Origin of the sequence: Mesorhizobium australafricanum (assembly GCF_033977265.1) — a bacterium.
Lineage (GTDB): Bacteria > Pseudomonadota > Alphaproteobacteria > Rhizobiales > Rhizobiaceae > Mesorhizobium > Mesorhizobium australafricanum.
Window position 1 is genome coordinate 172771 of sequence record NZ_JAVIIT010000004.1, and the last position, 56231, is coordinate 229001.

Here is a 56231-nt window from a genome sequence, read left to right on the forward strand (position 1 = left end):
CACCCGGCATGTTATATTTTCAATGTGGCGATACGAATTAAAGTGGGCGTGGGTGTCAATTGGCAAAACTACTGGCGACCGTGAGTGGTGAACATCCGCACGTTCTCCGCGCCGCGATCCACGAGAGGACGGAGTTATGAATAAGGTCATCCTCGAGCATTATCCCGCATCGAAACTTCCGGATGAGTTGCGTGAGGGTATAGCATTGAGTGCCTCGGTTACAGTGACCGTGGAGGAGGAGGCCAAACGGCCCCTTGCCCGCAAGCAACTGCTTGAACTTATGCGGAACGCCCAGGCCAATGCTCCAGGGACAAGCCTCGAAGAGGCTGTGGCGCGTGTTCGCGCCCTCCGTGACGAGTGGGAGGACTGATGGCCGCCTTCCGGCTTTACGTCGACACGAACATTTTCATCTACGCTTTCGAAAATAATGATGCTCTTGCAAGAAAACTGCTTCAGCTCGTGTCTTTGAACGAGGGCAGAAAGCAACCTTTCATCGCGACAAGCGAGATCGTGCTGGCTGAGTTGATGGTGGACCCTTTGAAAAAGGGCAATGCGTCGCTTATCGAGCTTTATGACAATATCTCGATTGGTAATGCCTTTATCTCGATTGGGACGGTAACTCGTGAAATCCTGTGGCACGCCGCTCAGCTTCGTTCAAAATTCGTTTCTCTCAGGCTACCCGATGCGATTCACCTCTCCACGGCAATGCACTTCGGCTGCGCACAATTCCTGACTGCCGATGTCAGATTGAAGGGCGCTTATTCTGTCGCACCGGACAGACTCGTTCCTCCGCAATTGACAGCCGAGATTTCGATTGTCCGACCGGAGATTTCCGTTCTCGATAAAATCATTACGGAAATGGAAGGATGACCGCCCCCCTGCTGTCCGTCCAAGATCTGAGCGTCGCCTTCGCGCAAGGCGGCAAGCAGTCGATTGCCGTCGACCGCGTCTCCTTCGACATCGCCAAGGGCGAGACGCTGGCGCTGGTCGGCGAATCCGGGTCGGGCAAATCGGTCTCGGCGCTCTCGGTGCTGAAGCTTCTGCCCTACCCCGCGGCCAGCCATCCTTCTGGAAAGATCCTGTTTAACGGTGCCGACTTGTTGAGCGCCAACGAGAAGGCGTTGCGCGGCGTGCGCGGCAACAAGGTCACCATGATCTTCCAGGAGCCGATGACCTCGCTCAACCCGCTGCACACGATCGAGCAGCAGATCGTCGAGGTGCTGCAATTGCATCAGGGCCTGCGCGATGCGCCGGCCCGCGCACGCACGCTGGAGCTGCTGACCGAGGTCGGCATCCGCGATCCGCAAAAGCGTCTCGATGCCTATCCGCACCAACTCTCCGGCGGCCAGCGCCAGCGCGTCATGATCGCCATGGCCCTGGCCAACGAGCCGGAGCTTCTGATCGCCGACGAGCCGACGACGGCGCTCGACGTCACCGTGCAGGCGCAGATCCTCGAACTGCTGGCGAAGCTGAAGAGCCGCAAGGGCATGTCGCTCTTGTTCATCACGCATGATCTCGGCATCGTGCGCCGGATCGCCGACCGCGTCTGCGTGATGACCAAAGGCAAGATCGTCGAGAGCGGCCCGACCAAAGAGATCTTCGCCAACCCGCAGCATGACTACACCAAGCATTTGCTTGCGGCCGAGCCGAAAGGCAAGCCGCCAGCGGCCAATCCGGATGCCAAGGCTGTCATGACAGGCAGGGACATCAAGGTCTGGTTCCCGATCAAGAAGGGCTTCTTCCGCACAACGGTCGACCATGTGAAGGCGGTCGACGGCATCGACGTCACCGTGCGGGCCGGCCAGACGCTCGGCGTGGTCGGCGAATCCGGCTCGGGCAAGACGACGCTCGGCCTGGCGCTCGCCCGGATGATCTCGTCGACCGGCACGATCAATTTCAATGGGCGGGACATCAATCAGCTTTCCTTCAGCGCCACGCGGCCGCTGCGGCGCGAATTGCAGATCGTCTTCCAGGATCCGTTCGGATCGCTCAGCCCGCGCCTGTCGGTCTCGGAGATCATCGAGGAAGGGCTGAAGATCCATGAGCCGAAGCTCACGCCCGACGAGCGCGACGACAAGGTGGTCGCGGTGCTGAAGGAGGTCGGCCTCGATCCCGAAACGCGCCACCGCTATCCGCACGAGTTTTCCGGCGGTCAGCGCCAGCGCGTCGCCATAGCGCGCGCCATGGTGCTCAATCCGCGCTTCGTCATGCTCGACGAGCCGACCTCGGCGCTCGACATGAGCGTGCAGGCGCAAGTGGTCGACCTGTTGCGCGCCCTGCAGGCCAAGCACAATCTCGCCTATCTCTTCATCAGCCATGATTTGAAAGTCGTGCGCGCCCTTGCCAATGACGTCATCGTCATGCGCAATGGCCAGATCGTCGAAGCCGGACCGTCCGAGCGGATTTTCAGCAGCCCGCAAACCGACTATACGCGGGCGCTGATGGCGGCGGCCTTCAAGATCGAGACGGCGCCGACCGGCGTGGTCAGCGAGTAGCTATTTTTCGCGCAATTCCGGACGGAAAACCGCTACACACATTTCCTGGAATTGCTTCAAACAGGGAAGAAAAATCCTAGAATGGAAAAAGGCAAAATCCTGCTTGCCCTCACGGGCATCCACCCGCAGCGCTGGCATGAGTTGCTCTCGGCCGAGCGCGAGGTCGTGCTGGAGCCGAACGGCGCCAACGATCCGTCGATCACCTATGCGGTGGTGTGGAAGCAGAAGCCCAACCTTCTCAAGTCGCTACCCAATCTGCGAGCCATCTTTTCGATCGGCGCCGGCGTCGACCATGTCTTTGCCGATCCCGGCCTGCCCGATGTGCCGATCGTCAAGATCGTCGCCGACAACCTTACCCAGCACATGGTTGAATATGTCGCCTGGCGGGTGCTCGACCACCATCGCCAGGCCATGCTCTACCGCGTTCAGCAGCAAAAGAAGATATGGCACGAGCCGCCGCAGCGGGTGGCGGGGGACATCTCCGTCGGCATCATGGGGCTTGGCAGTCTTGGCCGCGCCGCGGCTTCGGCGCTGTTGTCACTCGGCTTCGCCGTCAACGGCTGGTCGCGCAGCGAGCGGCCGATGAAGGGTGTTTCGACCTATTCCGGCGAGTCGGGGCTGATCCCGTTCCTCAACGCCACCGACATCCTGGTCGTGCTGTTGCCGCTGACGCCGCAAACCCAGGGCATCGTCAATTACGGGCTGCTCAAGGAACTGCGCAAGCGCAATGGCCTCGGCGGCGCCGTGCTGATCAATGCCGGGCGCGGACGCCTGCAGAAGGACGCCGACATATTGCGCGCGCTTGAGGACGGCACGCTGAAGGAAGCAAGCCTGGATGTGTTCGAGGTCGAGCCGCTGCCGAAGACCAGTCCGTTATGGAGCCACCCGAAAGTGTTCGTCACGCCGCATGCGGCGGCGACGTCGGATCCGGCCCATCTGGTGCCGATCATGCTTCGCCAGATGGCTGCCTACGAGCGCGGCGAAAAGCTCGAAAACCTGGTCGACCGCGAGGCGGGTTATTAGAGCGGTTCGCCGAACCGCTCTAACTCTTGTTTTCACGCAATTCCGGTCGGAAAACCGCTGCGCACTTTTCCTGGAATTGCATTGCCTGATTGCTCTCACGGAAGTGAGCTGAGCGGGATAATCGAACTCTCAGGAAGGCTTCGAGCCGGGCAGCCCGAAACTCTCCTTCTTCTTCGGCTTGCCGCAGTCGCGGCGCTCGATCGAGCGGTTCATGGCATCGATCTCGCCGCTCGCCTTGTTCTTGTCGCGCTGTGCCTTGGAGCGCGTGTCAGGCATGAACGGGCCGAAGCCCATCGCCGGATTGGAGAAGCCCGGCTTGGCGGTGGCAGGCAGATTGTTCTGCTGTGCCAGTTGATTGCGCTGCGCCAGCAATTGATCGCAAGGCACATCGTCATATTGCAATGAGGATTGGACATCCTCGTCCTGACGCTCGGCCATCGATGTGCCGCCGACGCATCCGGCGACCGACAGGCAAGACGCCAACGCAACCATGGTCCAGCGCATGGATCCCTCCTTAAAGCAATTCCAGGAAAAGTGCGTATCGGTTTTCCGTCCGGAATTGCGTAAAAACAAAGATTTGGTATCCGCCCCGCGCGATCCCGACCATGCTATTCAGGCTTTTTCGCAGCAAGCACGGGCTCATGCGGTTTCTGGATTCCTCTTCGGAGCAGCTGTGGCCGGGAAGCCAGCCACGATGGCAAGGCCTTCGATGGGATCGCGCCGGTCGTGCCGGATAATCATGCTTTCCAGCGACAGGACCGCAAGCCCGTTGGCGGCAAGCACGCGCCGCGCATAGGCCTCGGAATGGGCATAGCGCCGTGACGGCCGCAGGGCAAAATCACCGCCGCCGGCAAGCGTCTCGACCGAAAACGCGACCATGCCGCCATCGGCAAGCATGCCGGCCACCGCGCCGACAATGCGTTCGAGCGCCCCGACATAGATGAACACGTCGGCCGCGACCACGAGGTCGGCTCCCGCGCCAGGGTGAGAAAAATGCTGAAGATCGGCCTTGGCCAGCAGGTCGTAGATGCCTTTGGCTTTGGCTTTCTTCAACATGCCGGCCGAGATGTCGTAGCCTTCCAGCCGGTCGACGAACGGGCGCAGCCTTTCGCCCATCAGGCCGGTGCCGCAGCCGAGGTCGAGAGCCAGCCGAAATCGGCCGGGCCTTGCCTTGCGGATGGCGTGCCTGAGAAAATCCGGCAATCCGTAGCCAAGCTTGTGGACGAGCGATTCCTCGAAACTGTCGGCGTAGTGATCGAACAAGGTCTCGACAAAGGCGCTGGGCGGCGCCGCGGCGGCGGGCGCCTTGCCGATCAGTTGAAGCTTGAGCGCGGCGCCAAGTCGGTCCGCGGGCTCCAGCTTCAGCGCCATGGCCCAGGCTCGCGCGGCCTGGTCGAGCAGGCCAGCCGCTTCCTGCATCTCGCCGAGGCGAAACCAGCCGGCGGCCCATTGCGGCGCGAGTTCCAGCGCGCCAAGCAAAAGCTCCGCCGCCTGCGCGGGCTCACCCGACGCGAGCAGCATCTCGGCGAAATCGGCACGACGGTCGGCGTTCAAATCGCCCGACGAGGCCTGGAGCGGGTTCATCTCTTGAAGGATCCTACCGGCGAGGCGAGCCGGCGGCCGGCTCTACAGCATGATCCCGAACCGAAGGTCAGCGAAGCAAAAAGTGGGAACCGGTTTTCGGAAAGAGATCATGCTCAACAAAGAGTTAGATCGTGATGGCGTTTCGACGAAACGCGATCGCGATCTAGGACGAGTCAGCAGTCTCTTGCAACAGGCTTCCCGCGCGGAATTTAGCCACTATCTTGGTGCGATGCGCGCCAGCGACCTGCTCAAATCCCGGCCGGAAGGCCTCTATTGCCCGCCCGGCGATTTCTTCATCGACCCGGTGCGGCCCGTCGAGCGGGCGCTGATCACGCACGGCCATTCCGACCACGCACGCTCCGGCCATCGCTCGGTGCTCGCCACCCAAGAGACGCTCGACATCATGGGGCTGCGCCATGGCGAGGATTTCGCCGGAACGACGCAGGCAGCAGCGCTTGGCGAAACGGTCGACATCAATGGCGTTTCCGTTTCCTTCCACCCGGCCGGGCATGTGCTGGGCTCGGCGCAGATCGCCGTCGAGCACCAGGGCATGCGCATCGTCGCCTCCGGCGACTACAAGCGCCAGAAGGACGCCACGTGCCTGCCGTTCGAGCCAATCCGGTGCGATGTCTTCATCACCGAAGCGACCTTCGGCCTGCCGGTGTTCCGCCATCCGCCGGATCATGAGGAAATCGCGCGCGTGCTCAAATCGGCGGCGCAGTTTCCCGAACGCTCGCATCTGATCGGCGCCTATGCGCTCGGCAAGGCGCAGCGCGTGATGCGGCTGCTGCGCGACGACGGCTACGACAGGCCGATCTATATCCATGGCGCGCTTGCGAAGCTCAGCGAATACTATCAAGGCCAGGGCATCGATCTCGGCCGGCTGGAGCCTGGGACCGTGGAGAGCGGCAGCAAGGCCGATTTCGCAGGCGCGATCGTCGTCGGCCCGCCGTCGGCCTTCGCCGACCGCTGGGCGCGGCGTTTTCCGGATCCGATCTCCTGCTTCGCCTCGGGATGGATGCGCATCCGCCAGCGCGCCAAGCAGGGCGGCGTCGAGCTGCCGCTGATCATTTCCGACCACGCCGACTGGGACGAGCTGATCATCACGATCAAGGAAACCGGCGCCGGGGAGATCTGGGTGACGCATGGCCGCGAGGAGGCCTTGGTGCGCTGGTGCGAACTGGAGGGAATTGCGGCGAGGCCGCTGCACCTCGTGGGGTATGAGGACGAGGGCGATTGATGGAGCAGTGTTCGCCAATCGTCGCCGCCGAGTTCTACGGCGCCCCCCTCTGTCCTGCCGGACATCTCCCCCTCAAGGGGGGAGATTGGCAGCTTCCGCGCCGGCGCATCTCCTGCGACGCCGGAGATTGGCGAAAGCTTGCGCGACATCCGATCTCCCCCCTAGAGGGGGAGATGGCCGGCAGGCCAGAGGGGGGCGCCTCGCGCCGACTTTCGTCATTGGCGTGGTCCACAACGCCATGAACCGCTTCGCCGAACTCCTCGACCGCCTTGTCCTGACGCCGTCGCGCAACGGCAAGCTGACGCTGCTGACCGACTATTTTCGCGGTGTCGAGGACCCCGATCGCGGGCTGGCGCTGGCGGCGATCACCGGCGACCTGTCGATCGCGGCGGTGAAGCCGGCTATGCTGCGCGCGCTGGTGGTCGAGCGCATGGACCCGGTGCTGTTCGGTTATTCCTACGACTATGTCGGCGACCTCGCCGAAACGGTGTCGCTGGTCTGGCCGCAACCGGCCGGGCATGTTCCCAACCATCAGCCCACGCTTGCAGAGGTGGTCGGCAAGCTGCAGGCCGCCAGCCGATCGGACGGACCCAAGGTGCTGGCGCGGCTGCTGGACGACGCCAGTATCTCGGCGCGCTTCGCTATCATCAAGCTGGTGACCGGCGGCTTGCGCATCGGCGTTTCAGCGCGGCTCGCCAAGCAGGCGCTGGCCGAGCTTGGCAAAGTCGACGTCGCCGAGATCGAGGAGCTTTGGCACGGGCTGGCGCCGCCTTACACCGAGCTGTTCGCCTGGCTGGAAGGCAAAGCGGACAAGCCGAAGAGCGCGGCGCTGGCGCTGTTCCGGCCGGTGATGCTTTCCAATGCCGTCGACGACGGCGACCTCGAAAAGCTCGAACCGGCCGACTACGCGGCGGAATGGAAGTGGGACGGCATCCGCGTGCAGGCGGTGTGCGAAGGCGGCGTCCGCAGGCTCTATTCGCGCACCGGCGACGATGTGTCCGGTGCCTTCCCGGACCTTGCAGCGGCAATGAATTTCGAAGCGGCGCTCGATGGCGAGCTGCTGGTCGGCGACCCGCGCGAGGCGACCGGGACCTTCTCCGACCTGCAGCAGCGGCTGAACCGCAAGAGCGTCTCGCCAAAAATCCAGCAGCAATATCCGGCTTTCATGCGCTGCTACGACGCGCTGCAGATCGACGGCGAGGATTTGCGCGCGCTGCCCTTCGCAGAGCGCCGCAAGCACCTTGAAGCCTTCGTCAACACGCTCGACCCCGGCCGCTTCGACCTCTCGCCGCTGGTCGCGTTCCCCGATTGGGAGACGCTGGAGCGGCTGCGCCAGGCGCCGCCGCATCCAATCATCGAGGGGGTGATGCTGAAGCGCTGGGATTCGCCCTACCTCGCCGGCCGGCCGAAGGGGCCGTGGTTCAAATGGAAGCGCGACCCGCATACCATCGATGCGGTGCTGATGTATGCACAGCGTGGCCACGGCAAGCGTTCCAGCTTCTATTCCGACTACACGTTCGGCGTCTGGTCCGGCCCCGAGGGTTCGGAAGAGCTGGTGCCGGTCGGCAAGGCCTATTTCGGCTTCACCGATGAGGAGCTGCGAGAGATCGACAAATATGTGCGCGACAACACGATCGAGCGCTTCGGGCCGGTGCGCTCGGTGCGCGCCGATCGCCGGAACGGCCTGGTGCTGGAGGTGGCGTTCGAAGGACTCAACCGCTCGACCCGCCACAAATCGGGCGTCGCGATGCGCTTTCCCCGCATTTCACGGCTGCGCTGGGACAAGCCGGCCGCGGAAGCCGACCGCATCGAGACGCTGCAGGCACTGTTGGATTAGTTAGGAAATCCAGCGCCGGCGCTTCACCCCACCCGCGCCTGCGGCGCGACCTCCCCATCGAGGGGAGGTAGGAGGTGGCGCTAACCCCTACCTCCCCTCGATGGGGAGGTCGCGCCGCAGGCGCGGGTGGGGTGGAGCGCCAACGTCGGGCAGGCTCTCAAGCGGAGGCTATTCCGCGATCGAAACGCGGATCTCGTAGATATCGACGGACTTGCCCTTCTGGTCGAAGTCGGAGTTGACGGCGATGGTGCCGGCGGCGCCCGGGTGCTTGTTGGGGAACTGGACGTCGAACAGATATTCGTTGCGTTCGTGGCCGACCGCGTAGCGCTTGCGGCCGCAATCGCCGAGATCGCCGAAATTGCAGTCGACCGAAATCTGCGTCTCCTTGCCCTCTTCCGAGCGGGCGACGATGTCGAACATGGCGTGCTTGCCCGCGAGCTTCTCCAGCACGCCCTGGCCGACATCGAAGGCAATGGCCGAGCCCGACGCGCCGGAGCGGATGCGCAGGAACTGGCCGGTGTCGTCCTTCATCACCTCGGCGGCGGCGTCGGAAGGCGCGCTGACATGGGTGGGATCGGCGGGCGAGAAGACGTTGATCCAGTTCTTCGACTGGTCCGCCTCGCCCGGCTTCTGCGGCGAGCCGGGTTCGGCCGGCTGCGAGGAGTCCTCGTCGTCCAGCGTCGGCGTCGGTTCGGGCGGGCCGGTGTTGAGCTCGGCTGCAGTCTTGAAGACCCCGGTCTGCTTGGCGAAATAGAGGCCGATGCCGGCGGCCGCGAGCAATGTCGCGACGACGAAGATCGCGGTCAACGGCAGGCGTCGCCCCCTGATCCGCCGCTCGTCACGGTCTGGCGCGACCTGCGCGCCATTGCCGACCGGAGCACCCGGCGAATCATCGAGCGACGGGGCGTTGGGAAGCGCCGTTTCGTCCGGCATGATGTCGGGCACACGCGGCAGCACGCGCGAGCGCGGCTGGTCCGAAGCATCGGGCTGGACCGGGCCGTCAAAGGTGATCGAGGGCGACGACGCTGATTGCGCCGGCGGCAAGGGAGCGTCGACCGATGGCGCGACCGATGCGACTGGTTCGTCGACGCGAGGGCTCGGCGCGCCACTGCCGGCCGGCACGACGTTTTCCGGCGGCAGCGTCACATCGGGCACCGCAGGCAGGAATTCGGACTCGATCTCCGTGATCTTGGCCTGCACCGCCTTGCGGCGGCCGATGGCGGCCTCGACCGTGATGTTCGGGTTGGCCTGCAGGACGCGGTCCAGCGCGGCAAAGGCCGATCGATAGACCTTCTCGCGGAACGCCCGGTCCTCGGCATTGCCTTTCTCGAAGGCATTGCGGATCGCTTTCTCGATGGCGTCCAAGCGAACTCCCTCTGTGCTTTCGCTCACAGTTCCCTGATCGTTGGCCGCAGGCGACCAATCAACGGGCGAGCGGCTGCCTTGCCGGCCAAAGCCATTTCGGCATTTTTTGTTGAAGAATCAACATTTTTCCACGCAGCCGGTCGGCCGTTGGGATCGGCCGGGTGTAAAAAGCGGCCGGCTCGCGCAAGGCATCGGACGTCAGCCGCGCTCATAGGCGGCAATCCCGGGCCGGAATCCGCCGCAGCCATCTTGAATTAACGAGCGGTTGAGTCTATCACGCAGCCATTCTGGAAGCGTGATGCTTCCCGGGCCGCTTTAGCTCAGTTGGTAGAGCACATCATTCGTAATGATGGGGTCGCGTGTTCGAGTCACGCAAGCGGCACCAAAATTTTTCTGAATTAAATCAAGCCTTCCGGTGTTCGACTCCGGCGCGGCGTTTCTAGGTTTGGCTTACGCTGCCTTACACCGTTTTGCGTGGACTTACCCATTCCGACAGGATTTGTCGGAATGGCCAGGGTGTAGGGGTGGGATCGCAAATGGCTGCCACCACGGCTGCCGCGATCTACATAGTCGAGAGCCGCAGTTTATTGCATGTCAAAGCCGCTCAGTTCTCACACTGCCGTTGCCTCTGGGGAGGAGGGGAATTGTCCGTTACAAACGGCTCAAGTGTCGAGCATGTCCCACTCGTCGCCGAGCACCCAACGAATAGCGGACAGCTTGCCGCTGAGCATTCCCCACTCGAAATCGGTCCACGGGCCTAGCTCGTCGGGGTAGTGCTCTTCGGCGGACTTCATGGCCGCAATCATACCGTCCCATATCTCGTCTACGATCATACCTCGGCGCTCTTTGGGCGTGCCGGCGTCCCAGACTTCCCGTGGAACCCGCTTCTGCCTACCGCTTTCGACATCAGGCGAAAATTTTCGGCAGCCAGAAACGCAGAGATGATCGACTTAAGTGCCTTCGCCAAGCTATGTCACGATGCCGGCCTTCCGATGTACTCGGAGCGATATTGGCGTGACCGCTGTCGCGGGCTCTGAGAAAATACCATGTACGGCGCGACTATGCTGAAGAGTTATGCCGCATTCTCGTGGCGGACGCGTCTTAGCGTCTGGACTCAATCAGCTTAACGGTGGGCACGGCATCCGACCCAGTGCGGGCGCCGTAAGGGTGCAATTCCGGGCTATCGATGAGAGCGAATCTCCTTGGCGGCACTGCCGAATATTTCCTCCAGGAGTTCGATCATGGGCCTTGTGCCCTTCTCCTGGGTGAAGATGTCTGCTGCAACTCGCAGAGCGCCGACCGAGATCATCGCGACGGTGCGCAATGCTGTTGATCGTTCGGGCTCCGGCCACCGCTCTTTGAGCGCTGCGTAGATTTCACCTTCCTGCTGTACGTAGAATGCCTGCTTGCGCGCCTGCACGCTCGGGCTCGTCCGCATCAGTCGGTCCAGCTCAATCATGTCGTTGGCTGGAATAGCGTCACAAACGCTGACGACCGCATCCCATACAGCGTCTATTGGCGTGGAGCCTGCGGGAGCGTTTCGCACCGCATCTGTCAGCAGCTCACCAATCCCACTTAGGACGGACAGCAGAATCTCGTCCTTTGACGTGAAGTAGTAGAAGAAGGTTCTGCGCGAGATTCCGGCTGCAGCAGCGATTTCGTCGAGTGTTGTCTGATCGACGCCACGCTTGAGGAAAAGAGCGATGCCCTTCTCCGTGATGCGTTTTTTCGTCTCGCGCTTCTTCCGCTCCCGCAGGCCGCCGCCCTCTTTACCGTCACGCCCGGAGTTATCCAACTCGGCCCCCTTGCAAAATCACACTCAGTGCGATATTTATTTTACACCAAGTGCGGAAATTATGAAAGGACGCAAGATGGCAAAGTGGAACGCCGGTGACATCCCCGACCAGCATGGACGAACCGCGATCGTAACTGGAACTGGTGGGTTAGGATTGGAGACGGCCCTCGCGCTCGCCCGAGCCGGATGCGACGTGACCATCGCCGGTCGCGACCCTCAAAAGGGCGGCGACGCGGTATCCCGCATCAAACAGGCCGTTCGCGGTGCGACGGTACGGTTCGGGAAGCTTGATCTTGCCGACCTGTCGTCGGTTGCCTCATTCGCAAAGCACATGGAGAACGAGAGGCAGAGCCTTGACCTTCTGGTGAATAACGCCGGGGTCATGCTCCCGCCGCAACGGCAAGAGACCAGAGACGGCTTCGAACTGCAGTTCGGTACGAACTACTTCGGTCACTTCGCCTTGACGGCTCGTCTGAAGTCGCTCCTCTCGAAAGGCAAGGACGCCCGCGTCGTAACGCTCTCAAGTCTGGCTGCAAATGGTGGACAGATCTATTTTGACGACATCAATCTCGAGAAGAACTATCGCCCAATGGCTGGTTACAGCCAATCGAAGCTCGCATGCTTGATGTTCGCCCTAGAGCTTGATAGCCGCAGCCGCGCTGCTGGATGGGGCTTTTCGGGCATGGCGGCCCATCCCGGCGTCTCACGGACCGATCTCGTGCACAACACGCTTGGTCGGCGAAGCGTTGCGGGTTTGGCGCGGTCACTTTTGTGGTTCCTGCTCCAGCCCGCATCACAAGGCGCGCTGCCCTCGCTATACGCGGCTACGTCCGTCCAGGCGGAGGGAGGTGGCTATTACGGTCCCGACCGGTTTCGTGAAACTCGTGGGCATCCGCATCCTGCACGTATTCCCCCACAGGCACTAGATCCGGTGGTCAGACGAAGATTATGGGAAATTTCTGAAAGAATGACCGAGGTGGCGCTGAGATGACGTTCAGTCCGAGCGGTCGTCGGATTCGAATACGAGCAGCTTTACCGAGCGAAGCTAGTGCATTCGGTGATTGCAGCGTCCGTCAAGAACTCGCCACCATCGTTACAGCACCTGGACTCTAGCTCAGACGACCGACGCTAGGCGTGCCACTTCTGCATCAGTCAAGGGGCTTCCGTGCAGCTAATCTAACAAAAATGTGCCAAGAATCGCTGGACAAAACTGTCGGAATTTGTCGGATCATTCTTACATCGTAAAAAACCATTTATTTTCAAAAGGTTACAGAGACGCCCAGCCTTCGTAATGATGGGGTCGCGTGTTCGAGTCACGCAAGCGGCACCAAAAATTCTCCAAGAGAACCAAACTGTTACCGGAGGCCGGGCGCTTAACCGGTCTGCCCGTGAACCAAGCATAGGCAACGGGGCAGGTAACAAAAAAATGCCCGGCTGTCTCGTTTTGCCTGCGGCCGCGCGCCAGGCGCAGTCCGCGCCAGAGCGCACAATCGTGCCCGGACCCCATTTTCAGAGGCGCTACGACAAGGGCCGACGACGTCAAGCGAATATCCGTCAATGGATATGAGATTGCCTACGTCGAAGCGGGCAAAGGCGATCCCGTCATATTCATTCACCGGTTTGCAAGACTATCGAATGCGGAGCGTGCAGCTTCCAAAATTCGCAGCGGACGGCGCCTTCCCTTGAGGGCAGGTAATCTGCCCCAACGGAATAAGGGGCTATATCTTTGGTCCCTTCGGACCAATGCGCTTGGCAGGATGGACCTCGGTCGATTGTGGGCCAGTGGGCAAATCAGACAGTCTCGCGATCGCACCGGCTGATAACCCCAAGCCCCCCGCCCATCGGTCGGTGCATAGCCCGGCTTGCGGACCTCAAAATCCTAACCACAAAAGCGAGCCGGGCTTTCATCTGTGCGCCGGTGCCGAGGCGCAGATTGTCGGAAATGCGATGAGGAGTTGGAGGGTCTATCACGTCGATTTCGGAGCAGGCGGCAACAGCCCGCTTCTAACTGAGATCGGAAGCGTTGAAGCCGATAATCTTTTGGCAGCGGTAATGAAGGCACAAGCCTTGTGGCCCGATGAAAGGTCTATGACCGTCCGCCCGGCCGGAGAAGACAGCCAATCGGTGCAGCCGCCGGTTCCGCGGCGCGACACCGATTAAACGCAAGGAGCGATCCGGCGGCCGCTTCGGCTCCAAAGCCTCGACATGATCCGCCCACGCATTCAGTGCTGCCCGGCGTGTCACGCAAGCGGCATCAGTCTTTCCACGCCTTCCCAGCCCTGCACCACGTCATCGGCGCATCTCGGCCATTGTCGGGAATCGCTGTTGGTGGGAAACTCCACTTGTCAGCATGGGAGGCCAAAATGCCCAATAGTTTCAAGACCGGAGACGTCGTCAGGCTGAAATCCGGAGGCCCGGAAATGACAATCAGCGACGGCGCGGCCTCCGGCATGTATCTGTGCCACTGGTTCAACCGCGAGGGCGACGTCTGGACGCCGCAGCATGCCGGCTTCAAGCCGGACCAGCTGGTGGTGGTCGACCAGCCGAGATAGTCGTCGCTTTCCGCTTTTCGGGGACGCTCCGGGCCGGCGCAGCCGGATCCGATGGATTTTTTGTCCGGTCGAGGAAGGACCGACGGATTTTGCTCGTCGCCGCGTTTAACGGCTGAAGCCTGGCCGCCACTGGCCCCGCCCAACCGGAGACGAGAGCATGATCCGCCCTACGATATTTGTCGTTGCCCTCGGCTTGCAGACCGCGGCCGCGGTCGCCCAGACAACGACGCCGACCCCTGCCCCCGCACCGGCCCAGACGGCGCCGAGCACCTCGGCTGCCGCTGCCGCCAAGTGCGGCCTCGCCAAGTCCGGCCCGACGCTGGAAAAGTTCGAGGCACGCCGGGAAAAGGTGTTCATGCGCGCGGATACGGACAATGACGGCAAGGTCAGCCTCGCCGAATGGACCGCTTTCCAGACCGAGCGCAAGGCCAAGGGCGATCCGGCCAAATCCTTCGCTCGCATGGACACCAACAAGGACGGCTTCGTCGACAAGGCCGAGCTCGACGCCCTGCCGGCCAAGCGCTTTGCAAGGCTCGACAAGAACAGGGACGGCGTGCTCAGCGCCGAGGAGAGGCCGGGCCACAAAACCGCTCCCAATCAGGAGCAATGACCAAGAGGTTATGCCGCATAATGACAATCGCGAGCGCCCGGGTTGATGGGCGCCGATCCGGACGAGGAACTGGTGCGCCGCATCGGCGCCGGCGACCCCGCCGCCGTGCAGGCGATGGTGGCGCGCAAGCTGCCGCGCATCCTGGCCCTGGCCGTCCGGATGCTCGGCGACGCGGCGGAGGCCGAGGACGTCGCCCAGGAGACTTTCGTGCGTATCTGGCGCCACGCCTCGGGCTGGCGCCAGGGGCGCGCACGCTTCGACACCTGGATCCACCGCGTTGCGCTCAACCTCTGCCACGACCGGCTGCGGCGCCGACGCGAATGGACGACGGACGAGCTGCCGGAGGTGGCCGACGAGGCGCCGCTTCCCGATGCCCTGCCGGGCGACGACGAGCGGCGGGTCAGCCAAGCGCTGCAGCGCATCGCGCCGCGGCAGCGCGAGGCGATCGTGCTGGTGTATTATCAGGAGCTGTCCAATATCGAGGCGGCCAGCGCCATGCAGGTCAGCGTCGATGCGCTGGAAAGCCTGCTCGCGCGTGGCCGACGCGCATTGCAGGCCATGCTTATCGGAGACGATGGCGATGACTGAGACAGCGAGGGAATTGCCGGCTTTGCGGATGATGACGTGGGGGGCCACGTCGGAACGGTGGAAGGGGAAGCGAGATGGCTGAGAAAACTGCGGAAGGGCCTATGGACGCCGAGCGTTTTGCCGCGCTGGCGGATGCCTATGGCAGCGCATTGCATCGCTGGCCGCCGGCCGAACAGGCAGCCGCCTTGCTGTTTGCCGGGACCGAGGAAGGCAGCGCCATCCTGCGGCGCGCCGTCAGGCTCGACGCCCTGCTCGACCGGCATAGCGTCGAGGCGCCAAGCTCCGCGCTTTATGGCACGATCGTCGCCCGGGGGACGGCAGACGTCAGGCAAGGCCGGCGCCAGCGGTTCTGGTGGCTGGGCTTCGGGCTTGCGGGCATCGGCCTCGCCGGCGCCGTGGCCGGGCTGGCGTTGATGACCGTCGTTACCCCGGACGCTCCCTCCGACCATTATGTCATGGACGCCAATGCGACGTCGTTCGGCGATGCCGGTCCCGACGCCGACCAGACCGAGGAGGATCTATGAGCCCCCGTCTTGTCGCGGCATCGCTGGTGCTGAATGTTTTTCTGATCGGCGCGGTGGCCGGCGGCGCCGGCTGGCTGATCGGCAAATCCAATCCGGGCTATTCGCTGGAATCGGCGGGCGGCCGGCTGCCCGCCGCCGACCGCAAGGTCTTCCGCCAGGCGCTGCGCGAAGTTCGCCGGGAATCGCGAGATGTCATCCTCGACGGCCAGGCCGCAAGGCGCGAGGCCGCCAACCTCCTGCAACAGCCAACGCTGGACACGGCAGCTCTCGCGGCAGCGCTCGAGCGGGCGCGCAATGCCGATGTAACCATCCGCACGAGGCTGGAACAACGCATCATCGAATTCGCGGCATCAGGCTCGCCGGAGGATCGTCAACTGCTGGCGGACGCCCTGTTGCGGCGTGCCGGCAGGCAGCCGCCCGCAAAAAAATCGCCGTAGGCAGCGACGGAAAGCGCCGGCGACGCCGTTCAAGGGAAAGAGGGACAGGCCTGTGACCGCCTTTGGCGGGCAGGTTCTCTTCAACCTAGAAACTTTCGGGAGTATCCCATGAACAGTCTGACAAAGTACTCCATCGCGGCCGCGCTCGCCATCGGCGGGACGGCCGCGGCAAGCGCCGCCTCGGCGATGCCGATCGCATCGGTTGCGCCGGCGTCCGCAATGATAGAGCACGTCGCCTGGGGGTGCGGTCCGGGCTGGCATCCCAACCACTGGGGCCGCTGCGCCCCCAATCGCCGCGTGATCCATCCCGGCTATTATTACTGGGGCGGGCCGCGCGTCTATATCGGCCCGGTCTGGCATCCCTATCACCGCTGGCACCATTGGCGCCGCTGGTGATGATCCGCTCATGACGCCGATGCTGCGGCCGGCGTCATGAGCGCCCTTGCAATCCCTGGAACATGCCGACGCGATCGGCGTCGGCTTCGGACGGAGGCTTCGTTGGCCACACCGGTTGCAAATCCGATACCGCCGGATCCGGCCCTGGTCGCGTTCAATCGCTTCGGCCTCGGCGCAAGACCAGGCGACGAGCTCGGCAAGATCGCCGTCGATCCGCGCGGCTACCTCAAGGCCGAGCTCAACCAGCAGGACATCGCGCTCATTCCCCCCGACGATCCGCGGAACGTCGGGTTGCTGGACAGCACCGCGGCAATCCAGGCCAGCATGGCGGCAGCCATGGAGCGCAAAACGGCGCGGGACGAGAAGGCGGCGGCCGCCATGCAGCCGATGGCAGCAGCTGATCCAACCGGCCTTGCCGAGACAAAAGCCAAACCCGCGGTGCCGCGCGTCGAGGTCGATATCTATCGCGACGAAGCGCAGGCTCGTTTCGACAAGGCGCTCGCCGCGACACCCGGCTTCGTGGAGCGGCTTGTCGGCTTCTGGTCGAACCATTTCTGCGTCTCCGCCGCCAAGGCGCCGGTCGTGCGGGCATGCGCCGGCGCCTTTGAGCGCGAGGCGATCCGCCCCTTCGTGCTCGGCCGCTTCGCCGATATGCTTTTGGCTGTCGAGCACCATCCGGCAATGCTGTTCTATCTCGACAACCAGCAGTCGATCGGGCCGGATTCGCGCGCCGGCAAAAGGCGCGGCCGCGGCCTCAACGAGAACCTCGCCCGCGAGATCCTGGAGCTGCATACGCTTGGCGTCGGCAGCGGCTATGCCCAAGCCGACGTCACCAGTTTCGCCGGCATGCTGACCGGCTGGACGATGGCCGGCCGCAAGGGACGGCTTGGAGAACCGGGCACATTCGTCTTCAACGCCAATGCCCACCAGCCGGGCCAGGCGATGCTGCTCGGCAAAACCTATCCCGACGGCGGCAAGGGCCAAGCGGAGGCGGCGCTCAACGACATCGCCCGCCATCCGGCGACCGCGCGGCACATCGCCACCAAGCTTGCCCGCCATTTCATCGCGGACGATCCGCCGCCGGCGGCCGTCGCCCGCCTGGCTGCGGTCTTCACGAAAACCGACGGCGACCTGCGGTCGGTCGCGCTGACGCTGATCGACATGCCCGAAGCCTGGTCGACGCCGCTCGCGAAGCTACGCTCGCCATTGGACTACATCGTCGCGCTGCGGCGGGCGATCGGTTCTGCCGCCGGCAACGAACCGCAACGGTCGCTTCACTGGCTGCGGGCGCTTGGCGAACCGCTGTGGCAGCCACCGGGGCCGAACGGCTTTTCCGACCAGGCGGATGCATGGGCCTCCGCCGAGGGCCTCAAGACGCGGCTGGATATTGCTTGGCAGGCCGCGAAGCAGGCGGACGACATCGGCAATCCCAACGAGATGCTGGCGTCGCTGATCGGCGCGTCCGTATCGGCCGAGACACGGCAGGCGATTTCGCGCGCCGAGTCCAGGCAGCAGGGCCTGGCGCTGCTGTTGATGGCGCCAGAATTCCAGCGACGGTAATCCCAGCAATGGAGATGGGGCCATGAGCCTTCTTTGCGAAACCCCCAACCTGTCCCGCCGCGCGGTGCTGATGACCGGCGGCGCGCTGTTTGCCTGGGCTTTCCTGCCGCGCTTTGCCCGCGCGGCCGACAATCGCGACCCGCGCCTGATCGTCATCGTGCTGCGCGGCGCGCTTGACGGGCTGTCGACGGTCGGGCCGGTCGGCGACCCCGACTATGCCGGCCTGCATGGCGATATCGCGCTTTCGCTCTCCGGCGCCAACGCGGCATTGCCGCTCGACGGTTTCTTCGCCGTCAACCCGGCAATGCCGGTGTTTGCGCGCCTGTTCAAGGCAAGCCAGGCGGCGGTGGTGCACGCGGCCGCGACCGGCTACCGCGACCGCTCGCATTTCGACGGCCAGGATGTGCTGGAAAGCGGCCTGCCCGGCCCAGGCAATGCCAGCACCGGATGGCTCAACCGGGCGCTGACCAGCCTGCCGGCGGGCGACAGGATAGCGAAGACCGGCGGGCTCGCGGTCGGGCCTTCGACGCCGTTGGTGATCCGCGGCGCCGCTCCCGTTCTCGGCTGGGCGCCGCAGGCCTTGCCGACGCCCGGCGATGCGCTGGCTGAGCGCGTGCTCGACCTCTACAACCATCGCGACCCGCTGCTGGCGGCAGCCCTGCAGAAAGGCCTCGATGCCGACCGGATGGCGATGGGCGACCAGCTCGACGGCAAGACGATGAAGCCGAAGGGCGGTCTCGACAATGCCGCCGGCATGCGGCAGTCGGCGCAGGGCGCGGCGAGGCTGATGGCGGCCGATGACGGGCCGCGCATCGCGGCTTTAGCCTTCGACGGCTGGGACACGCATGTCAACGAGGGCGGCGCGACGGGCCGGCTCGCCAATCTGCTCGGCGGCCTCGACGGTGCCTTCGAGGAATTCGAGAAAGAGCTCGGCGCGCGCTGGAAGGACACGGCTGTCGTCGCCATCACCGAGTTCGGCCGCACGGCGCGCATCAACGGCACCGTCGGCACAGATCACGGCACCGGCACGGTGGTGCTGCTTGCCGGCGGCGCGATCAAGGGCGGCCGCGTCATCGCCGACTGGCCGGGGCTGAAGCCGGCCCAGCTCTACGAACAACGCGACCTTGCGCCGACCAGCGATGTGCGCGCAGTGCTGAAGGGCTTGCTGGCGGATCAGTTCGGGCTCTCCGCGGCCGTGCTAGGCGACAAGGTGTTTCCGGAGTCGGTGGCGGTGAGGCCGATGCGGGACTTGGTGGCGTGAGCTTCGACTTTCCCATTGGCGACAAGCGCCAGCGCTGTAATTCGTCATCCACGGGCGGAGCAAGGAGCGAAGCGACGCGCGTAGACCCGAGGATCCATGCCGTGGCGCTGAGGCGTCGCCACGGTGCAGATTTCTGCCCTTGCTGCATCCCTCGGCTAAAGTCACGGAATGGATCCTCGGGTCTCCGCGTCCGCTCCGCTCCCGCTCCGCCCGTGGATGACGAAGCTGAGAGGCTTCGGCCAATCACGAACGTTTTCGGGAGGCCCGACGAAATGAACCCTCGTGTGAGGAGCTCAACAAAAAAGCCCGCGCCGTCTCCAGCGCCGGCGTTCATCCCCAGAAAGAACGTTACAAAGCCGGGCTGTCGCCAAGCGTCGCCACTGTCTTCAGCGCGCCGTCCAGCATGTCGCCTTTTTCGTCCTTCAGCGCCGCTTCCCGCAGGCGGCGGATCCAGTCGGCGGCGTCTTCACGGCCCTTGAGCATGGCGAGCGCCGAGAGCACACGGTCGAATTTCGACTGCGCTCGGGCATGGGTATCGCTATAGCCCTTGATCAGCCGGCGGCAGTTCAGGATCTCGGTGCCAAGCGCATAGTTTTCGCGCACATGGGCGAGCGACAGTTCGTACCAGCGCTCCAGGTGCTCGACCTCTATCCTGTGACGCAGCAGGCGGCGGCGCCAGCGGCGCAGGCCGCCGATGAACCAGAGCGCGGCGAAGCCGGTAAGGCTGTCGGTGCGGATGCGGCGGCCGCGATTGATGCGGCGGTCGAGGAAGGCGGCGAGCTTCGGCCGGTTCTCGATATAGCTGCCGAGACCTGCCGGCAGCGTGCCGCAGAATTCCTCGATGCGCGGATGGAAATATTCGGTCACCTGCAGGACCGAACCTTCCCCGACGCCGACCTCCTTGCGCACCCGCCTGTCGCGGGTCGAACGCGTCTTCAGATCGGCGACGCGGATCATGTCGTCATAGCACATCGCGTTGGCCAGATGTTTCGCCGCCGCGATCGACAAAGCGTAGCCGTGCTCCGCATCGTCCAGCGCAACCGCCTTGTCCAGCCGGTCGAGATATTCGCCGCCATAGGCGATGTCCTGGTAGTCGACGACTTTCTTCAGGCCGCGTTCGGCCATGTCGCGCACCGGCACCGGCAGCGCCGCGACTCGGGCCGCAAGCTCCTGCCAGCCTTTCAGCAGGATTTCCGGTCCGCTGACCTTTGCCGTTGACCTGGGTTCGGCAACGGCAGGTTTCGCCACCGCCTTTTCGGCGGCCGGCGCTGCCGCGATCCCTCGCGCGCGGTCACAGGCGGCGGCGAAGGCTGCAAGGCTCGCCTTGACGCCACGGCCGCCGGCGCCGATCGCCTGCTCATAGCTCTCGCGGGTGAAGGGCAGCGCGTCGGAGCCGGCCAGCGCGCCGAGCAGGCTGGCAGAAATCATGGTGCCGTTCTCGGCGGCGATCTTTTCCATGTCGAAGGCAATGAAGCGCTTTGCGGCCGCCTGCGCCGTCGCATGCACCTTCTCCGACGAGGCGCGGCCGTCGCCGGGCTCGATCTTTTCGGAGACGGCGGCGATGCGGTGCGAGGAAGCAATCAGCGTCGTGCGCTCGGGCGTGACGAAGCCACGGATGATGGCGCGGCCGGCCTCCATCAGCTCGGCGGCGATCAATATGTCGACGTCGCCCTGTGAGGGCGACAGCGCGAAGACCGGAAGCCGGCCGGTGTCGCGGGCCATCTCGATGTAATAGATCGTGGCGCCGGTGCGCTGGGCAACGCCGGCCACCGAAGTCGATTGGGCGATATAGCCGTTGCGCTCGGCGACGTCGGTGATCCAGTCGGCAAGCACGCCGCCGCCCTGGCCGCCGACCGCGAGCACGGCGAGTTTTATCACGCGCTCGTCGTCTAGGGCGCCCGTCTTCGGGCGCAGCGCTGCGCTGGGGTCAAGCATCGGCGAACACCAAGCGGCGGCTTTCGCGGCGCCGCTGCAACAGGCCGATCACGGCGCGGCGCGTGCTTTCCAGGAAACGGTCCCAGCGGCCGGGATTGTGCACGACATCGGCGCGGTAGAAGGATGGGCAGAGCACGGCGGCATCCGCCACTTCGCCGCAATTGCCGCAGCCGACGCAGTTCTGGTCGATCGAGGCCACCGGATCGTCGCGCAGCGGATCGTCGAGCGACTTCACCGACAGCGACGGACAGCCGGAGAGCCGCATGCAGGCATGGTCGCCGGTGCAGATGTCCTCGTCGACACCGAATTTCGGCTTCACCACCCTTGTCCCGCCCTTGATCGCCTTGTCGACCAGCGGCTTCTCGCGGCGCTGGCGGTTCAGCATGCATTCGGAAGAGGCCACGATGACCTTTGGTCCCTTCTCCTCGGTGGTCAGCGCCTCGCGCAAAGTGGCCTGCATCTTGCCGACATCATAGGTGCGGTCGATGTGGCGCAGCCATTTGACGCCCATGCCCTTCACCGCTTCATCGATCGGATGCCGGGTCGACTTGGTGCGGTTCAAGGCGCGCGACGACAATATGTCCTGGCCACCGGTGGCGGCCGAGTAGAAATTATCGACGATGACGATGACGCCGTCATTCTTGTTGAAGACGGCGTTGCCGATCGAGGAGGTGAGGCCATTGTGCCAGAAGCCGCCGTCGCCGACGAAGGAGATGGAGCGGCGCTTGGCGTCGGGCGAATTGAAGGCCGATGCCGAGGCCGGCCCGAGCCCGTAGCCCATGGTGGTGGCGCCGAGCTCGAAGGGCGGCATGATCGAGAACAGATGGCAGCCGATGTCGGAGGCGATGTGGTGCTTGCCGAGCTCCTGCTCGACCAGCTTGGTCGCGGCAAAGATCGGCCGCTCCGGACAACCTATGCAGAAGCCTGGCGGGCGTCCGGGAACGACGTTGATGAGATCGGCGGTATCGACACCCTCGCCAAGCTTGTTCGGCGCACGCACCTCGCCCGGCAGCAGATGTGGAGCGTTGGCGCGCAGGAAGGAGCCGATGCCATCGAGCATCACCTGTCCGGTGTATTCGCCGGCCATCGGCAGATGCTCCTTGCCGACCAGCCTGGTGCCGCGCCCGGCCTTGTGCAGCATCGCGGCAAAGGCCTGCTCGATATAGTTGGGCTGGCCTTCCTCGACGACCAACACCGCCTGCTTTCCCTCGCAGAAGGAAAGGAACTCATCGTCCACCAGCGGGTAGACGGCGTTCAGCACATAAAGCGGCACGTCGGTGTCGCCATAAGTGTCGGCAAGGCCGAGCCGCTGCAGCGCGCGGATGACGGAATTGTACATGCCGCCCTGCATGACGATGCCGACCGAGCCATGGTCCGGTCCGAACATCTCGTTGATCTTGCGGCTCTTGATGAAATCGACCGCTGCCGGCCAGCGTTTGGCGACTTTCTCCTTCTCATGCAGGAAGGAGGCAGGCGGCAGCACGATGCGGCCGGTGTCACGGCGCGGCGCCGACAGCGCATCGGCGACCGACATAGGCGGGCGCTTGTTGTCCTTGGCGGTGAAGTGGCCGTGCACGTGACAGCAGCGGATGCGCACCTGCAGCATAACCGGCGTGTTCGAGACTTCCGACAGCTCGAAGCCGTCCTCGACCGCCTTGACGATCGAGGGTAGGTTCGGGCGCGGGTCGAGCAGCCAGACCTGGCTCTTCATGGCGAAGGCGTGGCTGCGCTCCTGCATGATCGAGGAGCCCTCGCCATAATCCTCGCCGACGATGATCAGCGCGCCGCCGGTGACGCCGCCGGACGCCAGGTTCGCCAGCGCATCGGAAGCGACGTTGGTGCCGACCGTCGACTTGAAGGTGGCCGCACCGCGGATCGGATAATGCACGGATGCGGCGAGCATGGCGGTGGCGGTCGCTTCCGAGGCGCTGGCCTCGAAATGCACGCCGAGCTCGCCCAGAATGTCCTGCGCGTCGGCCAGCACATCCATCAGATGGCTAATCGGCGCGCCCTGGTAGCCGCCGACATAGCCGACGCCGCATTGCAAGAGCGCCTTGGTGATGGCGAGGATGCCCTCGCCTGCGAATTCCTCGCCGGCGCCCAGCCTCAGCTTTTCGACTTCCTTGGCAAAAGACCGTTCGGCCATGTCTGCCTCCTTCCGTTGCCGCCTGCCCATTGCCACCGGGGGCGGCGCGTACATCTAGATTTCGTGCTTGCGGATGTTCTTCAGCATTTTCTGCAGCGTCGCGATCAGCGCCGCGTATTCGGCATCGTCGACCTCGTCGAACATCGCCTCGAAAGCGTCATGCATGGCCGGCCAGGCGCGGGTGAACAGCGCGCGGCCGTCATCGGTCAGGAACACATGGCGGAAGCGGCTGTCGGTGACGCCCTGCTCACGCCGCACCAGGCCCTGGCCTTCCAGCGTGTCGAGCGTGCGGCTCAAGGTCGATTGCTCGATCACCGTGTAGACCGAGAGGTCGTTGACGGTGACGCCGTCGGTGACCGACAGCACCGCCAGGGTGCGCACCTGCGGGATGGTCAGGCCCTGCTTGCGGAAATCCTCGCGCAAAGTGGCGTTGTATCGGCCCATGATGCGGTTCATCAGGTAGGGCGCGAATTGCTGCAGGCCGATCTCGCCGAGGGTCGAGATGCGTTGGCGTTTTTCCGAGAGCTTCTGTTCCATCAGAGCCTCCCCGCGAGAAGGAAGCCGGAGCCACCGCCCAGGCCTGCGCCCGGATGGGTGGAGGCGCCGATGTGGTAGAGGCCCTTGATGCCGGTCTCGTGGTTGCGGCTGGCCTTGAACGGCCGCCACAGGAAGGACTGGTCGATGGTGGACGAGCCGCCATAGGGATCGCCGCCGACCAGATTGATGTTCATCGCTTCGAGATCGGCCGGCGAATAGGCGCGGCGCGCAATCACGCTCTCGCGGAAACCGTCGACGTGGTTGGCGAGGATCGCCTCGGCGCGGTCGGCATAGGCCTCGCGCAGCGCTTCGGTCCAGCGGCCGTCGGCGGGGGTCTCGAGCTTGCCGGCCGCATCGCCCTTGATATGGCGCGGCGCCTCGGGAAGCTGCAGCCACAGGATCGCCTTGCCTTCCGGGCAGCGCGATGGGTCGAGCGCGTGTGGCTGGCCGACGCAGATGGTCGGCACTTCCGGCAGCAGGCCGCGTACCGCCTCGTTGCAGGCTTTCGACACTCCATCCAACCCCGGCGTCAGATGCAGCAGCGCCACCTTGTCGAGGCCCGCGCCGCGCCAGGCCGGCGGCTTGTCGAGGGCATAGTGGATCTGGAAGTTGCCCTTGCCGTAGCGATAAACGCGCGTCGCTTCGACGTCGCGCATTGGAGCCGCATCGCCGAGCAGGCGGCCGTAGAGCTGCGTCGGCGTGACCGAGCAGATCACGCTCTTCGTGGCGGTCAGCGTCTCGCCGGAGGCGAGGCGCACGCCAGAGGCGCGGGCTCCGGTCTGGACGATCGAGGCGACGTCGGCGTTGACGCGGATCTCGCCGCCGCGTTCCTTGATCAGCGCCTCGAAGGCGGCGAGCAGGTTTTTTGCGCCACCCTTGACGATCGGCGCACCGGCAGCCTCCAGCGCGAAGGCGATGACCTTGGCGATCTGGCCCGAGAAAGCGTCTTCCGGTCCGAGCCCGGCATGCAGCACCCAAGGCGCCCAGAGGGCGCGGACCGTGTCGGACGTGTAAGTCGTTTCCAGCCAGCCCCGTGCCGGCGCCAGCGCCTCGCCCATGAAGCCGGCAAGGTTGCGCGGCCCGCGCCGCCAGGCCTCGCCGGCCATGAGCTTGGTCGTCGGGTAGGACCAGAGCGCACCGCCGAGCAGGCCGAAGAGCAGCCCGGCATTGCGCTCGATGTCGCCGACATCGCCGCCATGGCTGTCGCCGTCGCCTGAAGCGATCCGGTTGAGCGCCGCGATGTTGGCGGCGCGGTCGGTGGTGAGCACGGCATGGCTGCCGTCGGGCCTGAGGACGCCTGTCGGCGTGGCGGTATGGCAGAACTCCAGGCCGTGCCGCGCAAGGTCCTTGCCAAGCGCGGCATAGGCCGGCGAGGTGATGAACAGCACGAAGGTCGTCGCCATCACGTCATGGACGAAGCCAGGAGCCGTGATCTCCTCGGTGCGCATGCAGCCGCCGATGCGGTCGTTGCGCTCGAGCACCAACACCTTGGCGCCCTTGGCGCCGAGCATCGCCGCGCAGACCAGGGCGTTGATGCCGCTGCCGACGATGATGTGATCGGGGGCGGTCATTGGGAGCTCGCGAGTGAAGGGAGGCCAATCGGGCTAAGTCGCATTCCTTCGCGCCCCCCTCTGTCCTGCCGGACATCTCCCCCTCTTGGGGGGAGATTGGCAGCTTGTGCGCCCCACTCGTCCTTTCGGCGTTGGAGGTTGGCGAAGGCCGGCGTGACATCCAATCTCCCCCCTTGAGGGGGAGATGTCCGGTCCACCCTCCGCAGCTGCAGCGCAGCTGCTGCGGAGGACGGGCAGGACAGAGGGGGGTGAGCGCCAGCGCCGCAAGGCTGGCACGCCTTCCCCATCATCGCTCCATCAACTGCGAGCATGATCTTCTCCCGAAGACCGCCGCCTCGCCTATTTGCCCGGCACCAGCGCCAATGCGCGGATCGGGCTGCCGGTGCCGTGCTCGATCTTGAGGGGTGCTGCGATCAGGATCGCGCCCTTCGGCGGCAGCTGATCGAGATTGCAGAGGCTGGCGAGGCCGTAGCGGTTGGCCTTGTGCATCAGCGTGTGCGCCGGGAATGGCGGCTCCATGCCGCCGGCCTTGCCGGCATCGGTGCCGATCGTCTCCGAGCCCCAGCCCTTGATGTCCTTGCCGATCAGGAACTGGATGGCTTCGGCCGTCGGGCCGGGCGTGTGCGGGCCGGTCTCGTTGGCGTTGAGGAACTCGGCTTCCGAGCCATTGCGCTTGTACCAGTCGGTGCGCATCACCACCCATTCGCCGGGATTGATGGCGCCGTGCTTGGCTTCCCAGGCCTTGATATGGTCGACGGTGAGCAGGAAATCGTGGTCGGCGGCGGATTCCGCCGAGCAGTCGATGACGTTGACCGGGCCGACGAAATTCTGCGCCGGAATGGTGTCGGTGGCGCCGTCCGGATAGTCCTTGCCGGTGATCCAATGCTGCGGCGCGTCGAAATGCGTGCCCGAATGCTCGCCGAGCTTCAGCCAGTTCCAGGCCCACCACGGGCCGTTCTTGTCATATTTGGAGATGGCGTGGATCTCGACCTTCGGCGTGTCGACGGCGAGTTCCGGCGGCAGCTTGATCAGCGGCGTGTCGGGGCCGAGCGGCGCCGACAGGTCGACCACCTTGATGGCGCCCGAGAGCAGCTGGCCGGCGACCTCGCCGAGGAGTTTCTGCGTGTCCATGGTCTTTCGTTCCCTCTTGTCGGTGATCATCAAGGCTCGTTGCGGCCCTTAATATACCTACTAGACGAAAACATATGCATCTGCAATTATCTTTAAGCATAAAGCATTTTGGGGCGGGGCGTGAGCGAGTTTGACGCCATCTTTGTCGGGGCGGGCCATAACAGTCTGGCATGCGCCGCGCATCTGGCGCTCAAAGGCTGGAAAATCGCGGTTTTCGAGCGCAGCCAGGCAATCGGCGGCGCCGTTCGCACCGCCGAATACACGCTTCCAGGTTTCCGGCACGATTTCGGCGCGATGAATCTGAGCCTGTTTGCCGGCTCGGCCTTCCACCGGAAATATGCAAATGAATTGAAAAGCCACGGGCTGGAATTCGCACCTGTGGCCGACTGTTTCGCCAGCGCCTTCCCGGACGGGGAATGGTTCGGCGTCAGCAACGACCTGGCGAAGACCGCCGCACGGATGGCCGCCTTCTCGGCAGCGGACGCCGCCACATGGCGCCGGTTGGTCGACGCCTTCCCGGGTGAAGCCGAACATCTGTTCCGCCTGCTGGGATCGCCGATGAGCGCAAGAGCGCTGGCCGGCACGGGCTGGAACCTGTGGCGCAAGAAGGGTTTTTCCGGCGCGCTCGATACGGCACGGTTGCTTCTGTCCTCCCCTCGCGCCTGGCTGGAAGAGAATTTCGAGACGCCGCATGTGCGCACGACGCTTGCCGCCTGGGGGATGCATCTCGACTTCGCGCCCGACATCGCCGGGGGTGCTGTGTTCCCTTACCTGGAATCGATGGCCAACCAGAGTTTCGGCATGGTGCTGGGCAAAGGCGGCGCCGACACCGTTATCCGCGCGCTGGCCGGCATGGTGACCGCGGCCGGCGGCCAGATCACGACCGGCGCGGATGTCGTCGAGATCACGGTTTCCGGCGGAAAGGCGACCGGCGTGCGGCTGGCCTCCGGCGAAACCCATGTCGCGCGCAAGGCCGTCATTGCCGGCGTCGCGCCGAAAGCGCTGCCGGGCAAGCTGCTGCCCAATGGCTCCGGCGATGCCGGCTTCGATGCGGCGATGAAGAAATTCCGCCATGCGCCGGGGACGATGATGATCCATCTGGCGCTGGACGGCCTGCCCGACTGGAGCGCAGGAGCCGACCTTCGCCGGTTCGCCTATGTGCATCTGGCGCCGTCGCTCGATGCCATGTCGCTTGTCTACCAGCAGGCGATCGCCGGCCTGCTGCCCGACAAGCCCGTGCTCGTGGTCGGCCAGCCGACGACCGTTGATCCCACGCGGGCGCCTGAAGGCAAGCATGTGCTGTGGGTGCAGGTGCGCATGCTGCCGGCGGAGATCCTTGGCGACGCCGCCGGCAAGATCGCGCCTGCTCACTGGGATGCGGTCAAGGACGCCTATGCGGAACGCGCGCTCGACATCATCGAGAGTTACGCGCCGGGATTGCGCAGCAAGATTCTCGGCCGCGCGGTGTTCTCGCCGCTCGACCTCGAGCGCGAAAACCCGAACCTTGTCGGCGGCGACCAGATCTGCGGCAGCCACCATCTGGCACAGAATTTTCTCTTCCGCCCGGCGCGGTCCTTCGCGCGCTGGAACACGCCGGTCGCCAATCTGTACCTCACCGGCGCCGCGACATGGCCCGGCGCCGGCACGGGCGCAGGCTCGGGCTTCATGCTCGCCCAACAGTTGGGAGGGAACTAGAGCATGATCCCGAAAAGTGGGACCCGGTTTTTCGGAGAAAGATCACGCTCCAACAAAGAGCTAATTCCGGGATGGACAAGGCGCGGTTGCCCACCAGACCTACGAATGAAAAAAACGCCGCGCGGACAAATGACAACCAACAAGGGGAACGACCATGACCATCAACAGACGCGACTTGCTTGGATATGGCGCGGCGGCGCTGGGTGCTGCGACGCTCGGGCTGCCGAGGGCGGCAAAGGCGGCGGACGAGCTCACCATCGCCTATAACGTCAACCTGCCATCCTGGGATCCGACGACCGGCCCTTCGGCCGTCAACCCGACCATCCAGGGCCTCTATCAATCGGTGTTCGACCAGATCATAGGCCAGAAGCCGGACCTCTCCTTCACGCCCGGCCTGCTCACCGAATGGGGCTGGAACGAGGACCGCACCAAGGTGACGATGACGGTGCGCGACGGCGTGAAATGGCATGACGGTTCGCCTTTCACCGCCGAGGACGTTGTCTGGTCGCTGCAGCGCGCCGGCGACGAGAAGACCGGCAACCCGATCCAGTTCGTCTGGAAGAACGTCAACAACTTCAAGATCGACGGCAACAAGATCACCGGCGATGTCGTGCAGTTCGATCCGGTCTATTTCAAGTGGATGTCGTTCCTGACCGGCTACATCATGCCGAAAGCCTATTACGAGAAGGTCGGCGCCGAGGGTTTTGAGAGGGCGCCGATCGGCACCGGGCCTTATATGGTCGACAAGTTCGAGCGCAACGCCTTCCTGCGGCTGAAGGCCAACCCGCACTATTGGGGCACCAAGCCGGCCTTCGAGAATGTGACGATCAAGTTCGTCACCGACGCCGCGAGCCGCGTTGCCGAGATCGAGTCCGGCTCCTCGCAGGTCACGCTCGAAATTCCTTACGAGGAATATGACCGGCTTATCGCCAAGGAGGGGCTGGCCGGCTCGATCAAGAACGTTTCCGACATCGGCATGATCTTCTTCAACGACATCGAGGCGATGCTGGACAAGAATGTCCGGCAGGCGGCTGTGATGGCGGTGGACAAGGAGCTTCTGGTCAAGCGCCTGTTGCGTGGCTACGGCCAGCCGATCTCGACGCTGGAGACGCCCGAGTATGCGGCCTTCGACGCCTCGATCAAGGTCGAGCACAATCCGGAGAAGGCCAAAGAGCTGCTCGCCGCATCCGGCTATTCGCCGAAAAAGCCGGTCAAGTTCACCATACAGACGACCAAGGGCTTCAAGCCGAAGGACTATGAGATGATCCAGGCGATCGTCGGCATGTGGCGCAAGGTCGGCATCGAGGCCAAGATCGAGGTCTACGAAATCGCCAAGCACTACGAGCTGCGCGCCGCCGACAAGCTGGCGCCGGCCGCCTTCTACAATTGGGGCAACTCCATCGGCGATCCGACCACCTCGACGGGCTTTGCCATGTACGGGCCGAGCCCGCATTCGGTGTGGGACAGCAAAGACCTGGTCGACATGATCAATCCGCTGTGGGGCGAGAAGGACGAGGCCAAGCGCATCGCCGGCTGGAAGGCCGTCGACAAATACATCGCCGAGCAGGCCTATGTGCTGCCGCTGATGCAATACGCGCAGCCGATCGTCCACTCGAAGAAGGTCAATGTCGTGCAGCATGTGTCCGGCGCGCTGCTGCCGGCGCTGATGACCCCGGCCTGACCATCGGTCCTTGGAGCTGCCGGTCTTCGCCCGGCAGGCCCCCTCATCCGGCCCTTCGGGCCACCTTCTCCCCGAGGGGAGAAGAGATCGCAGACGGCTGAGCTAGTCTCTTCTCCCCACCGGGGAGAAGATGGCCGCGAAGCGGCCGGATGAGGGGGAGTTCGTCAGAGTGATTAGGTCCGCATGCTGCTGCAGAGATTCCTCGTTCGCCTGGTGACGATGCTGGTGACGCTGTTCGGCGTCGCCATCGTCGTCTTCGTCGTCATCCGCGTCGCGCCCGGCGACCCGATCGCCATGATGCTGCCGCCCGGCGCCAGCAATGACGATATTGCGCGCCTGCGCGCGCTCTATGGGCTCGACAAAAGCATCGTGCAGCAATTCTTCATCTGGCTCGGAGGCGTGCTGCACGGCGATTTCGGCACCTCGATCTCGCTGCGCCAGGATGTGCTCGGCCTGGTGTTCAACCGGCTGCCGGCGACGCTGGAGCTTGCCACCGTGGCGCTGCTGATGGCGATCGCGATCGGCGGCACGACCGCGATCCTCGGCGCGCGCTCGCGCGGCACGGCGGTCGAAGGCGGCATCGACATCGCCAGCGGCGCAACGCTCTCCATTCCCGATTTCCTATGGGGCCTGGTGCTGATCCTGCTGTTGGGCGTCCTGGTGCCTGTCTTCGACATTTCAGGCCGCGTGTCGCCGCAGCTCGACCTACCCTTCGTCACCCAGTTCTATCTCGTCGAGAGTATCCTCAGGCTCCGCTTCGACCTCACCTGGGATCTGCTGAAACACATGCTGATGCCGGCCGTGGCCTTGGCGCTGCCGCTGGCGGCGATCATCGCACAGCTCCTGAAGCAGTCGCTGAAGGAAGTGCTCGACCTCGACTATGTCGTACTGGCGCGTGTCAAAGGTTTTTCGGAGACGCAGGTCATCCTGCGTGAAGCGCTGAGGAACGCGGCGCTGCCGACGCTGACGCTGGTCGGCGTGCAGTTCACCTTCCTCATCGGCGGCACCGTCATCGTCGAGCGGCTGTTCTCCTATGAAGGCCTCGGCAACATGGCGATCGACGCCGTCATCAATCGCGACCTGCCGCTGATCCAGGGCATCGTGCTGGTCTTCGCGCTGCTCTTCGTGCTGATCAACCTCGCCGTCGACATGATGTATGCGCTGCTCAATCCGAGGCTGCGCCATGGATGAGGCCCGCACTGTCCGACGCAGCTTTAGCCCAAGGCTCTGGCTAGCCGGCGGCTGGCTGCTGCTGGCGCTGCTTGCCGCCATCTTCGCGCCGCTGGTCGCGCCGCAGGACCCGCTGGGGCAGGACCTGATGCTGGAGCGCCTGCCGCCCTTCTGGCTTGACGGCGCCGAGCCCGGCTATTGGCTGGGCACCGACAGCCTGGGACGTGATCTGTTGTCGCGGCTGATCTTCGGCGGCCGCATCGCCTTCATCGTCGCCTTCGCGGCGGCGACGTCCGCCTGCCTCATCGGTTCGGCGCTGGGGCTGATCGCCGGCTATTTCGGCGGCTGGGCCGACCGGATCATCTCGCGCATCGTCGACGTCTGGATGGCCTTTCCGCCGGTGCTGTTCGCGATCCTCCTGGTCGCGGTGCTCGGCACGGGCCTGAGCTCCGTCATCCTCGCCATCGCGATCATCGACTGGACGCGCTTCTGCCGGGTGATCCGCGCCGAGGCGATGAGCCAGGCGCGCATGGATTATGTCGAAAGCGCGCGCATCGCCGGCTATGGCCGCATCGGCATCATGCTGCGCGAAGTGCTGCCCAATGTGCTGCCGTCGGTAGTGGCGCTGCTGTCGCTCGAAATGGGCATCGCCGTCATCGTCGAGGCTATCCTCTCTTTCGTCAATTTGTCGATCTCGACCGACGATCCGACCTGGGGCAGCATCATCGCCGAGGGACGGCTGTCGATCCACCAGGCCTGGTGGGTGCTGGTGTTCCCACTCATCACGCTGATCCTCACCGTGCTTTCCTTCAGCCAGTTCGGCGAGGCGCTGAAGGCGCGTTTCGACCCGGTGCTGCGATGAGCGCGTGCCTCGACATCCGTCGCTTGAGCGCCGTGCTGCCCAACGGCCAGCGCGTGCTGCGCTCGGTGTCGCTCAGCGTCCAGCCGGGCGAGGTGCGCGCGCTGGTCGGCGAGAGCGGCGCCGGCAAGACGATGATCGGCAAGGCGGTGCTCGGCGTGCTGCCGAAGAGTGTTCGCATCGTCGAGGGCGAGATGCTGATCGAGGGTACGGATCTTGGCAGGCTCGATGCCAAGGCGCGGCGGAGTTTGGTCGGCGCGCGCACGGCGCTGATCCCGCAGGACCCGCTGACCGCGCTCAACCCGTCGCGCCGCATCGGCTCGCAGATGACCGACAGGTTGATCCGCATCCTCGGCTGGAGCGGCGAGAGAGCCGACAAGCGCATCCGCCAATTGCTCGACGAGGTGCAGATCCGCGACCCGGAGCGAGTGCTTAAAAGCTATCCTCACGAATTGTCCGGCGGCATGCGGCAGCGCGTGCTGATCGCGGCGGCCTTCGCGGCGGAGCCCAGGCTGATCGTCGCCGACGAGCCGACGACGGCGCTGGACGTCACGGTGCAGAAGCAGATCCTGCGGCTGATCGCGCAACTGCAGCGCGACCACGGCACGGCGATCCTGTTCGTCACCCACGATCTCGGCGTCGTCGCCAAGATCAGCCAGAAGGTGTCGGTGCTCTATGCCGGCAAAGTGGTCGAGGAAGCCGAGACCGCTCAGCTCTTCGCAGCGCCCCAGCACCCCTATACGCGGGCGCTGATCGCGGCGACGCCACGCTACACCGATCCCTTCGCATCGCTGAAGCCGGTGGACGAAGCCGTGCTCGCGGGACTTGCTGCCGAGATCGCGGCGGCCGACAGCGAATGGAGGCCAAGCCATGGCTGAGCCGCTGTTTTCGGTACGCGGGTTGAAGGTGGCGCTGCCCGACATGACGCGCAAGCCGCTGATCGGCCGCGCGCCACTGGCCGAGATCCTCAAGGGGCTGGACTTCGACCTGCCCAAGGGATCAGTGACCGGCATCGTCGGCGAGTCCGGCTCCGGCAAGTCGACGCTCGGCCGCGCGCTGGTGCGGCTGCTCGAGCCAAGCGCCGGCACGATCAGCCTCGAGGGGCGCGACATTAGCCATCTTTCGGAAGCGGAGCTTCGACCGCTGCGGCGCGACCTGCAGATGATCTTCCAGGATCCGATGTCCTCGCTCAACCCGCGGCACACGATCTTCAACATCATCGCAGCACCCTTGAGACAGAACGGGCTTGGCGACAGGCTGAAGGAGCGCGTCGCCGAGGCCCTGCAGCGCGTCGGCCTGCCGCAGACTTTCGCCAGCCGCTACCGCCACGAGCTGTCCGGCGGCCAGCGTCAGCGCGTCGGCATCGCCAGGGCGCTGGCGCTGTCGCCGAAATTCGTGCTGGCCGACGAGATCGTCTCTGGCCTCGACGTCTCGACGCAGGCGCAAATCCTGACGCTGCTGGAAAAGCTCGGGGCCGAGATGGGGCTGACGGTCGCCTTCATCAGCCACGACCTATCGGTGATCCGGCGGCTCTGCCAGCAGGTCATCGTCATGCGCGAAGGCAGGATCGTCGAGGCCAGCGCCACCGACGCGCTGTTCGATAATCCGAAGGAAGCCTACACGCGCGACCTGCTCGCGGCCATTCCGCTGCCGGAGATCGATCCGGACTGGCTGCAGCCCAAGGCGCCCACATGAAGTGAGCTTTGATATCCGCATGCCGACCAGCGGGCTCGGACGTGCGCGATGACAAGTCGGCCCGCCAATGGAGGGTGACATGAAATATGCAATCCAGGCAGCGATCCTCGCGGCCTCTTTGTTCGGCGCAATGGGAGCTGCCTCGGCGGATTCGATCCCCGGCATGCGCGGACACGACCATACCGGCATCACCGTGCCCGACATGAAGCAGGCCGTCGACTTCTTCACCACTATCGTCGGCTGCAAGAAGGCGATGGCCTTCGGCCCGTTCGCCGACGACAAGGGCACCTTCATGCAGGACCTGCTCGGCGTCGATCCGAAGGCGGTGATCGAGGAGATCACCTTGGTCCGCTGCGGCTATGGCTCGAACATCGAGCTGTTCAAGTATACCGCGCCGGACCAGAAGGATCTGACGCCGAAGAACAGCGATATCGGCGGCTTCCACATCGCCTTCTATGTCGACGACGTCGCGGCCGCGAAAGCCTATCTTGACGCCAAGGGTGTGAAGACCAGGATGGGACCGCTGCCGGTCAAGGAAGGGCCCGCGGCCGGCCAGACCATTCTGTATTTCCAGGCGCCGTGGGGCTTGCAACTGGAAGCGATCAGCTACCCGGATGGCATGGCCTATGAAAAGGGCGCCGAGACGGTGCTGTGGAGCCCCAAGGATCCGGCCAAGTGACCTGGTCCGCCAAACGCCTGACTATCGTTCAATTATAAAACTTTAAGCTTGAAATAATTGCCTGCGGGCGCAATACTGACGATCGGAACCGCCAGCCATGCCGGCGGTTCCGGATTACCCTTAGAGCGTTTCACGCAATTCCGGACGGAAAACCGCTACGCACTTTTCCTGGAATTGCTCTAGAGGAGATCGCAAGACATGAAGGTTGCGGTTCTCGGCGGCGGACCGGCCGGACTCTACTTTGCCATCTCGCTCAAGCTGCGCGACGCCGCGCATGAGGTGACGGTCTATGAGCGCAACCGCCCCGACGATACATTCGGCTGGGGCGTGGTGCTTTCGGCGGAAACGCTGGAGAACCTGACCAGGAACGACCCGGTCAGCGCGGTCTGGATCAAGAAGCATTTCGCCTATTGGGACGATATCGCCGTCATCCATGACGGTGTGCGCACGGTGTCTTCCGGCCATGGCTTCTGCGGCATCGGCCGCAAGCGGCTGTTGATCCTGCTGCAGCGCCGGGCGCGCGAGCTCGGCATCAAGCTGGCATTCGAGACCGATATTGCCGATCCGCGACCCTTCATGGAAACGCATGATCTGGTGGTCGCGGCGGATGGACTGAACTCGAAGTCGCGTGCCACCTTCGCCGATGTCTTCAAGCCGGACATCGACACCCGCAAATGCAAGTTCGTGTGGCTCGGCACGACGCAGAAATTCGACGACGCCTTCACCTTCATCTTCGAGAAGACGGAGCATGGCTGGGTGTGGGCGCATGCCTACCAGTTCGATAACGAGACCGCGACGTTCATCGTCGAATGCAGCGAACAGACCTGGGCTGCTTTCGGCTTCGGCCAGATGACGCAGCAGGAATCGATCGCGGTCTGCGAGCGCATCTTCCAAAAGCATCTCGGCGGCCATCCGCTGATGACCAATGCCAACCACATCAGAGGTTCGGCCTGGATCAACTTCCCGCGCGTGCTGTGCGAGCGGTGGTCGTACAAGAACCTGGCGCTGATGGGCGACGCGGCGGCGAGCGCGCATTTTTCGATCGGCTCCGGCACCAAGCTGGCGCTGGAAAGCGCGGTGGCGCTTGCCGACTATGTCGAGTCTGAGCCCGATCTCGAGGCCGCCTTCCGCAAATATGAGGATGCGCGGCGCACCGAGGTGCTGAAGCTGCAATCGGCGGCGCGCAATTCGCTCGAATGGTTCGAGGAAGTCGAACGATATCTCGGCCTCGATCCAGTTCAGTTCAACTATTCGCTGCTCACCCGCTCGCAGCGCATCAGCCATGAGAACCTTCGTCTGCGCGATGCCGAATGGCTGGCGGGTGCGGAGGAATGGTTCCAGCGCAAGGCTGGCGCCGGCGGCAACAGCTTACGCCGCGCGCCGATGTTCGCGCCGTTCAAGCTGCGCGGCATGACGCTCACCAACCGCATCGTCGTGTCGCCGATGGCGCAGTACAAGGCGGTCGACGGCTGTCCGACCGACTGGCATTTTTCCCACTACGCCGAGCGCGCCAAGGGCGGCGCCGGCCTTCTCTACATCGAGATGACCTGCGTCAGCCCCGAAGGCCGCATCACGCCTGGGTGCCCCGGCTTCTACAAGCCGGAACATGAGGCCGCCTGGAAGCGCCTCGTCGATTTCGTCCATGCCGAGACCGAGGCAAAAATCTGCGCCCAGATCGGCCATTCCGGCGCCAAGGGCTCGACCCGGGTCGGCTGGGAAGGAACCGACGTGCCGCTCACTTCCGGCAACTGGCCGGTGATGGCGCCTTCGGCCGTTGCATGGTCGCCGAAGAACCAGGTGCCGAAGGCGATGGACCGCGCCGACATGGATCTGGTTCGCGACCAGTTCGTCGCCTCGGCGGCAATGGCCGAGCGCTGCGGCTTCGACATGCTGGAGATCCATGCCGCGCATGGCTATCTGCTTTCCGCCTTCATCACGCCGCTGACCAACCGCCGCACCGACGACTATGGCGGCTCGCTGGAAAACCGCATGCGCTTTCCGCTGGAGATCTTCCACGCGGTGCGCGCGGTGTGGCCCGCCGAAAAGCCGATTTCGATGCGCATCTCGGCCAATGACTGGGTGGGTATCGAGGGTGTGACGCCTTCGGACGCGGTCGAGATCGCGAAGATGCTGCACGAGGCCGGCGTCGACCTCTGCGACGTGTCGGCCGGGCAGACCTCGATCGCCGCCAAGCCGGTCTATGGCCGCATGTTCCAGACGCCGTTTTCCGACCGCATCCGCAACGAGGTCGGCATGGCGACGATGGCGGTCGGCAACATCTATGAGCCCGACCATGCCAACTCGATCCTGATGGCCGGCCGCGCCGATCTGGTGGCGCTGGCGCGGCCGCATCTTGCCGATCCCTACTGGACGCTGCACGCGGCGGTGACGCTCGGCGACCGCGGCGTCAAATGGCCCGATCCCTATCTGCCCGGACGTGATCAGATCTACCGGCTGGCGGAACGCGAAGCGGCAGCGGGGCTCAAAGTATGAGTGCCGCGCGGGAGATCACCGGCAAGCATGCGCTGGTCACCGGCGGCGGTTCCGGCGTTGGCAAAGCCATCGCCCTGATACTGGCGGAAGCAGGTGTGAACGTGACCATCTGCGGACGGCGCGAAGCTGCCCTTGCGGAGGTCGCGAAGGAAAGCGACCGGATCTTCCCCATCGCGGCGGATGTTACAAATGAAGCCGAGATGGCGGCCCTCCACAAGAAGGCGGACGCCGCGCGCGGCCCGTTCGACATCGTCGTCGCCAATGCCGGCATGGCGGGCAGCGCGCCAGCGCACAAGACCTCGCTGGCCGATTGGCAGCGCACGCTCGACGTCAACCTCACTGGTGCTTTCCTGACGGTGAAGCCGGCGCTGGCCGGCATGCTCGCGCGGAAGACAGGCCGCATCATTTTCGTCGCCTCGACCGCCGGCCTCAAGGGCTATGCCTATGTCGCGCCCTATGTGGCCGCCAAGCACGGCGTCGTCGGACTGATGCGGGCACTGGCCGCCGAAACCGCCAAATCCGGTGTGACGGTGAATGCGGTCTGCCCGGGCTTCGTCGAAACCGATATGCTGGAGGAGTCTATCGCGCGCATCGTCGAAAAGACCGGACGCTCCGTCGATGAGGCACGCGCAAGTCTTTCGACGACGAATCCGCAAGGACGTTTCATCCAGCCCGAGGAGGTCGCGTCCGCGGTGCTGTGGCTGTGCCGCGATGCCGCGCGGTCTATCACCGGGCAGGCGATCTCGGTCTCGGGAGGTGAGACATGGTAGCGGGACCGACTTCCACCGGACCTGGCAAGGACCGGCTGCGGCTTTGGATACGCCTGCTGCGTGCCTCGCGCACCATCGAGGCCGAGCTGCGCGAGCGGTTGAAGAAGGAGTTCGACACCACGCTGCCGCGCTTCGACGTGATGGCGGCGCTCTACCGCTCGCCGGAAGGCATGCTGATGAGCGACCTGTCGCGCTTCCTTCTGGTGTCGAACGGCAATGTGACGGGCATCGTCGACCGGCTGGTTTCCGAAGGGCTGGTGGCGCGGGCGCGCCGCAACGGCGACCGCCGCACCTCGATGGTGCGGCTGACAGCGGAAGGCTCGAAATCTTTCGCCGCGATCGCCGCCGCGCATGAGGGCTGGGTCGGCGAATTGCTCGGCAACGTCAGCGAGGACGAGGCGCGGCGGCTGACCGGCATGCTGAAATCGTTCCGCAGCAATTGGGAGGGACGCGAATGAGCGCCATGGCCAAGCTCAAGCCGAAGCACTTCCTCTGGGAGGTCGAAGGCAAGGTCGCGAAAATCCGACTCGACCGGCCGGAGCGCAAGAACCCGCTGACCTTCGACAGCTATGCGGAGCTGCGCGACACGTTCCGCGATCTCGTCTATGCCGACGACGTCGATGCCGTCGTGTTCCTGCCCAATGGCGGCAATTTCTGCTCGGGCGGCGATGTTCACGACATCATCGGACCGCTGGTCAAGATGGACATGAAGGCGCTGCTCGCCTTCACGCGCATGACCGGCGACTTCGTCAAGGCAATGCTCAACTGCGGCAAGCCGATCATTTCCGCAGTCGACGGCGTGGCGGTCGGCGCCGGCGCGATCATCGCGATGAGCTCCGACATCCGTATCGCGACGCCGGAGGCGAAGACCGCCTTCCTGTTCACCCGCGTCGGCCTCGCCGGCTGCGACATGGGGGCTTGCGCGATCCTGCCGCGCATCATCGGCCAGGGCCGCGCCGCCGAGCTGCTCTACACCGGCCGCACCATGAGCGCCGCCGAGGGCGAGCGCTGGGGGTTCTACAATCGCCTCGTCGAGCCCGCCGCGCTCGAGGCCGATGCGCTCGACATGGCGAAGCGCATCGTCTCCGGGCCGACCTTCGCGCATGGCATCACCAAGACGCAGCTCAACCAGGAATGGTCGATGGGCCTCGATCAGGCGATCGAGGCGGAAGCCCAGGCGCAGGCGATCTGCATGCAGACCGGCGATTTCGAGCGGGCGTACAAGGCGTTCGTGGCGAAGGAAAAGCCGGTGTTCGAGGGGAACTAGCGATGATCGGTTTTCGCCCAGGCACCCCCCTCTGGCCTGCCGGCCATCTCCCCCGCAAGGGGGGAGATCAGCCGACTGCACTGCTTTCGCCAATCACCGAGGTCTCAGGACGGGCGGCGAGATCGCAGCTGCCAATCTCCCCCCTTGCGGGGGAGATGTCCGGCAGGACAGAGGGGGGTGTGAAGGATCGGGGCGTGGAAGGAAGAATCCATGCCTGACCGTTCCTTCCTCAACTGGCCCTTCTTCGAAGACCGCCACCGCCAACTCGCCGAACGCCTCGACGCCTGGTGCGCGAAAAACCTGCCGGTCGATCACCACGACGTCGACGCCGCCTGCCGCGACCTTGTCTCCATGCTTGGCCGCGACGGCTGGCTTAAGCCGACGGCGCTCGACCCGGCCAACCCGGGACCGCTCGACGTGCGCACGCTGTGCATCACACGTGAGACGCTTGCCCGCCATGACGGTCTGGCCGACTTCGCCTTTGCCATGCAAGGCCTGGGCACGGGCGCCATCACGCTGTTCGGAACGCCGGATCAGCAGCGATGGCTGGAAAAGACGCGGGCCGGCCAGGCGATTTCCGCTTTTGCGCTGTCGGAGCCGCGCTCGGGATCCGACGTCGCCAACATGGAAATGACGGCTGTCCGCGATGGCGACGACTATCTGCTTTCGGGCGAAAAGACCTGGATCTCGAATGGCGGCATCGCCGACCTTTACATCGTCTTCGCCCGCACCGGCGAGGCGCCGGGCGCGAAGGGGATTTCCGCTTTCGTCGTGCCTGCAGACACGAAGGGCCTCGGCATCGCGGAACGCCTCGAGGTCATCGCCCCTCACCCGCTGGCGCGGCTCTCCTTCGATAATGTCCGCATTCCGGCTTCCGCGCTGATCGGCAAAGCCGGCGACGGCTTCCGCATCGCCATGTCGGTGCTGGATGTCTTCCGTTCGACCGTGGGCGCAGCCGCCCTGGGCTTCGCGCGACGTGCGCTGGACGAGAGCGTCAAACGGGCGGCGGAGCGCAAGCTGTTCGGCGCGCCGATGGCCGAACTGCAGATGGTGCAAGGCCATATCGCCGACATGGCGCTGGATGTCGACGCCGCCGCCCTGCTCATCTATCGCGCCGCCTGGACCAAGGACATGGGCGCCGCGCGGGTGACGCGCGAAGCGGCCATGGCCAAGCTGTTTGCCACCGACAAGGCGCAGGAGGTGATCGACAGGGCGGTGCAGCTGCATGGCGGCGACGGCGTGCGCAAAGGCCACATCATCGAGAGCCTCTATCGCGAGATCCGGGCGCTGCGCATCTATGAGGGCGCTTCCGACGTGCAGAAGGTGGTGATCGCCAGGCAGGTCATCGGGACGGCATGAGAACCGCGTTTGAATTAGGGGGAGGCTAGACATGCACACCATTCTGCAGCCGGAGGGCTGGGCCAAACCGGTCGGCTATGCCAATGGCGTCGCGGCGCGCGGACAGTTGGTGTTCGTCGGCGGCCAGGTCGGCTGGAATGCCGCGTGCCAATTCGAGACCGACGATTTCGTCGGCCAGGTGCGCCAGACGCTCGCCAACGTCGTCGCCGTGCTCGCCGAAGCCGGCGGCGAGCCGCGGCACATCACCTCGATGACTTGGTACTTCACCGACAAGGCCGAGTATGTCGGCAATCTCAAAGGCATCGGCGAGGCCTATCGCGACGTGATCGGGCGGCATTTTCCGGCGATGGCGGCCATGCAGGTGGTGGCGCTGGTCGAGGACCGCGCCAAGGTCGAGATCCAGGCTACGGCGGTTATTCCGGAATAGGCCGCGTCTTACTGGCGAAGCCCCGCCTGCCTGAGCAGCGGCAGCACGTGGTCGCAGAAATAGGGCAGTTCCTGCGTGTAGTTGACGAATGACAGCGCGATGCCCTGGTAGCCATGCCCGGCGATCGCCGCCATGTCGGCGGCGATTGATTCCGGAGTTCCGATCAACGGATAGGTGCCGGCGCCGCCGGCGAAACGCTGGCGGTAGCGGTCATAGGCATGCGGGTCGTGCGACTGGGAGAATTCCTTCTTGCCGGCCATGTGGGCGTCGACCGCTTCGTGATCGGCCGTCGTGACGGCGTAGCGGGTGTAATAGGCCTGTGCTTCTTCCATCGTCGGGCGGCACACGACATGCGCCACCGTGTAGACGCCGACATCACGGCCTATCTTGTTGGCGCGCTCGCTGATGTCGGCGACCTGCTTGCCGGCATCGCTCATCTCGGAGAAGGTCGTGAACAGATAGTCGCATCTGGCGGCGGCGAAATCGCGGCCCGGGCCACCGAAAGCGGCGTTCATGGTCACCGGGCGTGGAAGCTGCAGACTGGCCGGTCGGCTCACCGCCTCCTTCAGCCGATAGTAAGTGCCCTCGTAATCGAGCGGCTCGCTTGACGCATAGAGGCGCTCCAGGATCTCGATCCACTCGGCTGCCTGGTCGTAACCCTTCTCGACCAGGGGCGTGCCGAACATGCCGAATTCCTTCGGGTTCCAGCCGCATACGATGTTCAAGCCGGCCCGGCCCTGGCTGATATGGTCGACCGTCGCCAGCGCCTTGGCGGCGTAGAGCGGATGCACCAGCGGCACGTGCACGGTCATGAACAGGCCGATCTGCTCGGTGGCTGCGGCAAGGGCGGCGGCCCAGGTAAAAGTCTCGAACGAGAATTCGCGAACCTTGTTGCGGCCGCCGAAACCGCGCCAGCGCGCGATCGGCAGCATGAATTCGAGGCCCGCGCGGTCCGCGATCTGAGCTGCGGTCAGATTGTCCTGCCAGCTCGCCGTCCAGCGCTCCGGGACATCGGTGATGGCAAGGCCGCCATCCGCGTTGGTGGAGAAGACGCCAAGCTTCAATGTGTTGGAGCCATGCAGGGGATGCGTTTTGGTCATGTCGGGAACTCTTGGGCAGGAGGCCACACGCTAGGCCCGGCCAAAAATATTTCAAGCCTGAAATAGCTTCGTGTGACTGCCGTTTGCGGATATAGATTTTCGACGAGACCAAAAGGGGATGTGGATGAGCGAGTTCCGCCAGAAAAGCATCGGCAAGACGAACCTCATCGGGTCCTTCGCCGCCATTCCCCATCCGGTCGCCGTCGAGGTGATGGCGCTCTCCGGCCTCGATTTCCTCTGCATCGATTGGGAGCACGCGCAGATCTCGCGCGACGTGATCGAGGCCATGGTGCGGGCAGCCGACGTGCATCGCGTACCGGTGATGGTGCGCGTTCCTGGCCATGCTCCCGAAGCGATCCAGGCAGCGCTGGACAGTGGCGCGCAAGGCGTGCTGATCCCACGGGTTTCGACCGCCGCGCAGGCCGAAATGGCGGTGAAGGCCTCACGCTATCCGCCACAAGGCGAGCGCGGTGTCGGCCCCGGCCGCGCCGCCGGCTATGGCTATCGCATTCCCGAATATCTTGCCGCCGCCAATGAGCGGATCGTCGTCGCGGTCCAGGTCGAGACGGCGGAAGGGCTCGCCAACATCGAAGCGATCGCGGCCGTCGACGGCGTCGACGTGATCTTCGTCGGCCCTGGCGATCTTTCGGTGTCGATCGACGCGATCGGCCCGGCCGGCGCGGACAGGCTCTCCGAAGCGATCCGGACAATCATCCGCGTGGCGGTCGCACATGGCAGGACTGCCGGCATATTCTGCGCCAGCCCGCAGGCTGTCAGTCGATGGGCAGCCATCGGCGCGAGTTTCTTCGTGCTGGCCAGCGACACGATGTTCCTCGGCGCCGGCGCAGCGGCCAACTGCACCGCCGCGCGCGCCGAACTGACGTAAGATGGCTGAATCAGGCGTATCGGTGGAACATCCGGCCTGCCAATCTTTTTAAGCTTAAAACTTTTTCCTTGAAAAGCGCCGCGCTTTGGATAGCATCCGAAGCCGATAGTGACTGTCGTGGCGGAGGGGCTTTTCCGGTCAGTCCATCATTGGTGGGAGGGGTTTCAGTCCTTGTCATTTGTGTTGCCCCAGTCGTCGTCCAGCACGCGCTATGCTTTCGATGGCGTGCGCGCCCAAATTCGTGACCTGCACACGGAAAACATCGCCAACCTCGCGGTCCGCGCGCGGGAACTCGGCGATGTCATCGCGCTCTGGTACGGCGAAGGCGACATGGTGACGCCCGCTTTCATCCGAGACGCTGCAAAGGCGGCCTTCGATGAAGGGCTGACCTTCTATGTCCCCAACATGCGCGGGCACGGCCCGTTGAACGAGGGGCTGTCGGAATACCAGACGCGCATCCATGGCCGCGCTATCCCGATCGCGCGCACCACGGTAACGCCGGGCGGCATGCAGGCGCTGTATCTTGCCCTGGAGTTGCTAGTCGATACCGGCACCAACGTCGTCTATGTCGCACCGCAATGGCCCAACATCCACAACGCCATCCACCTGATCGGCGGCGAGCCGCGTCCATTCTCGCTCGACTTCAAGGATGACTGGCGGCTCGATCTCGACCGGTTGTTCGCAACCTGCGACGCGCGCACCCGAGCGATCTTCCTGTCGACGCCGTCCAACCCGACCGGCTGGACCGCGTCGCGTGAGGAGATGCAGGCGCTGCTCGACTTCAGCCGGCGCACCGGCATCTGGATCATCTCCGACGAGGTCTATGGCCGGCTCTATTTCGACGCAGATGTCGCCCCTTCCATCCTGCAGATCGCCGAGGACGGCGACCGGGTGCTGTCGGTCAACAGCTTCTCGAAGGCCTGGGCGATGACCGGCTGGCGCATCGGTTGGCTGACGCATCCGTCGGGCGTGGCCGACCAGCTCGGCGCCATGACCCAATACATCAACAGCGGCACCGCCGCTCCGATCCAGGCCGGTGCGGTCGCCGCGATCCGCCAGGGCGAGCCGCTGGTCGAGGAGATCAGGCAGCGGATCAGGACCGGCCTCGATCTCGCCTATGACAGGCTGGCGCAAATCCCGGGCGTCATCCTGCCGACCAAACCGCGCGGCGGCATGTATGCGTTCTTCGCCCTGGAGGGCGAGAACGATGCGCGGCGCGCCTGCGCCCGCATTTTGGAGACAGCGCGGGTCGGGCTTGCGCCGGGTCACCTGTTTGGAAATTCAGCGGCAGCGTTCCTGCGCATGTGCGTATGCCGCGACAGCAGCCAGATAGAAACGGCGCTTCAACGCATGACCGCCGCAATGAATTGACGCCCTGCCGGAAGCGGGGCGGCAAAAAGCCGTGCGGGGCAAACCCGCCCGTTCAACAATAGAGGGAACAAAAATGAGCTTTACTCGTCGCAACCTGCTTCTCATGGCCGCCGCCATCGGCATCGCCGCCGGCCCCGCCACGGCCTATGCCGCGGACGTGCTCAATGTCGGCGCCTACCCGACCAACCCGCCTTTCGAATACAAGAACGAGAGCGGCACCTTCGAAGGTTTTGAGGTCGACATCGTCAACGAGGCGGCCAAGCGCATCGGCATGACCACCGACATCGCCGATCTCGGTTTCCAGGCGCTGTTCGCCGCCACCACCTCCAAGCGCATCGATGTCGCCATTTCCTCGATAACCATCACGGCCGAGCGGCTGAAGTCGCAGTCCTTCACGCAGCCATACTACGATTCCGACATGGGCATCGCCACCAAGACCGACAGCCCGATCAGCGCTGAGGCAGACCTCAAGGGCAAGGTCGTCGGCGTGCTGTCCGGCTCGACCGGCGAAACGTGGGTCAAGGACCATCAGCAGGCCGACGGCTTCAGCGACGTAAAGGGTTACGACACGCAGCAGAATCTTTTGCTCGACCTCAGCGCCGGCCGCGTCGATGCCGCCGTCAGCGACATCCCCGGCATGCAGTACTCCTTCAAGAAGATGAAGGACCTCGTCGTCAAGCAGCGCATCAAGACCGGCGAGCAATACGGCTTGATGATGACCAAGGACCACCCCCTGCTCGGCAAGCTGAACGACGCGCTGACCGCGATGAAGAAGGACGGGACACTGGCCGCGATCCACAAGAAGTGGTTCGACAGCGATGCTCCGGCGGACTCCTCGACCGTCAAGGAAATGCCGCTGCCCAAGGCCTGAGTGGCTACCGGCAACCAAGCGACGTGCCGGCTCGAAGGGCCGGCACGTCCCGTTTTCACGCACGACCTTCCCGGGACTGTCGTCTGTTCGGCCAGGCCGATCACTGTGTCCTGGATCTGGCTCTAGGCGTCGCAAGGCGCAACACGGTTGGGGAATGCTCCCATGTCGCTGATCGACACCTTCTTCAATCCCGAAGTTATTGCGTCCAGCCTGCCGGCGCTGCTGCGCGGCTTCCTCAACACGCTGCTGCTCGGGGTGATGAGCATCGTCATCGGCATCGCGGCGGGGCTGGCGATCAGCCTCGTGCGGCTCTATGCGCCGAAGCCGCTGCGCTGGCTCGCCATCGGCTATACCGACATCTTCCGCGCCCTGCCGGTGCTGGTGGTATTGATCCTGATCTACTACGCGCTGCCCTTCCTCGGCATACGCCTGTCGTCGTGGGCATCGGCCGTGACGGCTTTCGCCATCATCATGTCGGCCTACTCGGCCGAGGTGTTCCGCTCCGGCATCGAAAGCATTCCACGCGGGCAGTTCGAGGCGGCGCAGGCGCTCGGCCTGCCGTTCATGCTGACCCTTCGCAAGGTCGTGCTGCCGCAAGCGATCCGCGTGGTCATCCCGCCGATGACCAGCAACTGCGTCTCGATGTTCAAGGACACTTCGCTCGCCTCGACCGTGGCGCTGCCGGAACTGCTCAAGGAAGCGACCAATGCTCAGTCGCTCTATGCCAACCCCTCGCCGCTGATCGGCGCGGCGCTGGTCTATCTCATCTTCCTCTGGCCGATGGTCCGCCTCGTCAGCCTGCTTGAGCGCCGCTTCAAGGACGAGAAGGCGCGCTGAGCTCCCCAACCGATCCCCACCCGTCCAAGTCCCTTCGCAGGAGCGTACCCCGTGAACAAGCATCAGACCGACAACACCAACGCCGCCGCGTTCCCGGTCGAAAAGATCCGCGCCATGTTTCCCGCTCTGCAGCGGGCCGGCGACTTCATCTTCATGGACAATGCCGCCGGCGCCCAGATCCCGCAAAGCGTGCTCGACGCGGTGACCAACCATCTGGTGGCGCACAATGTGCAGCGCGGCGGCCGCTATGGCCGCAGCGTCACCGTCGACCAGTCGGTCGCCGATGCGCGGACAAGTGTCGCCCTCTTGATCAACGCCTACAGCCCGTCCGAAATCTGCTTCGGCATGAACGCCACCTCGTTCATCCGGCTGGTCAGCCTCGGCATCGGCCAGATGCTTGCCAAAGACATAGATGGGGGACGCGACGAGATCGTCATCACCGACATGGACCACGACGCCAACATCGCCACCTGGCTGGCGCTGGAATCCGCCGGCGCCAAGTTCAAATGGTGGCGCATGCGCGAGGACGGCAATCTGCATGTCGACGACCTCAAGCCGCTGGTGTCGGAGCGGACCCGCCTCGTCGCCTGCACGGTGACGGCGCATTCGATCGGCTCGATCGTCGACGTCGCTTCGGTGGCCAGGATCGCCCATGCGGCCGGCGCCGAAGTGTTCCTCGACGGCGTGCATTACGGACCGCACGGATTGATCGACGTGCAGGCCTGGGACTGCGACTATCTGGTCTGCTCCGGCTACAAGAACTTCTCGCCGCATATGGGATTCCTGTGGGGCCGCTTCGAAACGCTGAAGCGGCTGCCGACCTTCCGCGAGGATTTCATTCCGGACGAGCCGCCCTACAAGGTCGAGGCCGGCACCTTCATCTACGAGAATGTCGCCGGCATGCACGCGGCGGTGCGTTATCTGGAATCGATCGGCCGTAATCTTCTCCCCGAGAACAACCGGTCGCGCCGCGACAACATCGTTGCCGGCATGAACGCCATCCGCGACTACGAGCTGATGCTGGCGCGCGAGATGCTGAAGGTGCTGAAGGATTGCGGCGCGACCATCTACGGCGTCGGCGACGTGGCGCGCATCCATGAGCGCGTGCCGACCTTCTGCTTCAACATCGGCAAGCTGTCGCCGCAGCGGATCGTCGAGGAAATGGCGGCCATGCAGATCGGCATCCGCGACGGCCATATGTATGCGCCGCGGCTGATGAAGCGGCTCAACCTGTCGATGGACAGCGGCGCGGTCCGCGCCTCGCTGGTGCATTACAACACGGTGGAGGAAGTGCACCGGTTTGGCGAAGCGCTGCGGGCGATTATTGCGAAACTGTCGTGACTTGATGTCTTCGCGAGATGTCGGCGGGACAGCACCCCCCTCTGTCCTGCCGGACATCTCCCCCGCAAGGAGGGAGATCAGATGTCGCGTAGGCTTTCGCCAATCTCCAAGGTCGAAGGTCGGGCGCCGGCAATCAAGCTGCCAATCTCCCCCCTTGCGGGGGAGATGTCCGGCAGGACAGAGGGGGGTGTGAAGGAACGCGGCGCTACAGCACCTTCTTTGTCGCCCTGTCCCAAAGGCTCAGCTCTTCCCCCGCGCTCGACGAAGCAGACGTCAGGCCGCCCTCTTCTTCGCCAACCGCGCCTTGATGCTTGCCACGTCAGCGCGCGGCGTCGCGGCGAACAGCGTCTTGGTGTAGGCGTGCTTGGGGTTGGAGAAGACCTCGTCGCGCGGGCCGTATTCGACGGCTTCGCCGAAATACATGACCATCACGTCGTCGGCGATGTAGCGCACCACCGACAGGTCATGGCTGATGAAAACGTAGGTCAGCTTGAACTCGTCTTGCAGGTCGGCAAGCAGGTTGAGCACCTGCGCCTGCACCGAGAGGTCGAGCGCCGAGACCGGTTCGTCCAGCACCAAAAGGCTCGGGTTCAGCATCAGCGCGCGGGCAATGGCGATGCGCTGGCGCTGGCCGCCCGAGAACATGTGCGGATAGCGGTTGTAATGCTCTGGTCCGAGGCCGACCTTCTTCAGCATCTTCATCGCAAGATCGCGGCGCTCTTCGGCCGGCTTGTCGGTGTTGATCAAGAGCGGCTCGCCGAGCACGTCGCCGATCTTCTGGCGCGGGTTGAGCGAGCCATAAGGGTTCTGGAAAACGATCTGCACCTTGCGGCGCATCTCCCTGGAGAGGCCGTCCCTGGCGATATCGACCTTGTTGCCGTCGATGAAGAGCTCGCCGGAGGTGGCCGGATCGATCAGCGTGATGATGCGGGCGAGCGTGGACTTGCCGCAACCGGACTCGCCGACGATGGCCAGCGTCTTGCCCTTCTCGACGCTGAAGGAAACGCCCTTCACCGCATGCACGGTGCGCGCGCCGCGGAACAGGCCGCCGCCGACATGATAGTCGCGCTTGATGTCCTTGCCTTCGACGACCTTGGTCATGCGCCGGCTCCGGAAGGCGCCGGCTCGAATAGCATGTCGGAGACGGTCGGCAACCGGTCGCCGACGGCGTTTTCCGGCAGTGCCGAGAGCAGCGCGCGCGTGTAGTTGCTCTTCGGCGATTCAAAGAGCGACAGAACGTCGGCCTCTTCCATCTTGCGGCCCTTGTACTGGACGATGACGCGGTCGGCGGTCTCGGCCACCACGCCCATATTGTGGGTGATCATGATCAGGCCCATGCCGTATTTGACCTGCAGCGAAACCAGGAGATCGAGGATCTGTTTCTGGATGGTGACGTCGAGCGCGGTGGTCGGCTCGTCGGCGATCAGCAGCTTCGGATTGCAGGCAATGGCGATGGCGATCATGACGCGCTGGCACTGACCGCCCGACATCTGGTGCGGGAAGGAATTCAGCCGCTCGGCGGGCTCCGGAATGCCGACCTGCTTCAGGAGTTCAATGGCGCGCGCGCGCCGCTGGGCTTTGTCCATGCCCATATGGAAGCGCAGCACCTCCTCGATCTGGAAACCGATGGTGAAGCAGGGATTGAGGCTTGCCATCGGTTCCTGGAAGATCATCGACATATCCTTGCCGACGATCTTGCGCCGCTCGGCAGAACCCAGCTTCAGCAGATCGCGGCCGGCGAAGTCCATCCGATCGGCGGTCACCTTGGCCGTCCACGGCAACAGACCCATTACTGCCAGCATCGACACCGACTTGCCGGAGCCGGATTCGCCGACGATGGCGAGCACCTCGCGCTCGTCGACATGGAGCGAGACGCCGTCGACGGCGCGGAACGGGCCGGACGCGGTCTGGAATTCGACGACGAGATTCTGGATGTCGAGCAGCGCCATCACGACCTCCTGAGCTTGGGATCGAGCGCGTCGCGCAGGCCGTCGCCGACTAGGTTGATGGCAAGCACGGTGATGAGGATGGCGAGACCCGGGAAGGTGACCACCCACCAGGCACGCAGGATGAATTCACGTGCCGAGGCAAGCATCGTGCCCCATTCCGGCGTCGGCGGCTGGGCGCCGAGGCCGAGGAAGCCGAGTGCCGCGGCTTCCAGGATGGCGTTGGAGAAGGATAGCGTGCCCTGCACGATCAAAGGCGCCAGGCAGTTGGGCAGGATGGTGGCAAGCATCAGCCTGATGTGACCGGCGCCGGCGACCTTCGCCGCCACGACATACTCGCGGCTCTTCTCGGCCATCACCGCCGCGCGCACCAGGCGGGCGAAATGCGGCTGCAGCACCAGCGCGATCGCCAGCATGGCGTTGAACAGGCCCGGCCCGAGGATGGTGACCAGAACCAGCGCGAGCAGCAGCGACGGAAAGGCCAGGATCAGGTCCATGACCCGCATGATCGCGACGTCGACCCAGCCGCGGAAATAGCCGGCCAGCAGGCCAAGCGTGATGCCGCCGGTAAGCGCCAGCGTGACCACGACCGCGCCGATCAGCAGCGAGAAGCGCGCGCCATAGAGCAGGCGCGAGAGGATGTCGCGGCCGACCGGATCGGTGCCGAGCAGATATTGCGTCGAGCCGCCGTCCTGCCAGGCCGGCGGCCTGAGGAACGCGGTCTTGTCCTGCACATCCGGCGCATAGGGCGCGAGCAGCGGCGCGGAGAGCGCGGCCAGCACCAAAAGGATGAAGACGAACAGGCCGATGACGGCGCCGCGGTTCACCGAGAAATAGTGCCAGAAGGTTTTCAGCCCGGTGAGACGATCCGGACTGCCGGCGGCCATCGGGGCGATTTCGGTCTGGCTCATTTATGCTGCCCTGATGCGTGGGTTGATGACGGCATAGAGCACATCGACGATGAGGTTCACCGCCATGACGATGAGCGCGATCAAAAGCAGGCCCGACTGGACGACGACATAGTCGCGCTTGAAGATGGAATCGACCATCCACTTGCCGATACCCGGCCAGGCGAAGATGGTCTCGGTGAGGATGGCGCCGGCAAGCAGCGTGCCGACCTGGAGGCCGATGGTGGTGACGACCGGGATCAACGCGTTGCGAAGCGCATGCACGCCGATGACGCGGCCCGCCGAAAGGCCCTTGGCGCGCGCGGTGCGGACATAGTCTTCGCCGAGCACCTCGAGCATGGCCGAGCGCGTCTGGCGCGCGATCACCGCCAGCGGGATGGTGCCGAGCACGATCGCGGGAAGGACGAGATGACTGAGCGCCGAGCGGAAAGCATCCCATTTGCCGTACAGCAAGGTGTCGATCGTCATGAAGCCGGTGATCGGCTTGAAGAAGAACTGCAGGCCGATGCGGCCCGAGACCGGCGTCCAGCCGAGATAGCCGGAAAAGAAGATGATGAGCAGCAGCCCCCACCAGAAGATCGGCATGGAATAGCCGACAAGGGCGGTGCCCATCAGCGATTGATCGAACCATGAGCCGCGCTTGACGGCAGCGACGATGCCGGCCGGTATGCCGATCACCATGGCGAAGATCATGGCGAAGAAGGACAGTTCCAGCGTCGCCGGGAAGAGCGTCTTGAACTCCTCGAGCACCGGGCGCTTGGACGAAATGGAGACGCCGAAATCGCCGGTGGCGACCTCACCGACATAGCGCGCATACTGCTCCCAGATCGGCAGATCAAAGCCGAACTGTTGCTTCAGCTCTTCGTAGCGGGCGGGGGCGACACCATGCTCGCCGGCCATGGCGAGGATCGGATCGCCGGGCAGCAGCCGGACGAAGGCGAAGGCGCAGATGGTGATGCCGACCAGGGTCGGGATCAGGAGGGCGATTTTGTTGAGAAGATATCGGAGCATCGTCGAATTGAATGGGGCGGCGCTAAAGTTGCGCCGCCCCGTTCGCAATATTATTCGGCCTTGTCAACGCCGTCGAAGCGATGAATGCCGAGCGGGTCCATCTTGAAGCCGCTGACATTATTACGAACGACCGCGTAAACCTGGCTGTGGGCGAGCAGGAAAGCCGGAGCTTCCTTGGCGAAGATCACCTGCGCCTGCTCATAGAGCTTGGTGCGCTCGGCCTGGTCGCTGGTCTTCTTGGCCTTCTGGATCAGGTCCTCGAAGTCCTTGTCGCACCAGCTGGAGTAGTTCGAGACGCCGATGGCCGAGCAGGCGAACAGGGTGGCGAAGAAATTGTCCGGATCGCCATTGTCGCCGGTCCAGCCGATCTGGAAGGCGCCGGGACGGTCCTTCTTCTTGCCTTCCGAGCGATACTTGGTCCACTCGTAGTTGACGATTTCAGCCTTGACGCCGACCTTGGCCCAGTCGGCCTGGATCAGCTCCGCGGCGCGCTGGAAGTTCGGGTTGTACGGACGAACGCGGTCGGAAGCCCAGAGCTGGATTTCCTTGAGACCGGCATCGGCCAGCACCTTCTTGGCCGCATCGGGATTATAGGCGTCGGCCTTCACGTCCTTGTCCCACGACCACATGGTCGGTGGGATGAGGTTCTCGGCGGGCGTAGCGCCGGCATCCTGGAACAGCGATTTGATCAGAGCTTCCCGGTCGATCGCCTGGTTGAGCGCGTGGCGCACCTCCGGCTTGTCGAGCGGCGGGATCGTGGTGTTGTAGCTCATATAGCCGATGTTCAGGCCGGCCTGATCCATCAGGGTCACGTCCTTGTTGGCCTTGATGGTGCCGATGTCGGCAGGGTTCGGATAGGGCGCGATGTCGCATTCGCCGGCCAGCACCTTCTGGATGCGGGCGGTGGCGTCAGGCGTGATGGCGAAGACGAGATCGTCGATCTTTTCCTTGCCCTTGAAGTAATCGGGGTTGGCCGCATAGCGGATGACCGAATCCAGCTGGTAGTCGACGAACTGGAACGGACCGGTGCCGATCGGCTTGGTCGAGAAGTCGGCCATCTTGCCGTCCTTCTGCAGCTGGTCGGCATATTCCTTCGACACGATCGAGGCGAAGTCCATGCCGAGATTGGCCAGCATCGGCGCGTTCGGCTCGGTCAGCGTCAGCTTGACGGTGAGGTCGTCGACCTTCTCCCACTTGGCGACGTATTTCGGCATGTCCATGCCGGTGTAGTAGTCCCAGGTCAGGTTCGGCAGATACTTGTCGCCGTTCCACGGGTTCTCTTTGTTGAACTGGCGATCGAAGGAGAAGACGACGTCATCGGCGTTGAGGTCGCGCGTCGGCTTGAAATAGTCGGTGGTCTGGAACTTCACGCCCGGATGCAGGTGGAAAGTATAGACCAGGCCATCGTCGGAAATTTCCCACTTGTCGGCAAGACCCGGCTCGACTTCGGTGCCGCCGTGCTTGAACTCGACCAGTCGCGAATAGACCGTGCGCGACGAAGCGTCGAAGTCGTTACCGCCGGTCGTGGTACCGGGATCGAAATTGGCCGGCGACGCCTCCGAGCAATATACAAGCGTCTTAGCACTGGCCATGCCGCCGAGGACGCTTGCAGCCAGCAACGCGGCTGCAAAAGTCATTGTCTTTTTCATTGAGCACTCCCTGATGTTCTCCCAGGCCCCTCTAGCAGGCTGGTGAAGGGCGCATATAAGCACCGTTTCTTCGCCTTTGGAACACCCCGTTTGCCTACCCCACGGGAAGCAGGAGAAGAATCTAGTTTTTGCCCCAACAGCAGAAAAAATGAGTAGTTTTTTTGCTCTCGACATTATTAACGATGGCATTTTTTTATTGATTGGCCACCGTTTGAAACGAGCGATGGGGGCCTGACTGCCCGGGTCTGCCTGCCGCGCAGGCGCGATGCGGAAGGCCCTCGGAGGATCAGACTTCGACGGCAAATCTTTCCCCGTTCTGCCGCTGGGGCAAGGCTTGCACGGCCGCCGATAGAGGCAATACATAGACGATGGGCGGGATTTCCCGGAAAATCCGTGACCGGCGTGGAGGACGCTTCCTTGAAGCGGGCGCCCCAGATTGAAGGCGACAGGGAGAGACAGGTGGCAAAAGCAGCCAAGACGACAGCCCCGGCAAAGGCCAAGGCCGCCGCCGAAAGCAACGCGCCCAAGGCTGCCAGGGCCGCCGCGCCGAAGGCCAAGACGACCGCAACGGCAGCGCCCGCCAAGTCGGCCGCAAAGCCGGCCGCTGCCAAGCCCGCAACGGCAAAGGCCAAGGCTGCAGCCGCGAAAGTGGGCAAGCCGGCAACCGCAAAAGCAGCGGCCGCGAAGCCGGCCGCCGCCAAGCCCGCCGCGAAGGGCCTGCCGAAGGCGATCACCGAGCTCACCGTCGGCCTGCCGGAAAAGCCGTGGCTGAAAAGCTATCCGAAGAACATGCCGGCCGAGATCGGCGCCCTGCCCTACAAGTCCATCGGCGAATTCCTTGTCGGCGCCTGCAAGCGATTCGCCGGACGGCCGGCCTTCGTGTGCATGGGCAAGTCGATCACCTATGCCGAGCTCGAACGGCTCTCGGCCGCGTTCGGCGCCTATCTGCAGGCGAGGGGCCTGGAGAAGGGCGCGCGCGTGGCGCTGATGATGCCGAACGTGCTGCAATATCCGGTCGCGATGATGGGCATACTGCGCGCCGGCTATACCGTGGTGAATGTCAACCCGCTCTACACGCCGCGCGAACTGGAACACCAGTTGAAGGATTCCGGCGCGCAGGCGATCGTCATCCTCGAAAACTTCGCCGGCACGCTGCAGTCGGTGATCGCCAGGACGCCGGTGAAGCACGTCATCGTCGCTGCGATGGGCGACATGCTGGGCGGCCTCAAGGGCGCCATCGTCAACCTCGTCGTGCGGCGGGTGAAGAAGATGGTTCCGGCATGGTCGCTGCCCGGCCATGTCAAGTTCAACGCCGTGCTGAAGACCGGCGCGACCATCGCCTTCAAGCCGCCCACGGTCTCCGGCGACGACATCGCCTTCCTGCAATATACGGGCGGCACCACCGGCATCTCGAAGGGCGCGACGCTGCTGCATCGCAACGTGCTCTCGAACGTCGCGCAGAATTCGCTGTGGGTGGAGGACGCCTACACGGTCAAGCCGAAGCCGGCGCATCTCAACTTCATCTGCGCGCTGCCGCTCTATCACATCTTCGCGCTGACGGTGAACGCGCTGATGGGCATGCAGCAGGGTGCGCAGAACGTGCTGATCCCCAACCCGCGCGACATTCCGGGCTTCGTCAAGGAGCTGGCGAAATACCCGATGCACATCTTCCCCGGCCTCAACACGCTGTTCAACGCGCTGCTCAACAATGAGGAATTCCGCAAGCTCGACTTCAAGCCGCTGATCCTGACGCTGGGCGGCGGCATGGCGGTGCAGAAGGGCGTCGCCGAACGCTGGAAGGCGCTGACCGGCTGCCCGGTCAGCGAAGGCTACGGGCTTTCCGAAACCTCGCCGGTGGCGACCGCCAACAAGTTCAGCTCCAGCGACTTCACCGGCACGATCGGCCTGCCGCTGCCTTCGACGGAAATCGCCATCCGCGACGACGACGGCAACAATGTGCCGCTCGGCGAAGTGGGCGAGATCTGCATCCGCGGCCCGCAGGTGATGGCCGGCTACTGGAACCGGCCCGACGAGACCGCCAAGGTGATGACCAAGGACGGCTTCTTCAAATCCGGCGACATGGGGTTCATGGACGAGCGCGGCTACACCAAGATCGTCGACCGCAAGAAGGACATGATCCTGGTGTCCGGCTTCAACGTCTATCCCAACGAATTGGAAGAGGTGGTGGCGCATCACCCGGGTGTGCTGGAAGTGGCGGCGATCGGCGTGCCGGACGAGCATTCCGGCGAAGTGCCGAAGCTGTTCGTGGTCAAGAAGGATCCGGCGCTTACCGTCGAATCGCTGCTGGCTTACTGCCGCGAGAACCTGACCGGCTACAAGCGGCCGAGATACATCGAGTTCCGCACCGAGCTGCCGAAGACGCCGGTCGGCAAGATCCTGCGGCGCGCGCTGCGGGAATAGGCTTGAGCAATCCCACTGCCAGCCTGGGGCGAGAGCGGGCGGAGGCGCTCGATCCGGCGCAATTCATCAAGGCGAACATGCGACTGGCGCCGGTACCTTCGCTGCCGGAGATCAGGCTCCACCTGGCGCATCCCGGCAGCGGCCTGCGACGGCTGCTTGAACCTGACGACGACAATGGCGAGAGCCGGCCTGAGCCACAGCCGCCTTACTGGGCCTATGCCTGGGCCGGTGGTGCGGTGCTGGCCCGCTATATTCTCGACCGTCCGTCGATCGTCGCCGGCAAGCGGGTGCTCGATCTAGGCGCCGGTTCGGGGCTGGTCGGTATCGCGGCGGCAAAAGCCGGAGCGCGCGAGGTGATCGCGGCGGAGACTGATCGCAACGGCGTCGTGGCGCTTCGCCTCAACGCGCAAGCCAACGGCGTCGCCATCCAGATACGCGATGAGGACATCACCGCCGGTCCGCCGCCGGCGGTGGACCTGGTGCTTGCGGGCGACGTCTTCTATGCGCAGGACGTAGCGCAGCGGGTGATGCCATTCCTCGACCGCTGCCTCGCCGCCCGCATCGATGTGCTGGTCGGCGATCCCGGCCGCGCCTGGCTGCCCAGGCCACGGCTTTGCCTGCTTAGCGAATACCAGGTGCCGGATGTCGGCGGAAACGGCGGTGGCGACCCAAAGCCCAGCGCCGTCTTCGCGCTTGTGGCGGAACCCGGCTAACCTGCCGGCACGTTCACCCGTGCAGCGAGAAAGTCAGGCAGGTCGGCGACCGAGTCCAGAACGATATCCGCCATCGGCGCCAGCGAGTCGCGCGTGCCGGTGCCGGAAAGGACGCCCACCGCCAGACCGCAGCCGCCGGCGCGCGCCATTTCGAGGTCATGGCGGTTGTCGCCGACCATGGCGATCTCGCCCGGCTTCAACCCGGTCAGATCGCAAAAAGCGACCACGGTGTCGGGCGCCGGCTTGGAGTTGGCGACGGCGTCATAGCCGAAGGCGGCATCGAAGAGCTGCGCGATGCCGAGCGTGGCGAGCGTCCTTTCGGCGCCGCTGGTCGAATCGTTGGTGGCAACGCCCATGCGATAGGATCGCTTGTGCAATGTCCGCAGCGACTCGACAACGCCCGGCAGCGCGACCGCCATGGCCGAACCCTGCGCCGAAGTGATCTCGTTGAAGCGGGAAACGGCATGCATCTGGTCCTCGTCGGACAGGCGCGGA

The 56231-nt window shown here is 64.3% G+C and carries 53 protein-coding genes and 1 tRNA gene (1 of these 54 running past the window's edge); 36 read left to right on the forward strand and 18 right to left on the reverse strand.

All coding sequences use genetic code 11. The features are described 5' to 3' along the window. The first annotated feature begins 136 nt into the window (after window positions 1–136). From RFM98_RS10055 to RFM98_RS10070, 4 genes are all read left to right on the forward strand, one after another. Window positions 137–370, forward strand: a complete 234-nt coding sequence (locus RFM98_RS10055) for a hypothetical protein (protein WP_320214228.1) — start codon at window positions 137–139, stop codon at window positions 368–370. Further along, window positions 370–870, forward strand: a complete 501-nt coding sequence (locus RFM98_RS10060) for a type II toxin-antitoxin system VapC family toxin (protein WP_320214227.1) — start codon at window positions 370–372, stop codon at window positions 868–870. Before RFM98_RS10055 ends, RFM98_RS10060 begins: the two co-directional genes overlap by 1 nt. Next, entirely contained in the window at window positions 867–2495 is a 1629-nt protein-coding gene (locus RFM98_RS10065) for an ABC transporter ATP-binding protein (protein ID WP_320308714.1), read from the forward strand. Before RFM98_RS10060 ends, RFM98_RS10065 begins: the two co-directional genes overlap by 4 nt. Window positions 2496–2576: 81 nt before the next feature. Continuing rightward, window positions 2577–3518 carry a 2-hydroxyacid dehydrogenase gene (locus RFM98_RS10070; RefSeq protein ID WP_320308715.1) on the forward strand — a complete coding sequence of 314 codons (942 nt, stop codon included), beginning with the start codon at window positions 2577–2579 and terminating at the stop codon, window positions 3516–3518. Between the two features lie 129 nt (window positions 3519–3647). Here the strand turns inward: RFM98_RS10070 and RFM98_RS10075 are convergent, their stop codons facing one another. Together RFM98_RS10075 and RFM98_RS10080 are read right to left on the reverse strand one after the other, a co-directional pair. After that, window positions 3648–4022 carry a hypothetical protein gene (locus tag RFM98_RS10075; RefSeq protein ID WP_320308716.1) on the reverse strand — a complete coding sequence of 125 codons (375 nt, stop codon included), beginning with the start codon at window positions 4020–4022 and terminating at the stop codon, window positions 3648–3650. A gap of 135 nt (window positions 4023–4157) precedes the next feature. After that, complete coding sequence (locus tag RFM98_RS10080; RefSeq protein ID WP_320308717.1) at window positions 4158–5102, reverse strand: methyltransferase domain-containing protein; 945 nt, start codon at window positions 5100–5102, stop codon at window positions 4158–4160. 229 nt (window positions 5103–5331) lie between these two features. Between RFM98_RS10080 and RFM98_RS10085 the strand changes: the two genes are divergently transcribed. Further along, window positions 5332–6342, forward strand: a complete 1011-nt coding sequence (locus tag RFM98_RS10085) for a ligase-associated DNA damage response exonuclease (RefSeq protein ID WP_320308718.1) — start codon at window positions 5332–5334, stop codon at window positions 6340–6342. Between the two features lie 238 nt (window positions 6343–6580). Beyond that, the gene (locus tag RFM98_RS10090; protein WP_320308719.1) at window positions 6581–8179 is read left to right on the forward strand and encodes a cisplatin damage response ATP-dependent DNA ligase; all 1599 of its coding nucleotides are present in this window, start codon (window positions 6581–6583) and stop codon (window positions 8177–8179) included. Between the two features lie 168 nt (window positions 8180–8347). Here the strand turns inward: RFM98_RS10090 and RFM98_RS10095 are convergent, their stop codons facing one another. Then, entirely contained in the window at window positions 8348–9544 is a 1197-nt protein-coding gene (locus RFM98_RS10095; RefSeq protein ID WP_320308720.1) for a hypothetical protein, read from the reverse strand. Window positions 9545–9567: 23 nt separating this feature from the next. Then, on the reverse strand, window positions 9568–9756 hold the full coding sequence (locus RFM98_RS10100; RefSeq protein ID WP_320308721.1) for a hypothetical protein: 189 nt from the start codon (window positions 9754–9756) through the stop codon (window positions 9568–9570). A gap of 97 nt (window positions 9757–9853) precedes the next feature. Between RFM98_RS10100 and RFM98_RS10105 the strand changes: the two genes are divergently transcribed. Beyond that, window positions 9854–9929: transfer RNA gene (locus RFM98_RS10105), tRNA-Thr, on the forward strand. A 277-nt stretch (window positions 9930–10206) separates the two neighbouring features. Here RFM98_RS10105 and RFM98_RS10110 read toward each other — a convergent pair. Together RFM98_RS10110 and RFM98_RS10115 are read right to left on the reverse strand one after the other, a co-directional pair. Then, window positions 10207–10377 carry a hypothetical protein gene (locus tag RFM98_RS10110; protein WP_320308722.1) on the reverse strand — a complete coding sequence of 57 codons (171 nt, stop codon included), beginning with the start codon at window positions 10375–10377 and terminating at the stop codon, window positions 10207–10209. A 347-nt stretch (window positions 10378–10724) separates the two neighbouring features. After that, entirely contained in the window at window positions 10725–11339 is a 615-nt protein-coding gene (locus RFM98_RS10115; protein ID WP_320308723.1) for a TetR/AcrR family transcriptional regulator, read from the reverse strand. Window positions 11340–11415: 76 nt separating this feature from the next. Between RFM98_RS10115 and RFM98_RS10120 the strand changes: the two genes are divergently transcribed. From RFM98_RS10120 to RFM98_RS10160, 9 genes are all read left to right on the forward strand, one after another. Next, a complete protein-coding gene (locus tag RFM98_RS10120) occupies window positions 11416–12330 on the forward strand; it encodes an SDR family oxidoreductase (protein ID WP_430682292.1) in 915 nt (304 codons plus the stop codon). A gap of 1372 nt (window positions 12331–13702) precedes the next feature. Beyond that, window positions 13703–13891, forward strand: a complete 189-nt coding sequence (locus RFM98_RS10125) for a YodC family protein (protein WP_073989443.1) — start codon at window positions 13703–13705, stop codon at window positions 13889–13891. Window positions 13892–14048: 157 nt separating this feature from the next. Continuing rightward, window positions 14049–14501, forward strand: coding sequence for an EF-hand domain-containing protein (locus RFM98_RS10130; protein ID WP_320308725.1), 453 nt, complete (start codon window positions 14049–14051; stop codon window positions 14499–14501). A 45-nt stretch (window positions 14502–14546) separates the two neighbouring features. After that, on the forward strand, window positions 14547–15089 hold the full coding sequence (locus RFM98_RS10135; protein WP_320308726.1) for an RNA polymerase sigma factor: 543 nt from the start codon (window positions 14547–14549) through the stop codon (window positions 15087–15089). Window positions 15090–15163: 74 nt separating this feature from the next. Continuing rightward, a complete protein-coding gene (locus tag RFM98_RS10140) occupies window positions 15164–15613 on the forward strand; it encodes a hypothetical protein (protein ID WP_320308727.1) in 450 nt (149 codons plus the stop codon). Next, the gene (locus RFM98_RS10145; RefSeq protein WP_320308728.1) at window positions 15610–16050 is read left to right on the forward strand and encodes a periplasmic heavy metal sensor; all 441 of its coding nucleotides are present in this window, start codon (window positions 15610–15612) and stop codon (window positions 16048–16050) included. The genes RFM98_RS10140 and RFM98_RS10145 overlap by 4 nt, the downstream gene beginning before the upstream one ends. Before the next feature lie 108 nt (window positions 16051–16158). Then, entirely contained in the window at window positions 16159–16446 is a 288-nt protein-coding gene (locus tag RFM98_RS10150) for a GCG_CRPN prefix-to-repeats domain-containing protein (RefSeq protein WP_320308729.1), read from the forward strand. 102 nt (window positions 16447–16548) lie between these two features. After that, window positions 16549–18006, forward strand: coding sequence for a DUF1800 domain-containing protein (locus tag RFM98_RS10155; RefSeq protein WP_430682286.1), 1458 nt, complete (start codon window positions 16549–16551; stop codon window positions 18004–18006). 22 nt (window positions 18007–18028) lie between these two features. Then, complete coding sequence (locus RFM98_RS10160; protein WP_320308730.1) at window positions 18029–19267, forward strand: DUF1501 domain-containing protein; 1239 nt, start codon at window positions 18029–18031, stop codon at window positions 19265–19267. A gap of 348 nt (window positions 19268–19615) precedes the next feature. Here the strand turns inward: RFM98_RS10160 and RFM98_RS10165 are convergent, their stop codons facing one another. The 5 genes from RFM98_RS10165 to RFM98_RS10185 all read right to left on the reverse strand — a co-directional run bounded on the left by RFM98_RS10165 (window position 19616) and on the right by RFM98_RS10185 (window position 26587). Then, window positions 19616–21202: an indolepyruvate oxidoreductase subunit beta family protein gene (locus RFM98_RS10165; RefSeq protein WP_320308731.1), complete on the reverse strand. Its 1587-nt coding sequence runs from the start codon at window positions 21200–21202 to the stop codon at window positions 19616–19618. Then, the gene (locus RFM98_RS10170; protein WP_320308732.1) at window positions 21195–23348 is read right to left on the reverse strand and encodes a thiamine pyrophosphate-dependent enzyme; all 2154 of its coding nucleotides are present in this window, start codon (window positions 23346–23348) and stop codon (window positions 21195–21197) included. The genes RFM98_RS10165 and RFM98_RS10170 overlap by 8 nt, the downstream gene beginning before the upstream one ends. Before the next feature lie 54 nt (window positions 23349–23402). Beyond that, on the reverse strand, window positions 23403–23885 hold the full coding sequence (locus RFM98_RS10175; protein WP_320308733.1) for a MarR family winged helix-turn-helix transcriptional regulator: 483 nt from the start codon (window positions 23883–23885) through the stop codon (window positions 23403–23405). Beyond that, the gene (locus RFM98_RS10180) at window positions 23885–25456 is read right to left on the reverse strand and encodes a phytoene desaturase family protein (RefSeq protein ID WP_320308734.1); all 1572 of its coding nucleotides are present in this window, start codon (window positions 25454–25456) and stop codon (window positions 23885–23887) included. Before RFM98_RS10180 ends, RFM98_RS10175 begins: the two co-directional genes overlap by 1 nt. Before the next feature lie 339 nt (window positions 25457–25795). Further along, the gene (locus RFM98_RS10185; protein WP_320308942.1) at window positions 25796–26587 is read right to left on the reverse strand and encodes a cyclase family protein; all 792 of its coding nucleotides are present in this window, start codon (window positions 26585–26587) and stop codon (window positions 25796–25798) included. Between the two features lie 120 nt (window positions 26588–26707). Between RFM98_RS10185 and RFM98_RS10190 the strand changes: the two genes are divergently transcribed. The 13 genes from RFM98_RS10190 to RFM98_RS10250 all read left to right on the forward strand — a co-directional run bounded on the left by RFM98_RS10190 (window position 26708) and on the right by RFM98_RS10250 (window position 40682). Then, on the forward strand, window positions 26708–28282 hold the full coding sequence (locus RFM98_RS10190; RefSeq protein WP_320308735.1) for a phytoene desaturase family protein: 1575 nt from the start codon (window positions 26708–26710) through the stop codon (window positions 28280–28282). Between the two features lie 154 nt (window positions 28283–28436). Beyond that, window positions 28437–29963 (forward strand): ABC transporter substrate-binding protein, encoded by a 1527-nt coding sequence (locus RFM98_RS10195; RefSeq protein ID WP_320308736.1) that lies wholly within the window; start codon window positions 28437–28439, stop codon window positions 29961–29963. A 183-nt stretch (window positions 29964–30146) separates the two neighbouring features. Beyond that, complete coding sequence (locus RFM98_RS10200) at window positions 30147–31154, forward strand: ABC transporter permease (protein WP_320308737.1); 1008 nt, start codon at window positions 30147–30149, stop codon at window positions 31152–31154. After that, window positions 31147–31995, forward strand: coding sequence for an ABC transporter permease (locus RFM98_RS10205; RefSeq protein WP_320308738.1), 849 nt, complete (start codon window positions 31147–31149; stop codon window positions 31993–31995). Before RFM98_RS10200 ends, RFM98_RS10205 begins: the two co-directional genes overlap by 8 nt. Then, window positions 31992–32870, forward strand: a complete 879-nt coding sequence (locus RFM98_RS10210; protein WP_320308739.1) for an ABC transporter ATP-binding protein — start codon at window positions 31992–31994, stop codon at window positions 32868–32870. Before RFM98_RS10205 ends, RFM98_RS10210 begins: the two co-directional genes overlap by 4 nt. After that, window positions 32863–33687: an ATP-binding cassette domain-containing protein gene (locus RFM98_RS10215; RefSeq protein WP_320308740.1), complete on the forward strand. Its 825-nt coding sequence runs from the start codon at window positions 32863–32865 to the stop codon at window positions 33685–33687. The genes RFM98_RS10210 and RFM98_RS10215 overlap by 8 nt, the downstream gene beginning before the upstream one ends. Window positions 33688–33766: 79 nt before the next feature. After that, window positions 33767–34366 (forward strand): VOC family protein, encoded by a 600-nt coding sequence (locus tag RFM98_RS10220; RefSeq protein ID WP_320308741.1) that lies wholly within the window; start codon window positions 33767–33769, stop codon window positions 34364–34366. Between the two features lie 198 nt (window positions 34367–34564). Beyond that, window positions 34565–36859: a bifunctional salicylyl-CoA 5-hydroxylase/oxidoreductase gene (locus RFM98_RS10225; RefSeq protein ID WP_320308742.1), complete on the forward strand. Its 2295-nt coding sequence runs from the start codon at window positions 34565–34567 to the stop codon at window positions 36857–36859. After that, window positions 36856–37629: an SDR family NAD(P)-dependent oxidoreductase gene (locus RFM98_RS10230; RefSeq protein ID WP_320308743.1), complete on the forward strand. Its 774-nt coding sequence runs from the start codon at window positions 36856–36858 to the stop codon at window positions 37627–37629. The genes RFM98_RS10225 and RFM98_RS10230 overlap by 4 nt, the downstream gene beginning before the upstream one ends. Next, complete coding sequence (locus tag RFM98_RS10235; RefSeq protein ID WP_320308744.1) at window positions 37623–38087, forward strand: MarR family winged helix-turn-helix transcriptional regulator; 465 nt, start codon at window positions 37623–37625, stop codon at window positions 38085–38087. The genes RFM98_RS10230 and RFM98_RS10235 overlap by 7 nt, the downstream gene beginning before the upstream one ends. Further along, the gene (locus RFM98_RS10240) at window positions 38084–38896 is read left to right on the forward strand and encodes an enoyl-CoA hydratase family protein (protein ID WP_320308745.1); all 813 of its coding nucleotides are present in this window, start codon (window positions 38084–38086) and stop codon (window positions 38894–38896) included. Before RFM98_RS10235 ends, RFM98_RS10240 begins: the two co-directional genes overlap by 4 nt. 210 nt (window positions 38897–39106) lie before the next feature. Continuing rightward, complete coding sequence (locus RFM98_RS10245) at window positions 39107–40255, forward strand: acyl-CoA dehydrogenase family protein (protein WP_320308746.1); 1149 nt, start codon at window positions 39107–39109, stop codon at window positions 40253–40255. Window positions 40256–40286: 31 nt separating this feature from the next. Continuing rightward, on the forward strand, window positions 40287–40682 hold the full coding sequence (locus RFM98_RS10250; protein WP_320308747.1) for a RidA family protein: 396 nt from the start codon (window positions 40287–40289) through the stop codon (window positions 40680–40682). Between the two features lie 8 nt (window positions 40683–40690). On the opposite strand, the gene RFM98_RS10255 is transcribed toward RFM98_RS10250, so the two are convergent. Further along, entirely contained in the window at window positions 40691–41782 is a 1092-nt protein-coding gene (locus tag RFM98_RS10255) for an LLM class flavin-dependent oxidoreductase (RefSeq protein WP_320308748.1), read from the reverse strand. Between the two features lie 124 nt (window positions 41783–41906). On the opposite strand from RFM98_RS10255, the gene RFM98_RS10260 reads away from it, so the two are divergent. The 5 genes from RFM98_RS10260 (at window position 41907) to RFM98_RS10280 (ending at window position 47088) form a co-directional block, all read left to right on the forward strand. Then, entirely contained in the window at window positions 41907–42668 is a 762-nt protein-coding gene (locus tag RFM98_RS10260) for an HpcH/HpaI aldolase family protein (RefSeq protein WP_320308749.1), read from the forward strand. Between the two features lie 171 nt (window positions 42669–42839). Beyond that, window positions 42840–44039, forward strand: a complete 1200-nt coding sequence (locus RFM98_RS10265) for a pyridoxal phosphate-dependent aminotransferase (RefSeq protein WP_430682287.1) — start codon at window positions 42840–42842, stop codon at window positions 44037–44039. A 73-nt stretch (window positions 44040–44112) separates the two neighbouring features. Continuing rightward, window positions 44113–44910 (forward strand): ABC transporter substrate-binding protein, encoded by a 798-nt coding sequence (locus RFM98_RS10270; protein WP_320308750.1) that lies wholly within the window; start codon window positions 44113–44115, stop codon window positions 44908–44910. A gap of 162 nt (window positions 44911–45072) precedes the next feature. Further along, window positions 45073–45747: an amino acid ABC transporter permease gene (locus tag RFM98_RS10275; RefSeq protein ID WP_320308751.1), complete on the forward strand. Its 675-nt coding sequence runs from the start codon at window positions 45073–45075 to the stop codon at window positions 45745–45747. A gap of 51 nt (window positions 45748–45798) precedes the next feature. Continuing rightward, window positions 45799–47088 (forward strand): cysteine desulfurase-like protein, encoded by a 1290-nt coding sequence (locus RFM98_RS10280; protein WP_320308752.1) that lies wholly within the window; start codon window positions 45799–45801, stop codon window positions 47086–47088. A gap of 273 nt (window positions 47089–47361) precedes the next feature. Here RFM98_RS10280 and RFM98_RS10285 read toward each other — a convergent pair whose 3' ends face one another. Genes RFM98_RS10285 through RFM98_RS10305 form a run of 5 tightly spaced genes read right to left on the reverse strand, consistent with a single transcriptional unit; the run spans window position 47362 to window position 52602 of the window. Then, window positions 47362–48189 carry a dipeptide ABC transporter ATP-binding protein gene (locus RFM98_RS10285; protein WP_320308753.1) on the reverse strand — a complete coding sequence of 276 codons (828 nt, stop codon included), beginning with the start codon at window positions 48187–48189 and terminating at the stop codon, window positions 47362–47364. Next, window positions 48186–49037, reverse strand: coding sequence for an ABC transporter ATP-binding protein (locus RFM98_RS10290; RefSeq protein ID WP_320308754.1), 852 nt, complete (start codon window positions 49035–49037; stop codon window positions 48186–48188). Before RFM98_RS10290 ends, RFM98_RS10285 begins: the two co-directional genes overlap by 4 nt. Continuing rightward, window positions 49037–49945, reverse strand: coding sequence for an ABC transporter permease subunit (locus tag RFM98_RS10295; RefSeq protein WP_320308755.1), 909 nt, complete (start codon window positions 49943–49945; stop codon window positions 49037–49039). Before RFM98_RS10295 ends, RFM98_RS10290 begins: the two co-directional genes overlap by 1 nt. Next, window positions 49946–50953 carry an ABC transporter permease subunit gene (locus tag RFM98_RS10300; protein ID WP_320215118.1) on the reverse strand — a complete coding sequence of 336 codons (1008 nt, stop codon included), beginning with the start codon at window positions 50951–50953 and terminating at the stop codon, window positions 49946–49948. Between the two features lie 50 nt (window positions 50954–51003). Then, window positions 51004–52602, reverse strand: coding sequence for an ABC transporter substrate-binding protein (locus tag RFM98_RS10305; protein ID WP_320308756.1), 1599 nt, complete (start codon window positions 52600–52602; stop codon window positions 51004–51006). A gap of 459 nt (window positions 52603–53061) precedes the next feature. Here RFM98_RS10305 and RFM98_RS10310 point away from each other — a divergent pair, with 459 nt between their 5' ends. Next, on the forward strand, window positions 53062–55023 hold the full coding sequence (locus RFM98_RS10310; protein ID WP_320308757.1) for a long-chain fatty acid--CoA ligase: 1962 nt from the start codon (window positions 53062–53064) through the stop codon (window positions 55021–55023). A 77-nt stretch (window positions 55024–55100) separates the two neighbouring features. Continuing rightward, on the forward strand, window positions 55101–55736 hold the full coding sequence (locus tag RFM98_RS10315; protein ID WP_320308944.1) for a class I SAM-dependent methyltransferase: 636 nt from the start codon (window positions 55101–55103) through the stop codon (window positions 55734–55736). On the opposite strand, the gene RFM98_RS10320 is transcribed toward RFM98_RS10315, so the two are convergent. Beyond that, window positions 55733–56231: the 3' portion of an HAD family hydrolase gene (locus tag RFM98_RS10320; RefSeq protein ID WP_320308758.1), read on the reverse strand. 227 nt of this gene lie beyond the right edge of the window; the window shows 499 of its 726 coding nt (coding positions 228–726); its start codon lies beyond the right edge, outside the window; the stop codon is at window positions 55733–55735. The genes RFM98_RS10315 and RFM98_RS10320 overlap by 4 nt on opposite strands.

What these genes read in the sequence shown, in the direction of transcription:
- RFM98_RS10055 (WP_320214228.1), top strand. Translation starts at nt 137, where the DNA reads ATGAATAAGGTCATCCTCGAGCATTATCCCGCATCGAAACTTCCGGAT.
- RFM98_RS10060 (WP_320214227.1), top strand. Translation starts at nt 370, where the DNA reads ATGGCCGCCTTCCGGCTTTACGTCGACACGAACATTTTCATCTACGCT.
- RFM98_RS10065 (WP_320308714.1), top strand. Translation starts at nt 867, where the DNA reads ATGACCGCCCCCCTGCTGTCCGTCCAAGATCTGAGCGTCGCCTTCGCG.
- RFM98_RS10070 (WP_320308715.1), top strand. Translation starts at nt 2,577, where the DNA reads ATGGAAAAAGGCAAAATCCTGCTTGCCCTCACGGGCATCCACCCGCAG.
- RFM98_RS10075 (WP_320308716.1), bottom strand. Translation starts at nt 4,022, where the DNA reads ATGCGCTGGACCATGGTTGCGTTGGCGTCTTGCCTGTCGGTCGCCGGA.
- RFM98_RS10080 (WP_320308717.1), bottom strand. Translation starts at nt 5,102, where the DNA reads ATGAACCCGCTCCAGGCCTCGTCGGGCGATTTGAACGCCGACCGTCGT.
- RFM98_RS10085 (WP_320308718.1), top strand. Translation starts at nt 5,332, where the DNA reads ATGCGCGCCAGCGACCTGCTCAAATCCCGGCCGGAAGGCCTCTATTGC.
- RFM98_RS10090 (WP_320308719.1), top strand. Translation starts at nt 6,581, where the DNA reads ATGAACCGCTTCGCCGAACTCCTCGACCGCCTTGTCCTGACGCCGTCG.
- RFM98_RS10100 (WP_320308721.1), bottom strand. Translation starts at nt 9,756, where the DNA reads ATGAGCGCGGCTGACGTCCGATGCCTTGCGCGAGCCGGCCGCTTTTTA.
- RFM98_RS10110 (WP_320308722.1), bottom strand. Translation starts at nt 10,377, where the DNA reads ATGATCGTAGACGAGATATGGGACGGTATGATTGCGGCCATGAAGTCC.
- RFM98_RS10120 (WP_430682292.1), top strand. Translation starts at nt 11,416, where the DNA reads ATGGCAAAGTGGAACGCCGGTGACATCCCCGACCAGCATGGACGAACC.
- RFM98_RS10125 (WP_073989443.1), top strand. Translation starts at nt 13,703, where the DNA reads ATGCCCAATAGTTTCAAGACCGGAGACGTCGTCAGGCTGAAATCCGGA.
- RFM98_RS10130 (WP_320308725.1), top strand. Translation starts at nt 14,049, where the DNA reads ATGATCCGCCCTACGATATTTGTCGTTGCCCTCGGCTTGCAGACCGCG.
- RFM98_RS10135 (WP_320308726.1), top strand. Translation starts at nt 14,547, where the DNA reads ATGGGCGCCGATCCGGACGAGGAACTGGTGCGCCGCATCGGCGCCGGC.
- RFM98_RS10140 (WP_320308727.1), top strand. Translation starts at nt 15,164, where the DNA reads ATGGCTGAGAAAACTGCGGAAGGGCCTATGGACGCCGAGCGTTTTGCC.
- RFM98_RS10145 (WP_320308728.1), top strand. Translation starts at nt 15,610, where the DNA reads ATGAGCCCCCGTCTTGTCGCGGCATCGCTGGTGCTGAATGTTTTTCTG.
- RFM98_RS10150 (WP_320308729.1), top strand. Translation starts at nt 16,159, where the DNA reads ATGAACAGTCTGACAAAGTACTCCATCGCGGCCGCGCTCGCCATCGGC.
- RFM98_RS10160 (WP_320308730.1), top strand. Translation starts at nt 18,029, where the DNA reads ATGAGCCTTCTTTGCGAAACCCCCAACCTGTCCCGCCGCGCGGTGCTG.
- RFM98_RS10165 (WP_320308731.1), bottom strand. Translation starts at nt 21,202, where the DNA reads ATGCTTGACCCCAGCGCAGCGCTGCGCCCGAAGACGGGCGCCCTAGAC.
- RFM98_RS10170 (WP_320308732.1), bottom strand. Translation starts at nt 23,348, where the DNA reads ATGGCCGAACGGTCTTTTGCCAAGGAAGTCGAAAAGCTGAGGCTGGGC.
- RFM98_RS10175 (WP_320308733.1), bottom strand. Translation starts at nt 23,885, where the DNA reads ATGGAACAGAAGCTCTCGGAAAAACGCCAACGCATCTCGACCCTCGGC.
- RFM98_RS10180 (WP_320308734.1), bottom strand. Translation starts at nt 25,456, where the DNA reads ATGACCGCCCCCGATCACATCATCGTCGGCAGCGGCATCAACGCCCTG.
- RFM98_RS10185 (WP_320308942.1), bottom strand. Translation starts at nt 26,587, where the DNA reads ATGGACACGCAGAAACTCCTCGGCGAGGTCGCCGGCCAGCTGCTCTCG.
- RFM98_RS10195 (WP_320308736.1), top strand. Translation starts at nt 28,437, where the DNA reads ATGACCATCAACAGACGCGACTTGCTTGGATATGGCGCGGCGGCGCTG.
- RFM98_RS10200 (WP_320308737.1), top strand. Translation starts at nt 30,147, where the DNA reads ATGCTGCTGCAGAGATTCCTCGTTCGCCTGGTGACGATGCTGGTGACG.
- RFM98_RS10205 (WP_320308738.1), top strand. Translation starts at nt 31,147, where the DNA reads ATGGATGAGGCCCGCACTGTCCGACGCAGCTTTAGCCCAAGGCTCTGG.
- RFM98_RS10210 (WP_320308739.1), top strand. Translation starts at nt 31,992, where the DNA reads ATGAGCGCGTGCCTCGACATCCGTCGCTTGAGCGCCGTGCTGCCCAAC.
- RFM98_RS10215 (WP_320308740.1), top strand. Translation starts at nt 32,863, where the DNA reads ATGGCTGAGCCGCTGTTTTCGGTACGCGGGTTGAAGGTGGCGCTGCCC.
- RFM98_RS10220 (WP_320308741.1), top strand. Translation starts at nt 33,767, where the DNA reads ATGAAATATGCAATCCAGGCAGCGATCCTCGCGGCCTCTTTGTTCGGC.
- RFM98_RS10225 (WP_320308742.1), top strand. Translation starts at nt 34,565, where the DNA reads ATGAAGGTTGCGGTTCTCGGCGGCGGACCGGCCGGACTCTACTTTGCC.
- RFM98_RS10230 (WP_320308743.1), top strand. Translation starts at nt 36,856, where the DNA reads ATGAGTGCCGCGCGGGAGATCACCGGCAAGCATGCGCTGGTCACCGGC.
- RFM98_RS10235 (WP_320308744.1), top strand. Translation starts at nt 37,623, where the DNA reads ATGGTAGCGGGACCGACTTCCACCGGACCTGGCAAGGACCGGCTGCGG.
- RFM98_RS10240 (WP_320308745.1), top strand. Translation starts at nt 38,084, where the DNA reads ATGAGCGCCATGGCCAAGCTCAAGCCGAAGCACTTCCTCTGGGAGGTC.
- RFM98_RS10245 (WP_320308746.1), top strand. Translation starts at nt 39,107, where the DNA reads ATGCCTGACCGTTCCTTCCTCAACTGGCCCTTCTTCGAAGACCGCCAC.
- RFM98_RS10250 (WP_320308747.1), top strand. Translation starts at nt 40,287, where the DNA reads ATGCACACCATTCTGCAGCCGGAGGGCTGGGCCAAACCGGTCGGCTAT.
- RFM98_RS10255 (WP_320308748.1), bottom strand. Translation starts at nt 41,782, where the DNA reads ATGACCAAAACGCATCCCCTGCATGGCTCCAACACATTGAAGCTTGGC.
- RFM98_RS10260 (WP_320308749.1), top strand. Translation starts at nt 41,907, where the DNA reads ATGAGCGAGTTCCGCCAGAAAAGCATCGGCAAGACGAACCTCATCGGG.
- RFM98_RS10270 (WP_320308750.1), top strand. Translation starts at nt 44,113, where the DNA reads ATGAGCTTTACTCGTCGCAACCTGCTTCTCATGGCCGCCGCCATCGGC.
- RFM98_RS10275 (WP_320308751.1), top strand. Translation starts at nt 45,073, where the DNA reads ATGTCGCTGATCGACACCTTCTTCAATCCCGAAGTTATTGCGTCCAGC.
- RFM98_RS10285 (WP_320308753.1), bottom strand. Translation starts at nt 48,189, where the DNA reads ATGACCAAGGTCGTCGAAGGCAAGGACATCAAGCGCGACTATCATGTC.
- RFM98_RS10290 (WP_320308754.1), bottom strand. Translation starts at nt 49,037, where the DNA reads ATGGCGCTGCTCGACATCCAGAATCTCGTCGTCGAATTCCAGACCGCG.
- RFM98_RS10295 (WP_320308755.1), bottom strand. Translation starts at nt 49,945, where the DNA reads ATGAGCCAGACCGAAATCGCCCCGATGGCCGCCGGCAGTCCGGATCGT.
- RFM98_RS10300 (WP_320215118.1), bottom strand. Translation starts at nt 50,953, where the DNA reads ATGCTCCGATATCTTCTCAACAAAATCGCCCTCCTGATCCCGACCCTG.
- RFM98_RS10305 (WP_320308756.1), bottom strand. Translation starts at nt 52,602, where the DNA reads ATGAAAAAGACAATGACTTTTGCAGCCGCGTTGCTGGCTGCAAGCGTC.
- RFM98_RS10315 (WP_320308944.1), top strand. Translation starts at nt 55,101, where the DNA reads ATGCGACTGGCGCCGGTACCTTCGCTGCCGGAGATCAGGCTCCACCTG.